This window comes from Cognatazoarcus halotolerans (assembly GCF_009800965.1).
GTDB lineage: Bacteria > Pseudomonadota > Gammaproteobacteria > Burkholderiales > Rhodocyclaceae > Cognatazoarcus > Cognatazoarcus halotolerans.
Genome location: NZ_WUAF01000002.1, coordinates 114,223 through 171,577, shown reverse-complemented (window position 1 = coordinate 171,577; position 57,355 = coordinate 114,223). Strand labels below are relative to the sequence as shown.

At 64.2% G+C, this 57,355-nt stretch carries 54 protein-coding genes (2 of these 54 running past the window's edge); 24 read left to right on the top strand and 30 right to left on the bottom strand.

The window, feature by feature from the left end:
* The 5 genes from GQB03_RS03750 to GQB03_RS03730 form a co-directional block, all read left to right on the top strand.
* Window positions 1-463, top strand: partial view of a marine proteobacterial sortase target protein gene (locus tag GQB03_RS03750; RefSeq protein WP_159684606.1) — the end only. 1,733 nt of this gene lie to the left of the window's left edge; only the last 463 of its 2,196 coding nucleotides appear in the window; its start codon lies beyond the left edge, outside the window; its stop codon occupies window positions 461-463.
* Window positions 464-477: 14 nt separating this feature from the next.
* A complete protein-coding gene (locus tag GQB03_RS03745; RefSeq protein WP_159684603.1) occupies window positions 478-1,170 on the top strand; it encodes a class GN sortase in 693 nt (230 codons plus the stop codon).
* Between the two features lie 60 nt (window positions 1,171-1,230).
* Window positions 1,231-1,605 (top strand): DUF488 domain-containing protein, encoded by a 375-nt coding sequence (locus GQB03_RS03740; RefSeq protein WP_159684600.1) that lies wholly within the window; start codon window positions 1,231-1,233, stop codon window positions 1,603-1,605.
* A 116-nt stretch (window positions 1,606-1,721) separates the two neighbouring features.
* A complete protein-coding gene (locus GQB03_RS03735) occupies window positions 1,722-3,863 on the top strand; it encodes a TonB-dependent receptor family protein (protein WP_159684597.1) in 2,142 nt (713 codons plus the stop codon).
* 17 nt (window positions 3,864-3,880) lie between these two features.
* Window positions 3,881-4,768 (top strand): alpha/beta fold hydrolase, encoded by an 888-nt coding sequence (locus tag GQB03_RS03730; protein WP_159684594.1) that lies wholly within the window; start codon window positions 3,881-3,883, stop codon window positions 4,766-4,768.
* A 30-nt stretch (window positions 4,769-4,798) separates the two neighbouring features.
* Here GQB03_RS03730 and GQB03_RS03725 read toward each other — a convergent pair whose 3' ends face one another.
* Window positions 4,799-5,299 carry an OsmC family protein gene (locus tag GQB03_RS03725; protein ID WP_159684591.1) on the bottom strand — a complete coding sequence of 167 codons (501 nt, stop codon included), beginning with the start codon at window positions 5,297-5,299 and terminating at the stop codon, window positions 4,799-4,801.
* Between the two features lie 469 nt (window positions 5,300-5,768).
* Between GQB03_RS03725 and GQB03_RS03720 the strand changes: the two genes are divergently transcribed.
* From GQB03_RS03720 to GQB03_RS03690, 7 genes are all read left to right on the top strand, one after another.
* Window positions 5,769-6,938, top strand: coding sequence for a porin (locus tag GQB03_RS03720; protein WP_159684588.1), 1,170 nt, complete (start codon window positions 5,769-5,771; stop codon window positions 6,936-6,938).
* A gap of 206 nt (window positions 6,939-7,144) precedes the next feature.
* Window positions 7,145-8,290: a pyrroloquinoline quinone biosynthesis protein PqqE gene (gene pqqE / locus GQB03_RS03715; protein WP_159684585.1), complete on the top strand. Its 1,146-nt coding sequence runs from the start codon at window positions 7,145-7,147 to the stop codon at window positions 8,288-8,290.
* Window positions 8,287-9,204: a pyrroloquinoline quinone biosynthesis protein PqqB gene (gene pqqB, locus GQB03_RS03710; RefSeq protein ID WP_159684582.1), complete on the top strand. Its 918-nt coding sequence runs from the start codon at window positions 8,287-8,289 to the stop codon at window positions 9,202-9,204. Before pqqE ends, pqqB begins: the two co-directional genes overlap by 4 nt.
* 12 nt (window positions 9,205-9,216) lie before the next feature.
* Window positions 9,217-9,981, top strand: a complete 765-nt coding sequence (gene pqqC, locus GQB03_RS03705; RefSeq protein ID WP_159684579.1) for a pyrroloquinoline-quinone synthase PqqC — start codon at window positions 9,217-9,219, stop codon at window positions 9,979-9,981.
* Window positions 9,982-10,030: 49 nt separating this feature from the next.
* Window positions 10,031-10,165, top strand: a complete 135-nt coding sequence (pqqA, locus tag GQB03_RS22920) for a pyrroloquinoline quinone precursor peptide PqqA (protein ID WP_200832096.1) — start codon at window positions 10,031-10,033, stop codon at window positions 10,163-10,165.
* A 43-nt stretch (window positions 10,166-10,208) separates the two neighbouring features.
* Window positions 10,209-10,466 carry a pyrroloquinoline quinone biosynthesis peptide chaperone PqqD gene (gene pqqD / locus GQB03_RS03695; RefSeq protein WP_159684576.1) on the top strand — a complete coding sequence of 86 codons (258 nt, stop codon included), beginning with the start codon at window positions 10,209-10,211 and terminating at the stop codon, window positions 10,464-10,466.
* Window positions 10,451-10,963: a DUF302 domain-containing protein gene (locus tag GQB03_RS03690; RefSeq protein WP_159684573.1), complete on the top strand. Its 513-nt coding sequence runs from the start codon at window positions 10,451-10,453 to the stop codon at window positions 10,961-10,963. Before pqqD ends, GQB03_RS03690 begins: the two co-directional genes overlap by 16 nt.
* Before the next feature lie 12 nt (window positions 10,964-10,975).
* On the opposite strand, the gene GQB03_RS03685 is transcribed toward GQB03_RS03690, so the two are convergent.
* Entirely contained in the window at window positions 10,976-11,425 is a 450-nt protein-coding gene (locus GQB03_RS03685) for a universal stress protein (protein ID WP_235026928.1), read from the bottom strand.
* Entirely contained in the window at window positions 11,415-12,143 is a 729-nt protein-coding gene (locus GQB03_RS03680) for a TerC family protein (protein WP_159684570.1), read from the bottom strand. The genes GQB03_RS03685 and GQB03_RS03680 overlap by 11 nt, the downstream gene beginning before the upstream one ends.
* A gap of 204 nt (window positions 12,144-12,347) precedes the next feature.
* Here GQB03_RS03680 and GQB03_RS03675 point away from each other — a divergent pair, with 204 nt between their 5' ends.
* Together GQB03_RS03675 and GQB03_RS03670 are read left to right on the top strand one after the other, a co-directional pair.
* Window positions 12,348-13,511 carry a UbiH/UbiF family hydroxylase gene (locus GQB03_RS03675; RefSeq protein ID WP_159684567.1) on the top strand — a complete coding sequence of 388 codons (1,164 nt, stop codon included), beginning with the start codon at window positions 12,348-12,350 and terminating at the stop codon, window positions 13,509-13,511.
* Between the two features lie 180 nt (window positions 13,512-13,691).
* Complete coding sequence (locus GQB03_RS03670; RefSeq protein ID WP_159684565.1) at window positions 13,692-14,408, top strand: DsbC family protein; 717 nt, start codon at window positions 13,692-13,694, stop codon at window positions 14,406-14,408.
* Between the two features lie 165 nt (window positions 14,409-14,573).
* Here the strand turns inward: GQB03_RS03670 and acs are convergent, their stop codons facing one another.
* The gene (acs, locus tag GQB03_RS03665) at window positions 14,574-16,544 is read right to left on the bottom strand and encodes an acetate--CoA ligase (protein ID WP_159684562.1); all 1,971 of its coding nucleotides are present in this window, start codon (window positions 16,542-16,544) and stop codon (window positions 14,574-14,576) included.
* Between the two features lie 275 nt (window positions 16,545-16,819).
* Between acs and GQB03_RS03660 the strand changes: the two genes are divergently transcribed.
* Complete coding sequence (locus tag GQB03_RS03660; RefSeq protein WP_159684559.1) at window positions 16,820-17,341, top strand: TIGR00645 family protein; 522 nt, start codon at window positions 16,820-16,822, stop codon at window positions 17,339-17,341.
* A gap of 63 nt (window positions 17,342-17,404) precedes the next feature.
* The gene (locus tag GQB03_RS03655; RefSeq protein WP_159684556.1) at window positions 17,405-18,928 is read left to right on the top strand and encodes a fumarate hydratase; all 1,524 of its coding nucleotides are present in this window, start codon (window positions 17,405-17,407) and stop codon (window positions 18,926-18,928) included.
* A gap of 70 nt (window positions 18,929-18,998) precedes the next feature.
* Here the strand turns inward: GQB03_RS03655 and eutC are convergent, their stop codons facing one another.
* Together eutC and GQB03_RS03645 are read right to left on the bottom strand one after the other, a co-directional pair.
* Complete coding sequence (gene eutC, locus GQB03_RS03650) at window positions 18,999-19,829, bottom strand: ethanolamine ammonia-lyase subunit EutC (protein ID WP_159684553.1); 831 nt, start codon at window positions 19,827-19,829, stop codon at window positions 18,999-19,001.
* A gap of 35 nt (window positions 19,830-19,864) precedes the next feature.
* Window positions 19,865-21,247: an ethanolamine ammonia-lyase subunit EutB gene (locus tag GQB03_RS03645; protein WP_159684551.1), complete on the bottom strand. Its 1,383-nt coding sequence runs from the start codon at window positions 21,245-21,247 to the stop codon at window positions 19,865-19,867.
* Between the two features lie 131 nt (window positions 21,248-21,378).
* Between GQB03_RS03645 and GQB03_RS03640 the strand changes: the two genes are divergently transcribed.
* Window positions 21,379-21,900: a protein disulfide oxidoreductase gene (locus GQB03_RS03640; protein WP_159684548.1), complete on the top strand. Its 522-nt coding sequence runs from the start codon at window positions 21,379-21,381 to the stop codon at window positions 21,898-21,900.
* A gap of 114 nt (window positions 21,901-22,014) precedes the next feature.
* Window positions 22,015-22,437, top strand: a complete 423-nt coding sequence (locus GQB03_RS03635) for a hypothetical protein (RefSeq protein WP_159684545.1) — start codon at window positions 22,015-22,017, stop codon at window positions 22,435-22,437.
* On the opposite strand, the gene GQB03_RS03630 is transcribed toward GQB03_RS03635, so the two are convergent.
* The 12 genes from GQB03_RS03630 to GQB03_RS03575 form a co-directional block, all read right to left on the bottom strand.
* Window positions 22,428-23,828 carry an ATP-binding protein gene (locus tag GQB03_RS03630; protein ID WP_159684542.1) on the bottom strand — a complete coding sequence of 467 codons (1,401 nt, stop codon included), beginning with the start codon at window positions 23,826-23,828 and terminating at the stop codon, window positions 22,428-22,430. The genes GQB03_RS03635 and GQB03_RS03630 overlap by 10 nt on opposite strands.
* A 1-nt stretch (window position 23,829) precedes the next feature.
* Window positions 23,830-24,489, bottom strand: coding sequence for a response regulator (locus GQB03_RS03625; RefSeq protein ID WP_159684539.1), 660 nt, complete (start codon window positions 24,487-24,489; stop codon window positions 23,830-23,832).
* A gap of 283 nt (window positions 24,490-24,772) precedes the next feature.
* Window positions 24,773-25,369: a YIP1 family protein gene (locus tag GQB03_RS03620; RefSeq protein WP_159684536.1), complete on the bottom strand. Its 597-nt coding sequence runs from the start codon at window positions 25,367-25,369 to the stop codon at window positions 24,773-24,775.
* 104 nt (window positions 25,370-25,473) lie between these two features.
* Window positions 25,474-28,164: an aminopeptidase N gene (pepN, locus tag GQB03_RS03615; protein WP_159684533.1), complete on the bottom strand. Its 2,691-nt coding sequence runs from the start codon at window positions 28,162-28,164 to the stop codon at window positions 25,474-25,476.
* A gap of 118 nt (window positions 28,165-28,282) precedes the next feature.
* Window positions 28,283-29,074: a phosphonate ABC transporter, permease protein PhnE gene (phnE, locus tag GQB03_RS03610; protein WP_159684530.1), complete on the bottom strand. Its 792-nt coding sequence runs from the start codon at window positions 29,072-29,074 to the stop codon at window positions 28,283-28,285.
* 10 nt (window positions 29,075-29,084) lie between these two features.
* Window positions 29,085-29,909: a PhnE/PtxC family ABC transporter permease gene (locus tag GQB03_RS03605; protein ID WP_159684527.1), complete on the bottom strand. Its 825-nt coding sequence runs from the start codon at window positions 29,907-29,909 to the stop codon at window positions 29,085-29,087.
* Window positions 29,906-30,724: a phosphonate ABC transporter ATP-binding protein gene (locus GQB03_RS03600; protein ID WP_159684524.1), complete on the bottom strand. Its 819-nt coding sequence runs from the start codon at window positions 30,722-30,724 to the stop codon at window positions 29,906-29,908. Before GQB03_RS03600 ends, GQB03_RS03605 begins: the two co-directional genes overlap by 4 nt.
* 60 nt (window positions 30,725-30,784) lie before the next feature.
* On the bottom strand, window positions 30,785-31,657 hold the full coding sequence (locus tag GQB03_RS03595) for a putative selenate ABC transporter substrate-binding protein (protein ID WP_159684521.1): 873 nt from the start codon (window positions 31,655-31,657) through the stop codon (window positions 30,785-30,787).
* A gap of 165 nt (window positions 31,658-31,822) precedes the next feature.
* Window positions 31,823-32,278, bottom strand: a complete 456-nt coding sequence (locus GQB03_RS03590) for an RDD family protein (RefSeq protein WP_159684518.1) — start codon at window positions 32,276-32,278, stop codon at window positions 31,823-31,825.
* 30 nt (window positions 32,279-32,308) lie between these two features.
* Window positions 32,309-32,728, bottom strand: coding sequence for a DUF3106 domain-containing protein (locus GQB03_RS03585; protein WP_235026927.1), 420 nt, complete (start codon window positions 32,726-32,728; stop codon window positions 32,309-32,311).
* The gene (locus tag GQB03_RS03580) at window positions 32,701-33,069 is read right to left on the bottom strand and encodes a DUF3619 family protein (RefSeq protein ID WP_159684515.1); all 369 of its coding nucleotides are present in this window, start codon (window positions 33,067-33,069) and stop codon (window positions 32,701-32,703) included. Before GQB03_RS03580 ends, GQB03_RS03585 begins: the two co-directional genes overlap by 28 nt.
* Window positions 33,066-33,695 carry an RNA polymerase sigma factor gene (locus GQB03_RS03575; protein WP_268817517.1) on the bottom strand — a complete coding sequence of 210 codons (630 nt, stop codon included), beginning with the start codon at window positions 33,693-33,695 and terminating at the stop codon, window positions 33,066-33,068. The genes GQB03_RS03580 and GQB03_RS03575 overlap by 4 nt, the downstream gene beginning before the upstream one ends.
* Window positions 33,696-33,754: 59 nt before the next feature.
* Here GQB03_RS03575 and GQB03_RS03570 point away from each other — a divergent pair, with 59 nt between their 5' ends.
* The 3 genes from GQB03_RS03570 (at window position 33,755) to ilvC (ending at window position 37,192) form a co-directional block, all read left to right on the top strand.
* A complete protein-coding gene (locus GQB03_RS03570; protein WP_159684512.1) occupies window positions 33,755-35,464 on the top strand; it encodes an acetolactate synthase 3 catalytic subunit in 1,710 nt (569 codons plus the stop codon).
* A 148-nt stretch (window positions 35,465-35,612) separates the two neighbouring features.
* Window positions 35,613-36,104, top strand: coding sequence for an acetolactate synthase small subunit (gene ilvN / locus GQB03_RS03565; RefSeq protein ID WP_159684509.1), 492 nt, complete (start codon window positions 35,613-35,615; stop codon window positions 36,102-36,104).
* Between the two features lie 71 nt (window positions 36,105-36,175).
* Window positions 36,176-37,192, top strand: a complete 1,017-nt coding sequence (ilvC, locus tag GQB03_RS03560) for a ketol-acid reductoisomerase (protein WP_159684506.1) — start codon at window positions 36,176-36,178, stop codon at window positions 37,190-37,192.
* Between the two features lie 652 nt (window positions 37,193-37,844).
* On the opposite strand, the gene GQB03_RS03555 is transcribed toward ilvC, so the two are convergent.
* From GQB03_RS03555 to GQB03_RS03510, 10 genes are all read right to left on the bottom strand, one after another.
* A complete protein-coding gene (locus GQB03_RS03555; protein WP_159684503.1) occupies window positions 37,845-38,510 on the bottom strand; it encodes a response regulator in 666 nt (221 codons plus the stop codon).
* Between the two features lie 116 nt (window positions 38,511-38,626).
* The gene (locus tag GQB03_RS03550) at window positions 38,627-40,564 is read right to left on the bottom strand and encodes a type IV pili methyl-accepting chemotaxis transducer N-terminal domain-containing protein (RefSeq protein WP_159684500.1); all 1,938 of its coding nucleotides are present in this window, start codon (window positions 40,562-40,564) and stop codon (window positions 38,627-38,629) included.
* Window positions 40,565-40,665: 101 nt separating this feature from the next.
* Complete coding sequence (locus tag GQB03_RS03545) at window positions 40,666-41,442, bottom strand: peptidylprolyl isomerase (RefSeq protein WP_159684497.1); 777 nt, start codon at window positions 41,440-41,442, stop codon at window positions 40,666-40,668.
* A gap of 9 nt (window positions 41,443-41,451) precedes the next feature.
* On the bottom strand, window positions 41,452-42,174 hold the full coding sequence (gene narI, locus GQB03_RS03540; protein ID WP_159684495.1) for a respiratory nitrate reductase subunit gamma: 723 nt from the start codon (window positions 42,172-42,174) through the stop codon (window positions 41,452-41,454).
* Window positions 42,171-42,857 carry a nitrate reductase molybdenum cofactor assembly chaperone gene (gene narJ / locus GQB03_RS03535; protein ID WP_200832093.1) on the bottom strand — a complete coding sequence of 229 codons (687 nt, stop codon included), beginning with the start codon at window positions 42,855-42,857 and terminating at the stop codon, window positions 42,171-42,173. The genes narI and narJ overlap by 4 nt, the downstream gene beginning before the upstream one ends.
* Window position 42,858: 1 nt before the next feature.
* On the bottom strand, window positions 42,859-44,391 hold the full coding sequence (gene narH / locus GQB03_RS03530; RefSeq protein ID WP_159684492.1) for a nitrate reductase subunit beta: 1,533 nt from the start codon (window positions 44,389-44,391) through the stop codon (window positions 42,859-42,861).
* Window positions 44,392-44,402: 11 nt separating this feature from the next.
* On the bottom strand, window positions 44,403-48,185 hold the full coding sequence (locus GQB03_RS03525) for a nitrate reductase subunit alpha (protein WP_159684489.1): 3,783 nt from the start codon (window positions 48,183-48,185) through the stop codon (window positions 44,403-44,405).
* A 66-nt stretch (window positions 48,186-48,251) separates the two neighbouring features.
* Window positions 48,252-49,907, bottom strand: a complete 1,656-nt coding sequence (locus GQB03_RS03520) for an MFS transporter (protein ID WP_235026925.1) — start codon at window positions 49,905-49,907, stop codon at window positions 48,252-48,254.
* A gap of 22 nt (window positions 49,908-49,929) precedes the next feature.
* Entirely contained in the window at window positions 49,930-51,177 is a 1,248-nt protein-coding gene (locus tag GQB03_RS03515) for an MFS transporter (RefSeq protein WP_159684487.1), read from the bottom strand.
* Window positions 51,178-51,343: 166 nt separating this feature from the next.
* On the bottom strand, window positions 51,344-52,234 hold the full coding sequence (locus GQB03_RS03510) for a Crp/Fnr family transcriptional regulator (protein WP_159684484.1): 891 nt from the start codon (window positions 52,232-52,234) through the stop codon (window positions 51,344-51,346).
* A gap of 1,010 nt (window positions 52,235-53,244) precedes the next feature.
* Here GQB03_RS03510 and pssA point away from each other — a divergent pair.
* Window positions 53,245-54,036, top strand: a complete 792-nt coding sequence (gene pssA / locus GQB03_RS03505; protein ID WP_159684481.1) for a CDP-diacylglycerol--serine O-phosphatidyltransferase — start codon at window positions 53,245-53,247, stop codon at window positions 54,034-54,036.
* Between the two features lie 205 nt (window positions 54,037-54,241).
* Window positions 54,242-55,777 (top strand): 2-isopropylmalate synthase, encoded by a 1,536-nt coding sequence (locus GQB03_RS03500; protein WP_159684479.1) that lies wholly within the window; start codon window positions 54,242-54,244, stop codon window positions 55,775-55,777.
* Between the two features lie 55 nt (window positions 55,778-55,832).
* On the opposite strand, the gene GQB03_RS03495 is transcribed toward GQB03_RS03500, so the two are convergent.
* Together GQB03_RS03495 and wrbA are read right to left on the bottom strand one after the other, a co-directional pair.
* Complete coding sequence (locus tag GQB03_RS03495) at window positions 55,833-56,195, bottom strand: DUF2069 domain-containing protein (protein WP_235026924.1); 363 nt, start codon at window positions 56,193-56,195, stop codon at window positions 55,833-55,835.
* Window positions 56,192-56,782 (bottom strand): NAD(P)H:quinone oxidoreductase, encoded by a 591-nt coding sequence (gene wrbA / locus GQB03_RS03490; protein ID WP_159684476.1) that lies wholly within the window; start codon window positions 56,780-56,782, stop codon window positions 56,192-56,194. Before wrbA ends, GQB03_RS03495 begins: the two co-directional genes overlap by 4 nt.
* A 56-nt stretch (window positions 56,783-56,838) precedes the next feature.
* On the opposite strand from wrbA, the gene GQB03_RS03485 reads away from it, so the two are divergent.
* A protein-coding gene (locus tag GQB03_RS03485; RefSeq protein ID WP_159684473.1) for a YihY family inner membrane protein crosses the window boundary here: on the top strand, window positions 56,839-57,355 show its 5' end (the start). The gene runs 728 nt beyond the window's last position; only the first 517 of its 1,245 coding nucleotides appear in the window; its start codon is at window positions 56,839-56,841; its stop codon lies beyond the right edge, outside the window.

Sequence of the window (57,355 nt, the reverse complement as noted above, 5' to 3'; positions counted from 1 at the left end):
CATTGCAGTGGGCAAGATCGAAATCAGCGGCGACGCGGGTGACTTTCGCTGGACCAGCACGGTATCCCTGGGCGATGCCAATGCCGGCACCGGCATCGGCAGCCTGTGGGCGCGGCAGAAGATCGACGCACTGATGGACCGCCTCAACAGCGGCACCCCCGAAGACGAGGTACGCGCGGCGGTGATCCCGCTCGCCATCGAGCACCAGCTGATGAGTCGCTACACCAGCTTCGTCGCGGTCGACCGCACGCCGGCACGGCCCGCCGACGCGGCCCTCGACGGCGGCGCGATGCCCACCAAGCTGCCCCACGGCTGGAACTACGAGGCGGTATTCGGCGAACTGCCGCGCGGCGCGACCGACTCGCGCTGGCATCTGCTGCTCGGCGGCATCGCGCTGCTGCTTTCCCTGGCGCTGTGGGTCACCCTGCGCCGCCAGCCCACCAACCCGTCTCTCGCCCGCTGAAAAGGAGAATCAGGATGAACACCAATGACTTCTGCCACGATCGCGGTTACGCGGAATTCCTCGGCGTGGAATGCGCCTGGCCTGCCAATGCCAACCTCGGCACACCCCGCGCCGAACTCGTCCGCCGGCACACACCGGCGCGTCGCCTGGCGGCAATCGCGGCGCTCACGCTCGCCGTCACTGCCTGCTGGCATCTCGGGCAGGCTGGCTACATCCAGGCCAAGGCCTGGTTCGCGCAGGTGCTGATCGCCGACGCATGGTCACGCACCCTCGAAGGCGAGCGCGAAGCTCGACCGTGGCCGTGGGCAGATACCTGGCCGGTGGCCCGCTTACGGGTGCCCGGCCGCCACGCCGAGGCTTACGTGTTGGCCGGCGCGAGTGGCCGCACGATTGCCTTCGGCCCCGGCTACATGTTCGGCACCGCGCTGCCCGGCGAACGCGGCAACAGCGTCATCGGCGCCCACCGCGACACCCACTTCGCATTCCTGCAATGGGTGCGAAACGGCGACCTCATCGAACTCGACACGCAAGGCGGCACCACTGTCCGCTACCGCGTGAGCAACACCGAGGTGGTCGATAAATCCGATACCCGCGTACTCGCCCAGGGCAGCCGGACCCGCGAGCTGACCCTCATCACCTGCTACCCCTTCAACGCGCTGAAGGCCGGTGGGCCGCTGCGCTACGTGGTGACTGCTCGGGAGGCATGACACGGCGGTCTGGCGGAACGATGGTGCGGCTGCCAGACTGAGGCGAAGGGAGGCCGGAAAATGGAGATCAGGACCAAACGCATCTATGAAGCACCCGCAGCGGACGATGGTCTGCGGGTGCTGGTCGATCGTCTGTGGCCGCGGGGAATTCGCAAGGCGGACGCTGCGGTCGACCTCTGGCTGCGTGAGCTTGCCCCATCGGACACCCTGCGCAAGTGGTTCGCGCACGATCGTGCTCGCTGGGACGATTTCCGGCGGGACTATCTCGCGGAGCTACGCAGCTCGCATTCAGAGCTGGCGGAGCTCCGCGAAGCAGTTGCCAGCGGCCCCGTCACCCTGCTGTTTGCCGCCCGCGATGCCGAGTGCAACAACGCGGTCGCGCTCAAGGCCTTCCTCGAAGCAAGCGGTGACGACGATTGCGGCGAGATCTCATGATTTTCTTGAGCCCGCTACACAGACTGCGACGAGCCTGCACCCGACTGCCCTGGCTTAGACTTGCCCCAGGCTCGCCCGCGACCCCGCGCCGGCGCACAAATCACAACAGGTAAGCCATGTCCACACACACATCACGCCGCACGACCAACACAGACGTCCCGCAACGTCGCCCGATCAGCATCGGCCTCGCGCTCGCCCTCTCGATGGGCAGCTTCGCCGCGGGTGCAGCCGAAGCCGATCTTCAGCTCAAACCGGTGGTCGTGACGGGCAGCCGGGTGGAAGCTCAGAGTTTCGAGCTGCCTTTCTCGGTCGACGTGGTGGACCAGCGCAGCATCAGCGAGGGACAGCTCAAGGTCAACGTATCCGAGTCGCTCGCCGCCGTGCCCGGCCTGGTGGTGCAGAACCGCCAGAACTACGCCCAGGACCTGCAGATCTCCTCGCGCGGATTCGGCGCCCGGGCCGCCTTCGGGGTACGCGGCATCAAGCTCGTCACCGACGGCATTCCCGCCAGCACGCCGGACGGCCAGGGTCAGGCGGCCACCTTCAACCTCGACACCGCCGAACGCATCGAGGTACTGCGCGGCCCCTTCTCCACGGTGTATGGCGCCAGCTCGGGCGGCGTGATTCAGCTCTTCTCGCGCGACGGCAGTGGCCCACCCAGCATCAAGGCCGGAATTCTCGGGGGTTCGTGGGGCACCACCAAGTACGAACTCGAGGCCGAGGGTGAAAAAGGCGGCGTGGGCTTCCTGGTGAATGGCTCGCGCTTCGAGACCGATGGCTATCGCGACCACAGCGCCGCCAGTCGTGACCAGAGCTTTGCCAAGATCACCCTCAAGCCGGATGCGGACAGCAAGCTCAACTTCATCGCCGCGACGCTCCATCAGGCCGACACCCAGGACCCGCAGGGCGTGACCTGGGCCACTTTTCAGCGAGATCCGCGTGCGGTCGAAAGTGCCGCCATCGACTACAACGTGCGCAAGAACATCGACAACGTACAGGGCGGCATGAATTACGAGCGCCGCATCGGTGCCGGCACACTGCAATTCTCCGCCTATGCGGGCAAGCGCAGCGTACTGCAGTACCAGTCGATTCCCGCGATCGTGCAGAACATTGCCACGCGCCCCGGCCAGGCCGGGGGCGTGATCGACTTCGACCGTGAATTCCACGGCATGTCGGCAAGGTGGATACAAACCCTGGCCGCGGCCGGCGGCGAACTCACACTCACCGGCGGCATCGACTACGACCGCTCAGAGGACGACCGCCAGGGCTACGAGAACTTCCTCGGCCCGGCAACCGCGCCGACAGCGCTGGGCGTACGCGGCAACCTGCGCCGCGACGAGATCGACACGGTCACCAGTCTCGACCCCTATCTGCAGGCAAGCTGGAAAAGGGGTAGCTGGGGCTTGCAGGCCGGCCTGCGCCACAGCCATGTCGAGACCGAGGTCGACGACAAATACCTGGTCAATGGCGACGACAGCGGCAGCGTGAGTTTCAGCAAGACCACGCCGGCCGTGGGTGTGACCTACGAGCTCAGTCCCGCACTGAACCTCTATGCCAGCGCGGGCAAGGGCTACGAGACGCCGACGCTCGGCGAGATGGCCTATTCGGCGGGCGGCGCCGGCTTCAACCTCGGACTCAAACCCTCGACCAGCACCCAGTACGAGCTTGGCGCAAAGGCTTTCGTCAGCGACTACACCCGCGTCAATGCCGCGGTGTTCCAGATCAGCACCGAAGACGAAATCGTGCCGGCAGGCGCCACCGGTGGACGCACCTATTACACCAATGCCGCCTCGACCCTGCGTCAGGGTGTCGAGGTGGCGGTCGACAGCGAATTTTCACGCCAGTGGCGCGGCAAGCTGGCCTTCACCCACATGCGTGCCATCTACGACGAGAGCAGCGGTGCGATCAGCGCAGGCAAGCGCCTGCCCGGCATCCCCGCGACCAGTATCTATGGCGAACTCGCCTGGCAGCCCATGCAGGGCCTCACCACCGCGCTCGAGACGGTGTATCGCAGCCACGTGTTCGTGAACGACGGCAACGATGCACGGACCGCGCCCAGCTACACCCTCTTCAACCTGCGCGTTGCCGCCACCCAGAAGCAGGGCGCGTGGCAGTTCCAGGAGATGCTGCGGCTCGACAACCTGTTCGATCGCAAGTACATCGGCTCGGTCATCGTCAATGACAGCAACAGCAAGTTCTACGAACCCGGCCCAGCCTTCAGCGCCTACGCCGGGGTGAGCGCGCGCTACACCTTCTGAGCCGGCGTCCCCGCCCCGTGGCCGGACTTCATCCGCCCGCCGAGCCCCGCGCGGTCCATCGGCTGGCGGCGGGTGACGGCCACGAACTCTACGTGGAGGACTGCGGCCCGCGCGACGGCTTCCCGGTGATCTTTCTCCACGGTGGGCCGGGCAGCATGTGCACCGACCGACATCGCCGCCTTTTCGATCCACGGCGTCACCGCGCCATCCTCTTCGACCAGCGCGGCTGCGGCCGCAGCCGCCCGGCCGGCGAGATCCGGGCCAATTCCGCCGAACACCTGGTGGCCGACATCGAACTGATTCGCGTCCACCTCGGCATCGAAGCCTGGCTGGTCTGGGGCGGCTCGTGGGGCAGCCTGCTGGCGCTGGCCTACGCAGCCACGCGTCCGGAACGGGTGCGCGCACTGTTGCTGCGCGGGATCTTTCTCGGCGGCGATCGCGAACTGGATGCCTATCTGGCGAACTTTCAAGGCCGCACCGAGAACGAGGCGGCCCGCGACTGCATCCGCCGCCTGCAGCACGATTTCGAATCCGGTCCCGCCAGTGTCCGCGCAGAGATCACACGCCGGTGGTTGGCCCATGAGGCGGCGCTGATGGGCGAGACGATTGCCGACGCGCCGCCGGAGGCCAGCGCAATCGCGAAGACCCGGCTCCAGCTTCACTATCTGGCGCGGCACGCTTATCCGCGTGCAGCGACACTGCTCGAGGCGGCCGCCCGGCATGTCTTGCCGGGCATCATCGTCCAAGGTGACAACGACCCGATCTGCCCACCAGGCGCCGCACGGGCGCTGGCCGGCGCCTGCCCTTCATTGCGATTGCAGGAGATTCCGGGCGCCGGACATGGGCAGTTCGATCCGGAAATCCTGGCAGCAAGCCTCGCCGCGCTGGATGCGCTGACGTCCTGAAACACCAGGCTCGCGCCGTCGCCTCACGCTTCAGCCGGGTGCGTGCCGGTCGCCCGACCCCGAGTCGTCGGCCACGTGGAAGCGGGCGCGGTACGAGACGGGAAAACTCACCGAACGGGCGATGAAGCACACCTCGTGTATCCGGCCGTGAATCCTTTCGGCCGCGGCGATGTCCGTCCCGGCGCCGACGGTGATTTCCGGCCGGAGTTCCGCCGAAACGAAACGGCCCGCTCCCGACGGCAGGGTCTCACCATAACCCACCGGCTCGTCCCGGTAGGCGAGCACGACGATCCCCGCGTCGCTCGCGTAGTGCAGATACCAGAGCATGTGACAGGCCGAGAGCGCCGAAAGAAGCAAGTCCTCGGGATTCATCTTGGCCGGATCCCCGCCCAGCATCGGGTCGTTCGAACAATGCACCACCGCCTTTCCCGGCACTGCGATGTCCCAGGTCCGGTCATAGCCACGATAGCTGCGCGTGCCCTCGCCGCGATTACCGGTCCATACGATCCCGGTCGTAAAGTTGTGCTCCATTGATTACGCCTCGCATCACACTGTCGATATCCATCCTTTTACATCGACTGGCGACGGACTGCTAACCGGGACTGCAACCAAACACCCGCCATCGCCTGCCTTCCGGTCCTTCCCCGCGCCCTCCTCCGCCCCCGCCCGAGCGATCTCCACGCCCGATCTGCTCCAGCTTGCATCAGGTCGAGCGGTATCACCTGCTTCGTCGCGCAACGCCGCCTGCTCCAATCCGCAACACTTGGACGCCCAGTGCAAACCCCTGACGGGCAAGGCGATTTTGTACGCAAGCCGCGCCAGATCTCGGTTTTCGACCTAACCGAAAGAACGTTGGCATGACATGCCAACCCGAGAGGCACGCGCCTTGCGATCTGCTCCATGCGTCACGACGCGCAGGCTCCGGAGGACCCGGCCTGCCAGGGAGGGCGCGGCACCGCTCGTGCAGCGCAGACAAAGACCAGACATACGGAGACAATCCATGAAGAGATCCACCATTGCCAAGCTTGTGAGCCTGGCCTTCGTTTCGGCAGCCGGCAGCGCCCAGGCGGTAAGCTTCACCCAGGGCGATGCCACCCTGGACATCAACGGCACCATCAACGGCTTCTACTCTTTCCGTTCGGTCAATGACAATGGCGCAAAGACCGACAACTCGGCGCTTACCAACGGCCTGCTGCCAGGCTGGATCAACTTCGTGTTCACCACCAAGACCGAAGGCATGGACATCAAGGCCCACGTCGGCCTTGCTCCGGGCATCAACGATTCGTCGACCGTGGTCGGCCTGCCGACCGCGCCGGGCGCAGGCTCCACCGCCGGTTCCACCAGCCCGTTCTCGCAGATCGACGTGCGCAACCTGTACTTCCAGTTCGGCAACGACAGCATGGGGACGGTCAAGTTCGGCCGTGACATCGGCCTGTTCGCGCAGAAGATCATCCTCTCCGACATGACCCTGCTCGGCCTGGGCGGCGCCACCAACGCGTCGATCCCGTTCAACACCACCTTCGGGATGATCGGCCACGGCTACATGTACACCGGTTTCCAGCCGCAGATCACCTACACCACGCCGGACATGAACGGCTTCTCCGCATCGGCCGGCATCTTCCAGCCGAAGGATTTCATCGGCAGCGGCGAAACCAGCACGCCGGGCTTCCAGGCCATCGCCAGCTATGACTGGAAAGGCGCGACGCCGGGCTCGGTGTGGGGCGGCCTGGTACACCAGAGCACCGACGGCGGCGTGGCCAACACGCCGACCTTCAATGCGCGCGGCTTCGAACTCGGCGCCAAGGTCGGCTTCGGCAACTTCGAGGCAGTCGCCTACGGCTTCGACGGCAAGGGTCTCGGTCTTTCGACGGTCGGCGCACAGTTCTTCTCACCGTTCGGCGAAACCGACAGCCAGGGCTACTTCCTGCAGGGCACCTACAAGTTCGGCAAGACCAAGGTCGGCCTGAACTATGGCGAGAACAAGGACAAGAGCGGCACGCTCACCGAAACCAACAAGAGTCGTGGCGTGACGCTTGGCGTCTATCACACCCTCAACAAGTACATCACCCTGGTTGGCGAATACAACCAGGAAAAGAAAAGCGGCGCGGACCTGTATGGCGACAGCTTCAAGGCCCGCACCATCTCGCTCGGCGGTGTCATCTTCTTCTGACCCTGCCTGTTGCACCGGGGATTTCGATGCTCTCCCTCGCTCATCGTGCTTCCCGGCATGTTTCTTCCTCGTGATTGCGGCGCCTTCGGGCGCCGCTTTTTTTCGACGCCGCATATCAAGAAATTCGCCAGTGACAAGCGGACGCCATCTGCACGCCGGCGCCGCGCCGGCCCGGCACGATGAGCGCACGATCAAGGAGTGACGCGATGTCCGACCTCTCCATTCCCCGCGGCCTGCCGATGTGGCTGACCGCAGAGCTGACCTACCGCTGCCCGCTCAAATGCAGCTGGTGCAGCAACCCGCTCGACTATGCGGCTTACACCGCCAACGAGCTCGACACCGACGAGTGGAAGCGCGTCCTCACCGAAGCCCGCGCGCTCGGCGCCGTGCAGCTCGGTCTTTCGGGTGGCGAACCGCTGCTGCGTGACGATCTCGAAGTGCTTGTCGCGCATGCCGACAAGCTCGGCTTCTACACCAACCTCATCACCTCTGGCGTGGGGCTCACCGAAGCGCGTCTCGACGCACTGATCGCAGCCGGCCTGCGGCAGGTGCAGCTCTCGCTGCAGGCCTCGACCGCAACGCTCACCGACCGCCTCGTCGATGCCCGCGCCCATGCGCTCAAGCTCGAAGCCGCCCGCATGGTCAAGGCACGCGGTCTGCCGATGGTGCTCAACGTACCGCTCTTCCGTCACAACCTCGGCGAGATCGATGCGCTGCTGCGCTGGGCGGCCGAGCTCGGTATCGAGTACGTGGAGCTTGCCAACATCCAGTACTACAACTGGGCCCTGATGAACCGCGCCGAGCTGATGCCCTCGCTCGAAGCGCTGCGCGAAGCCGAACAGGTGGTCGAGCGCTGGCGCGAGGCGGGCAAGCGCGGCGAACACGGCATGACCCTCTATTTCGTGATCCCCGACTATTACGAAGGCCGCCCAAAGGCATGCATGAACGGCTGGGGCAACATCCACCTGACGATCGCACCCGATGGTATTCCGATGCCCTGTGTCGAGGCGCGGGTGCTCCCCGGACTCGAGTTCCCCTCGGTGCGCATGCACAGCCTCGACTGGATCTGGAACGAGTCGCCGCTGTTCAAGCGTTTTCGCGGTTTCGACTGGATGTCGCCGACCTGCCGCGAATGCCCGGACAAGGAGAAGGACTTCGGCGGCTGCCGCTGTCAGGCCTTTCTGCTTACCGGCGATGCCGCCGCCACCGACCCCGCCTGCAGCCGCTCGCCCGACCACCGGGAGGTCGCTGAGATCACCCGGCGGGCGGGCCAGCCGATCCATTTCCACATGCCGCTGGTCAAGCGGGCAGCCACTGCGGTGATCGCCGAAGCGACCGAGGAGGTGCAATGAAGATCCTCGTACTCGGCTCGGCCGCCGGCGGCGGCTTTCCGCAATGGAACTGCAACTGCCACAACTGCGCGGGCGTACGCGCGGGCGACCCGCGCTTCCGCGCCCGCACCCAGTCGTCGATCGCGATCAGCGCGGACGGCGTGCATTGGGCACTCATCAATGCCTCGCCGGATATTCTCGCGCAGCTCAAACAGCACCCGGAACTGCAGCCCGCCCGCATGTTGCGCGACAGCGGCATCAGCGCCGTGATCCTTGTGGACGCGCAGATCGATCACACCACCGGCCTGTTCATGCTGCGCGAGCGCGCCTCGCAGCTACCGGTGTGGTGCACCGAACCGGTGCACCAGGACCTCACTACCGGCAATCCGGTTTTCGGCGTGCTGCAGCACTTCTGCGGCGTCGACTGGCACCCGCTGCGCGCCGACCCGCCAACGCCATTTTCACTGCCCGAATTGCCGGACCTGCGCTTCACGCCGGTGGCGCTGGCGAGCCAGCCACCGCCGTTCTCGCCGCGTCGCGGCCGCGCTCACCGCGAGGACAATATCGGCCTGCTGGTCGAGGATCTGCGCAGCAGCCGAAAGCTGTTCTATGCGCCCGGCCTCGGCGCGATCGAACCGCACCTCGACGAGTTCCTGGCCCAGGCCGACTGCATCATGGTGGACGGCACCTTCTGGACCGACGACGAGATGATCCGCCTCGGCCTCTCGCGCAAGACCGCCAGGGAAATCGGCCACCTGCCGCAATCCGGCGGCGACGGCATGATCGCCCGCCTGTCGCCCTACGCGAGCGCGCGCCGCATCCTCATCCACATCAACAACACCAACCCGATACTCGATTCGGCCAGCCATGAGCGACGGATGCTGCAGAACGCGGACATCGAAGTGGCCTTCGACGGCATGAAGATCGAACTCTAGGAGACATCCGCCATGGACCGTCACGCCCCACCGCTTTCGACCGAACTGTTCGAGGCCGCCCTGCGCAGCATGGGTGACCGCTATCACATCCACCACCCCTTCCAGCAGATGATGCACCAGGGCCGGCTGGACCGCCGCCAGCTGAAGGGCTGGGTTGCGAACCGCTACTACTACCAGCTCAACATCCCGATCAAGGATGCCGCGATCCTCGCCAACTGTCCCGACCGCGAGATCCGCCGCCACTGGGTCCAGCGCATCATCGACCACGACGGGCGCGACGGCGAGCCAGGCGGCATCGAGGCATGGATCCGCCTCGGCGAGGCCGTCGGGCTGAGCCGCGACGAAGTCGTGTCGGAGCGCCATGTGCTGCCAGGCGTGCGCTTTGCGGTCGATGCCTATGTAAACTTTGCCCGGCAGCGACCCTGGCAGGAAGCCGCGGCCGCGTCGCTCACCGAGCTGTTCGCCCCGGCCATTCATCAATCGCGCCTCGACAACTGGCCGACGCACTATCCGTGGGTCGACACGGAAGGCTACGGCTACTTCCGGCGCCGGCTCTCCGAGGCCCGCCGCGATGTCGAACACGGGCTGGAGATCACGCTCACGCACTTTCGCACGCGCGACGAACAGCGCCGGGCGACCGACATCCTGCAGTTCAAGCTCGACGTCCTGTGGAGCATGCTCGACGCCATGCTGCTGAACTATTGTCGGGTGGACATCGACGGCTTCGGCGATTACCTGCCGATGCGCCGCGACCGACCCTCCGCGCTGGAATCATGAATTTCGCGAGCCCGGCTCACGGCTTATTTCGACGGCAGGCCGGGCCGGGATGATCGACACTGTGTTCACCGACGACAGCCGTCGTCGCCCACCACCAAAGGAGCGCATCATGACCTGGGAAACCCCCGCCTATCAGGAAATCCGCCTCGGCTTCGAAGTCACCGCCTACGTCTACGTCCGCTGAACCCGGGTGCGGGGCCAGGCCCCGCATCGCCAGGAGGCTCGTCATGACTCCCTCGATCGCCCCCCGCTTCATCCTGCGCTGGGAACCCGCCCAGCAGGCCCATTTACTGCTGTTTCCCGAAGGCGTGGTCAAGCTCAACGGCAGCGCGGGTGAAATCCTCGCGCTGTGCGACGGCAGGCGCAGTGCGCCCGAGATCATCGACGCCTTGCAGCAAAAGTTCGACGCGCCGGACGGCGTCATTGCCGAAGGTGTATACCGCTTCTTTTCAGAAGCGGAATCCAAGGGATGGGTCCTTACCTGAACACGGGGGCATGGCTCCTTGCCATGACCGCGAGCCTCTTCTGCGTTGCCGCCCCACCATCACACGCGGCTGGCCCGACCTCGCTCGAGATCGCACCAAGCACCTATGCACGCACCCGTGAAGCGCTCATCGAATCGATCGAGGACGAGGGGCTGCTCGTTTCGTCGGTGAGTGGCTTCGGCGCGATGCTCGAGCGCACCGAAGCCGATCTCGGTCATCACGGCAACATCTACCGAAACGCGGAAGTCTTCGCCTTCTGCAGCGTGCGCATCGCCGCGAGACTGGCCCTGGAAAACCCCGACAACATCGCCCTGTGCCCCCTGAGCATCGGGATCTACGAGCTCAAAAGCCAGCCCGGCAGGGTGAAAATGGTCTATCGCACGCCAGCCACCGACACCCCCGGCGACCGGGACGCAAGGGCGCTGCTTGCACGGATCGCCGAACGGGCGCGGACCAGCGCCCGCGTCGTCACGACGGATGGCGACACGACACGCTAAAAGCCGGGGGCATCATTTCACCAGGGTGAGCGGTATCGTCGTCGCAGCCAGCACGCCACGGGCGACCGACCCCATCAAGGCGCCGCCCAGTCCCCTTCGTCCACGCGTTCCCATCACCAGTATGTCGAACGCCTGCTCGGCAGCGTAGCGGCAGATCGTCTCGACCAGATGGCCGACCGCGATGTGCTGGGTGTACCCGATGCCTGCCGCATCGAGCGCAATGCGCGACGGCTCGAGTTCGGCGATACCCTCGTCGCGATACCAGCCGTCGATCTCCTCGGGCGTGACGAACATGCGCACATGCCCGGACTCGACCGGAATCTGGACATTCAGTATGTGGATCTCGAGCCCGGCCCCTGCCCGCACCAGGTCGATCACATGCCCAAGCGCCCTGCCCGAAGGCAGCGAGCCGTCAACCGCAACCAGTACCCGCAGCGTCATCGCCTTTCCCCTATCCGTCACCGTGCCCGTCCAGCGGTATCTCACGCAGCGGCGCGCTGCGGGCTGTCATCCGCCCCGACAGCCAACGCCCGACAAACACCACCAGCGCTGCCCCCGCCAAACCCGCCACCAGCGCAGCGTGCGGCAGCCGAGCCGCAATCCGGTCGTGCCACACCACATCGCCGACCAGCATACCCCCAGCAATCCATCCGAGCAGCGCGCCACCGAGGACGATCACTACCGGGAAGCGGTCCATCAGCCTGAGTACGAATCTGCTGCCCCACACGATCACCGGAATCGACACCACGATGCCGAAGATGACGAGCGCGATATCCCCCTTCGCCGCGGCGGCAACCGCGATGACATTATCCAGGCTCATCACCGCGTCGGCGATCACCACCGTCCTCACCGCGGAGAACAAAGTCGTTCCGCCCTCTATACGGCCATGTTCGTCCTCACCCTCGGGCAGCAGCAACTTGACGCCGATCCACAGGAGCAGCAGGCCGCCGACGATCTTGAGAAAGGGCAGCGCAAGCAGATGGAGCGCAAAGTAGATGAGCACGATACGCAGGCCGATGGCCCCGATCACACCCCAGAAGATGCCGCGGTTGCGCTGATGCTCGGGCAGGCGTCGGCAGGCGAGCGCGATGACCACCGCGTTGTCGCCGCCGAGCAGGATATCGATGGCGATGATCTGCAGCACCGACAGCCAGAAACCACCATCGAACAGGAATTCCATTGCATGTCCACGTTGCGGGCCGCCCGCGGCGGCCGACCGGCGCGACTTTACTCTGCCTGCACGTCCAGTCCAATAGCGTCGCCAGCCGGGGCGGGTGACTTGACCAGGCGCGTCGGGCACAATCCCGGCCTGGAGCGGGCTCGAAGGTAATCTTGAACTTCGGGCTTCACGGTATCGGGTATTACAGGTTCGGGGACCTGAAGCATGGATTTCGACATTCTCATAGTCGGCGCCGGACTGGCCGGTGCCAGCCTCGCTGCGGCGCTACGCGGCACCCATCTACGCATCGGCGTCATCGAAGCTCGCCCGCCGGCCCCCGCTGGCGACTGGGACGCCCGCATTTACGCAATCAGCCCGGTCAATGCGGCCTTTCTCGAGAGGATCGGCGCCTGGGAGCATCTCGACCACAGCCGGATCGCGCCGGTATACGACATGCAGATCCACGGCGACGACGGCGGTCGTCTCGATTTCTCGTGTTACGACAGCGGACTTGACGAACTGGCATGGATCGTCGAATCGGGCCTGATGCAACGCGAGCTCTGGGAGAGCATCAAACGCCAGCACAACGTCAAGCTGCTCTGCCCTGCGGTCCCTGCATCGCTGGCCCGCGAAGAAGACAAGGCCAGCATCTTCCTGGAGGACGGTCGCCGGCTCGATGCAAGGCTGATCGTGGGGGCTGATGGTGTTCAGTCCTGGGTGCGTGACAAGGCGGGCATCGAAGCCCACTTCAGTCCGTACGCGGAAAAGGGCGTGGTCGCAAACTTCAGCTGCTCAAAACCTCATCACGGCGTTGCGCGCCAATGGTTCCGCAAGGACGGGATCCTCGCCTGGCTGCCACTGCCCGGCAATCGCATTTCGATCGTATGGTCGGCACCCGATGCCGTTGCCGACGAACTGATGGCGCTCGAGCCGGATTTACTGGCACGGCGTGTCGCCGAAGCGGGCGGAAATCAGCTCGGCGTGCTCGAAGCACTCGGTCCGGCGCAGGCCTTTCCGCTACGGTTGATGCGAGTGGATGATCCGGTGGGCGCCCGGCTGGCGCTGATCGGAGACGCAGCCCACGCGATTCATCCGCTTTCGGGCCATGGCATCAATCTCGGCTATCAGGACGCCATGACCCTGGCCGACAAGCTCGCAGCCCTGCCGGGCTGGCGCGACCCCGGCGAAATCGAAGTACTGCGCAGCTACGCCCGCGCGCGCGCAGAGGAAACAGCCCTGCTGCAATACACCACCCATGGGCTCAACCATCTCTTCAGGCCGACGAACCCGATCGTCTCGGGCCTGCGCAATCTTGGAATGAACCTCACCAACAGGATACCGGTCGTACGCAATGCGCTGGTTCGCTACGCGATCAGCGGAAAGTTCTGAATGATTTATCCGATCAGCTCCATCGGCCTGCACCGGATGCGGACGGCGTAACGACGCGAAGTCCTGTTTAACGATGACGGCCAACGAGCCTTCCTCGATGGACAAGTCCCTGAGGGACTCCGGGCTCATCGCCGAAAACGATTAACATCCTTCTCGAGATCGACCAACAAGGAAATGATGATGCAATTGCGTTTTACCCGGGCCGTGCTGCCCATCATGCTGGCCGCGGCCGGCTTGGCCCATGCCGACGAAGCCTCCGTCAAGAAAGGGGTCGAGGCCTTTCTCAATGCGCCTGCGGTCGCATCGGTCACGAAAACGCCATACGGAGGCCTTTACGAGGTGGTGCTCAAGTCGGGCGATCTGATCTACACCGACGAAAAGGTCGGATTTCTGGTCGATGGCAGCATCATCGACAGCAAGACCCGGCGCAACGTGACTCAGGCACGACAGAATGAGCTCTTGAAGATCGACTTCGCGAGTCTGCCCCTCGATCAGGCGATCAAGCAGGTCAAGGGGAACGGCAAGCGGGTCATCGCCACCTTCGAGGACCCCAACTGCGGCTTCTGCAAGCGCCTCGCCAAGGAACTCGAATCGGTCGACGACATCACCATCTACACCTTCCTCTACCCGGTCCTGGGTCCTGATTCGCTCGACAAGTCAAAGAACATCTGGTGCGCCAAGGACAAGGGTGGGGCTTGGAACGACTGGATGCTGAGCGCGAAGACGCCTGCGAGCGCCAGCTGCGACACCTCGGCGATCCAGAAGAACACCGCCTTCGGCCAGAAGCACCGGGTTAACGGCACGCCAACCATCTTCCTCGCCGACGGCAACCGCATCGGCGGCTTCGTGCCGGCCAAGGAACTCGAACGGATGATGAGTCAGGTCGGCAGCAAGTAAAAAATGCGCCGCCTGCTGCATGCAGGCGGCGTCTCAAGAAAAAAGGGCGCGTTTCCGCGCCCTTCTCCCCCTCCCATCGGTCGGCTTAAGGGGCCGACTGCCTCCAATTATTCTTTTGCGGAAGTTCGCCCCTCTTGCGGGGGCGATCCTTCCCGAGTGGTTCGATCAGCCCTTGAGCTGGTCGAGGATGGCCGGATTTTCGAGCGTCGAGGTGTCCTGGAGGATTTCCTCACCCTTGGCAAGCTGACGCAGCAACCGGCGCATGATCTTGCCCGAACGGGTCTTCGGCAGGTTCTCACCGAAGCGGATGTCCTTCGGCTTGGCGATCGGGCCAATCTCGTGGCCAACCCAGTTCTGCAGCTCCTTGACCACGGCCTTGGCTTCGTCGCCGGTCGGGCGCGGACCCTTGAGCACCACGAAGGCAACGATCGCTTCGCCGGTCACATCGTCGGGACGACCGACAACGGCCGCTTCCGCCACCTTCTCGTGAGCGACCAGAGCCGATTCGATTTCCATCGTGCCCATGCGGTGGCCGGAAACGTTCAGCACATCGTCGATACGCCCGGTAATGGTGAAGTAGCCGGTTTCCGCGTCGCGGATGGCGCCGTCGCCCGCAAGGTAGAGCTTGCCCTGGAAATCCGGCGGATAGTAGGACTTCACGAAACGGTCCGGATCGTTCCAGATCGTGCGGATCATCGACGGCCATGGACGCTTGACCACGAGGATGCCGCCCTGCCCCCAGGGAACGTCGGTACCGGTCTCATCCACGACCGCGGCCATGATGCCCGGGAAGGGCAGCGTGCACGAACCCGGCACCAGCGGCGTTGCGCCCGGCATCGGGGTCATCATGTGCGCACCGGTTTCCGTCTGCCAGAAGGTATCGACGATCGGGCAGCGACCGCCGCCGACGTTCTCGTAGTACCACTCCCAGGCGGCCGGGTTGATCGGCTCGCCCACCGAGCCGAGAATCCGCAGGCTCGACAGATCGTACTGTTTCGGATGCACCGACTCGTTGTTGTCCGCGGCCTTGATCAGCGAACGGATCGCGGTCGGTGCGGTGTAGAAGATCGTGACCTTGTGGTTCTGGATCATCTTCCAGAAACGACCCGCATCGGGATAGGTCGGTACGCCTTCGAACACGATCTCGGTCGCGCCACAGGCCAGCGGCCCGTAGGTGATGTAAGTATGGCCGGTGACCCAGCCGATATCCGCCGTGCACCAGAAGACGTCGTCGGGTTTGATGTCGAAGGTGTATTTCATCGACATCACCGCCTGCAGCAGATAGCCGCCCGACGAGTGCTGGACGCCCTTCGGCTTGCCGGTCGAACCGGAGGTGTAGAGAATGAAGAGCGGATGCTCCGCATCGACCCACTCGGGCTCACAGACCTCGGACTGGCCTTCCACCGCGTCGTGGAACCAGATGTCGCGGCCGGCAACGATGTTGCAGTCACCGCCGGTACGCTTGACCACGATGACGTTCTTGATGGAGTCGCAACCGCCAAGGGTCAGCGCCTCGTCGGCGATCGGCTTGAGCGGCAGGGCCTTGCCGCCACGGTGCTGGCCGTCGGAAGTGATCAGTGCAACCGCGCCGGCATCCTCGATACGATCGCGCAGCGCCTGGGCGGAAAAGCCGCCGAACACGATGGAGTGCGTTGCACCGATACGGGCGCACGCCTGCATCGCGACCACACCTTCGATCGACATCGGCAGGTAGATGACGACGCGGTCGCCCTTCTTGACGCCCATGCCGCGAAGCGCGTTGGCGAACTTGCTGACACGCGAGAGCATGTCCTTGTAGGTGACCTTGGTGACTTCGCCATTGTCGGCTTCGAAGATCACCGCGACCTTGTCGCCCAGCCCTTTCTCGACGTTGCGATCCAGGCAATTGTAGGAAACGTTGAGCTTGCCGTCCGGGAACCACTTGAAGAAAGGAGCGTTGCTCTCGTCGAGGACGGTAGTGAAAGGCTGTTTCCAGTCCAGCAGCTCACGGGCATGACGCGCCCAGTACCCCTGGTAATCGGCTTCCGCTTCCTTGCACAGTGCGTTGTAGGCATCCATGCCGGAAATCGCAGCGTTCTTCATCGACGCTTCCGAGGGGTAGTACATCTTCTGCTGGGTGGTTTCGTTGTTCGACATCGCTAACCTCTCCTCAACTTCATCGTTGTTTCAAAGATGCCAGGCTTCGCCTGATCGGTTTGCGCCGAAGGGTTGCCCCTCCGGTCGTATTCGTAGTGCTATGTCGGCGTCCCGATTGCTCCGGTGAATGTCACGATTTAACAAAACCATTCTTACACGGCACTTACACATTCCGGAAGCATCGGCGTATGTGCACCGCAGCAGAAGCGGCTCGCGGAGATGTTAAAATGCGCCGCCACGGCAAACTGCCGGATCCCGGAAAAATCCCGCCCATCATGCGTATGCTCCGAATTCTCGAATCCACCATTTTCTGGAGCCGCTGGCTCCAGGCCCCGCTCTACCTCGGACTGATCGTTGCCCAGGGCGTATATGCCTACAAGTTCATCAAGACGCTGGTCGCGCTCATCCAGGACCTGCCCGGTCTCACCAGCGACCAGATCATGATCATCGTGCTCGGGCTCATCGACGTGGTGATGATCGCCAACCTGTTGATCATGGTGATCATCGGCGGCTACGAGACCTTCGTCTCGAAACTCGATCTGGACAGCCACCCGGACCAGCCGGAATGGCTCAACCACATCAGCGCCGGCGTACTCAAGATCAAGCTTGCCACCGCGCTCATCAGCATCTCGTCGATCCACCTGCTGGCCTCCTTCATGAACGCCGACAATGTCAGCGAAAAGACCCTGCTGTGGCAGGTGATCATCCATGCTACGCTCCTCGTTTCCGCGCTGCTGCTGGCATATACCGACAAGGTCATGAACCAGAGCATCCGCCTGGAAGCCGATCATCACTAGGCGCGCGGCCCGCAGCAGCCAGAACGAAAAACCATCAAGACAGATTTATCCGGGGGAAAACACATGACCGCAATTCGCCAGGACGACCTGATCAAGTCGATCGAAGACGCGTTCCAGTACATCAGCTACTACCATCCGCTCGACTACATTTCGGCGCTGGGTGAAGCCTACGAGCGCGAGGAAAGCCCCGCAGCCAAGGACGCCATCGCCCAGATTCTGACCAACTCGCGCATGGCCGCCGAAGGCCATCGCCCGATCTGCCAGGACACGGGTATCGGCATGGTCTTCATCAAGGTCGGCATGCAGGTCACCTGGCCGGACGCCACCATGAGCATCCAGCAGATGATCGACGAGGGCGTGCGTCGCGCCTACTCCAATCCGGACAACCCGCTGCGCGCCTCGGTGCTGGCCGACCCCGCCGGCACCCGCAAGAACACCAAGGACAACACCCCCGCCGTGGTGCATTTCGAGGTCGTCCCGGGCGACGGCGTCGAAGTCATCTGCGCGGCCAAGGGCGGCGGCTCCGAAGCCAAGGCAAAGTTCGCGATGCTCAATCCCTCCGACGACCTGGTCGAGTGGGTACTCAAGACCGTCCCGACCATGGGTGCCGGCTGGTGCCCGCCGGGCATCATCGGCGTCGGCATCGGCGGAACGCCGGAAAAAGCGATGCTGCTGGCCAAGGAATCGATCATGGCGCCGGTCGACATGCACGAGCTCAAGGCACGTGGCGCCAGCAACCGCGCCGAAGAGCTGCGCCTCGAACTCTACGAGAAGATCAACGCGCTGGGCATCGGCGCCCAGGGTCTCGGCGGCCTCACCACGGTGCTCGACGTCAAGGTGCTCGACTACCCCTGTCACGCCGCCAACCTGCCGATCGCGCTGGTCCCCAACTGCGCCGCCACCCGCCACTGCCACTTCCATCTGGACGGTTCCGGCCCGGCGAAGATCGAGCCGCCGAAGCTCGAGGACTGGCCCGCCGTCACCTGGACACCGGATCTCAAGTCCGCTACCCGGGTAGACCTCGACACCCTCACCAAGGACGAGGTCGCCGCCTGGAAGCCGGGCCAGAAGCTGCTCCTCAACGGCAAGATGCTGACCGGCCGCGACGCCGCCCACAAGCGCATCGCCGACATGCTCTCCAAGGGCGAGAAACTGCCGGTGGACTTCACCAACCGGGTCATCTACTACGTCGGACCGGTCGATCCGGTGCGCGACGAAGTGGTCGGCCCGGCCGGCCCCACCACTGGCACCCGCATGGACAAGTTCACCCGCATGATGCTCGAGCAGACCGGCCTGATCTCGATGATCGGCAAGTCCGAACGCGGCCCGGTCGCCATCGAGGCGATCAAGGACAACAAGTCGGCCTACCTGATGGCCGTCGGCGGCGCCGCTTACCTGGTCGCCAAGGCGATCAAGTCGGCCAAGGTCGTTGGCTTCGCCGATCTCGGCATGGAGGCGATCTACGAGTTCGAGGTCAAGGACATGCCGGTCACCGTGGCGGTCGATTCGAGCGGCACCTCGGTGCACACCACCGGCCCGCGCGAGTGGCAAGCCAAGATCGGCAAGATTCCGGTCGCGGTTGCCTGAAGCCGCTGCTTGACGAGAGGAAGCCCGGCCTGTGCCGGGCTTTTTTCTTTCCCAAGCGGATTGAACCGTCTCAATCCGCCGGCTTCGCAGGATCACCGTCCGAACCGACCTGGCCCACGGGCAGTGTCGCACTGTCATCCTTGAGCGCGATGCCCGACACCCCGAGTTCGCGGGCCCCGCGGATCAGGAAGGCCAGCCGCCGGGCCGCGTCGACGTAGGCCAGCCCCTCGGGGCGCACGTTCGAGATGCAGTTGCGCTCGGCATCGGTACGCCCGGGACGCGGCGCGTGGGTCAGGTAGAGTCCGAGGCTGTCCGGTGAGCTCAGGCCGGGCCGTTCGCCGATCAGCACCACCACCTGCCGAGCGGCCAGCAGCGCGCCGACCTCGTCGCCGAGCGCGACCCGCGCCTGACGGGCGACCACCACCGGCCCGAGGCGAAGATCGCCCAGCACCGGCAGCAAGGCATCGATGAGCGGCAGCGCGTGACGCTCGATCGCCAGCGCGGAAAGCCCGTCAGCAAGCACCAGCACCAGATCGGGCGGATCGCCATCGCTGGCGGCCCGCCAGGCTTCGAGCGACGCACTCGAATCCTGATCCAGCCGGCGACCGAGATCCGGCCGACACAGGTAGGTCGGACGATCGCCGGCGGCGGAAGCAACGCTGAGCTGCCCGAGCCCGCGCGCGGCCAGACCCTCAAGCAAGGGCCCGGCATCGAGCGGGTGATGGACCGCGTCGCGTGCGCCGGCATGCGCGGCCCCGAACTCGAGCAGCGCCCTGGTCGGCAGACTGCCCCCAGCCCGGCCGAGCGCGATGCGCGCCGGTGTAAAACGGCGCAACCGTGTCCACGGATCGTCGCGTGCGCCGCGCGCAATGGCGCCGTCCTGGTCTTCATTGCTGGTCATGGTGCGCTCCGTGCATTGGTTCTTAAGCAGGCAAGCTAGAGCGATGCCGCCAGTTGCAGCAGCGCTTGCCGCGCATCGGGTGGCAGCAGACGCCCCGTGCTGTCGGCAATGCCGCTGTCGATCAACCAGCGCTCGAACTCGGGAGCGCAGCGCTTGCCGAGCACCCGTCGCAGATAGGCGGCGTCGTGGAAGGATGTGCGCTGGTAGTTGAGCATCACGTCGTCGGCACCCGGCACGCCCATGATGAAATTCACCCCGGCGACCCCGAGCAGGGTCAGCAGGCTGTCCATGTCGTCCTGGTCCGCTTCGGCGTGGTTGGTGTAGCAGACATCACAGCCCATCGGCAGGCCGAGCAGCTTGCCGCAGAAGTGGTCCTCGAGCCCGGCACGGATGATCTGCTTGCCGTCGTATAGATACTCGGGGCCGATGAAACCAACCACGGTATTGACCAGCAGTGGCGAGAAGGCACGCGCCACCGCGTAGGCGCGCGCCTCGAGGGTCTGCTGGTCCACGCCGCCGTGGGCGTTGGCCGACAGCGCGCTGCCCTGCCCGGTCTCGAAGTACATCAGGTTGTCGCCGAGTGTTCCGCGGCCGAGCGACTGCGCCGCGGCGCGCGCTTCCGCGAGCAGGGCCAGGTCGATGCCGAAGCTGCGATTGGTCTGCTCGCTGCCGCCGATCGACTGGAACACCAGATCGACCGGTGCGCCGCATTCGATCGCCCGCAGGGTGTTGGTCACATGGGTGAGCACGCAGGACTGGGTAGGCACCTCGTAGCGCACGAGAAAATCGTCTATCAGGCGCAGCAGCGAGATGATCGACGGAAGATTGTCGCCGGCCGGGTTGATGCCGATAACCGCATCGCCACAGCCGTACAGCAAGCCATCGAGCATCGACGCGGCGACGCCCTTCGGGTCGTCGGTGGGATGGTTGGGCTGCAGGCGCACCGCGAGGTGACCGGGCAGGCCAAGCGTGTTCCGAAAACGGGTGACGACATTGCACTTGGCGGCCACGAGGATCAGGTCCTGGTTGCGCATCAGCTTGCTCACGGCCGCGGCCATTTCAGGGGTGATGCCCGCCGCCAACCGCTGCAGCGGCGCGGCGTCGGTTTCATCGGCGAGCAGGTATTCGCGGAACTCGCCCACGGTAAGGGAGGAGATCACGGCGAAGGCGGTCGCGTCATGGCTATCGACGATCAGCCGGGTAATCTCGTCGGCCTCGTAAGGAATCACCGCCTCCTCGAGAAAGTGGCGCAACGGCAGATCGGCAAGGGCCATCCTGGCCGCCACCCGCTCAAGCTCGCTTTCCGCAGCCACCCCGGCCAGCGCATCGCCCGAACGTGCCGGAGCGGCCTTCGCCAAGAGGGTTCGCAGATCCTCGAAATGAAAACACCGCATACCGATAGAGGCCGAGAAACCCATCGCGCCACCTCCATAAAACGCATATCGCGGCCACTGCCCCGCGGCCGCGCTCGAAACATCGTACACTGCGGGCCTCTCAAGCCCTTGATCGAAACAATCGGGATCGAGGCTGTCCACCGCCATCACGACGAATGACTGGAAAACCACGGCGTCTGACGCGCTGGATTCTCGAAGCACTGCTGATCGTCGGCATCGTCCTTGTGGTCCAGGCATGGCACAAGCGCGACGCGGTTTCCGGTCGTCTGCCGACGTTCAGCGCAGTGCTTGCCGATGGCGGCGAGATCACCAGCGGGTCGTGGCGCGCAGGACATCCCGGCCGCGCGACGGCACTCTATTTCTGGGCCGAGTGGTGCCCGATCTGTCGCCTCATGGAAGGCAATGTAGACAGCCTCGATAAGGGCTGGCCAGTCCTCACCGTAGCCATGCAGTCGGGCAACGCCCGGCAGGTCGCAAGGCACCTCGCAGAACGCGGCCTGGCGTGGCCGACGGCAATCGACGCCGACGGCGCGATCAGCCGCCGCTTCGGCCTGCATGGCGTGCCGGCGTTCGTCGTCGTCGATCCCCACGGCGAGATCCGTTTCGTCGAGATCGGTTACACCAGCGGGATCGGCCTGAGGCTGCGTCTGTGGTGGGCCGAGCACATCGGTTGGTGAGCGCACACTGGCCAGGGCACCGGCGAGAACGGACAGGGATGCTCGGCCTTCCGTGCCGCGAATGGATTAAAGTGCCGCATCGCATCGGGGTCGGAAACCCAGGGAGAGAATCTAATGTTGTGGCTGGACATTGCACTTGCGCGCCGGCAGGACGCCGAACAAGCCTTTTTTGAATTTGAAGACGAGGACACCGAGGACGATATCCCGCGCATGCAGCTGATCGGATTTTCGGATTTCGAGCTCAGCCATCTCGGCATGTTGCTGGTTGGCGGCTATGAAGCCGCGCTTGTTCTGGATGGAGAGGCCCCCGACGAAATCATCGCGGAGATCGACAGGACGCTCATCGCCGCATTGGCCGCGCTGCCGCGACACGATCTCGACGTCCTTGCCACCCGCTGGGCCAATGTGACCGGAAACCCCGGCTGCGGTGAGGCCCTGAACGAACTGCACGATTTTGCGTGCCGCGCACGGGCCGAAGGTCTCAGTCTGCTCTACGCCCAGGGCAACGACGAAATGGCCGACGATGATCAGGACTGAGTTGCGCTGGCCAGCGGGATGCGTATCTCCACCGCCAACCCGAATCCGCCGGGGCGCGCAAGGCCATCAGCGAAGCCCAGACGCGCGCCGGCAAGCTCCACCAGCCGGCTGACGATGGACAGACCAAGACCGCAGCCTTCGACGTCTCCATCCAGTCCTCGATAGAAGCGCTCGAGCAAACGACCGCGAAGCTCGGGGGCGACGCCGGGCCCGTCGTCACGCACTTCGATGAGCGCCTCGCCGGCATCGATGGCGACCTTCACCTCGACGCGCCCCGCATCGCACCCGTATCGCAGTGCGTTGTCGACGAGGTTGCGCAACAGGATCTCCGCCCAGGCCGGCGCCATGCGCACCGTGACAGGAACGGGCGCATCGAGCTCCAGCACCTGCTCACGCGCCAATGCGCGCGGTGTGAGTTCGGCACAGGCCACGGCGGCCGCCTGCGACAGATCCACGCACTGTGTGGTCGGCATGCTTTCGCTCGGTTCAAGCCGCGCAAGGGTGAGCAGCTGCTGCACCAGGTGCGTCATCCGCTCGACGCCCGCCACCACCTGCGCGAGCGCATGCGTGCGCGCCTCCGGATCCGCGGTCCGGCCCGCCACCTGGGCCTGCACCTTGAGCGCGGCCAGCGGTGTGCGCAGCTCGTGCGCGGCATCGGCGGTGAATCGGCGCTCCTGCTCCATCGCCTGGCCGACCCGCTCGGTAAGGGTATCGATCGCCGTCAGCAACGGGCCGATCTCGAGCGGGCAGCGATCGACCAGCCGCAGCGGCGCCAGATTGCGGGCGTCCATGCCGGCCACGGTTTCGGCCACCCCCTTGAGCGGCCGCAGGGCCCGCGACACCACCCACCAGATGCACAGCGCCAGCAGCGGCAGACTCCACGCCATCGGCACGAGCAGGTGTTCCGCCAGCTCATACGCCAGCTTGCTGCGGAGGTAGTCGCGTTGACCAACAAGCACGCGATAGTGCTTGCCATCGTCACGGACATAGATGCGCCACCGCTGGTCCTGCAGCAACACCGACGAAAAACCCGTTCTGTCCGCAACCGCTTCCGCGGGCGCGTTTGCAGATCGCGCGAGCAAGCGTTCGCGACCGTCCTCGCGCAGCCACAGCTGGTAGAACACCGGTACGCGGTAGCGATGCTCGTGCTCCTGGAGTTCCCGAACGACGTACTCCACATCGGCCCCGGCGACGATCCCCAGCAGGAGCTCGCCGGTCTGCACCAGTTGCGCGTCGAACACCTCATCCGCTTCGTCGATCGTGTGCTTGAAAGCGACGCCTGCGGTGGCGAACCAGATCAGGGTCACCGCACCGGTCATCAACAGCAGCAGGCGCCTGCGCAGCGAATATGTCTTTGCACTACCCAGGGCCTGCGAAGCGGGGCGCACCATTTCAGCCCTTATCCACCATGTAGCCAACGCCACGAACGGTGCGAATCAGGCTGGCACCGAGCTTGCGGCGAAGATGATGCACATGGACCTCGAGCGCATTGCTCTCGACGGCTTCCTCCCAGTTGTACAGCTGCTCCTCCAGCGTACGGCGCGTCAGTACGCGTCCGGCGTTGTCGAGCAGCAACTGCAGGAGTTCGAACTCCCGCCCGGTCAGTACCACCGGCTCGCCGTCCAGGGTGACGCTTCGCGCCGCGGGATCGAGTATCAGGCCGCCATGCTGCACCAGCGGCCGGGTCCTGCCATTGGCACGGCGTACCAATGCGCGAAGACGTGCGGCGATCTCGTCGAGGTCGAACGGTTTGACCACATAATCATCCGCACCCAGATCGAGACCCTTGACCCTGTCGCCTACACCGTCACGGGCGGTAAGAATCAGCACCGGCGTGTCATCCCCCTGCCCGCGCAGCCATTCCAGCACCGAGAGGCCGTCACGCCTGGGCAAGCCAAGATCAAGCACCACGGCCGCAAAGCGCTCGCTGCCGAGGGCGGCAACCGCGGCTTCTCCGTCGCGCACCCAGTCGACCGCGTGACCGGCATCCGCAAGCCCTGCCTGCAAGCCATCACCGAGCAGGCGGTCGTCCTCGACCAGCAGCACCCTCATGCGCACGATCTCCCTTGATGTTCTTCTTCTGACCCGCTGTCGTCACGCCGCGGCGGTGATTTTCCGGTCGCCCGCCCGCAAGTCTGTCATGCCCGCCACAGCCACGCGTCGAATCGCAGCTTGCCGGCCCAGCGGACATGACGCGTCAGCGGACCGGCACGGGGATACGACACAACACCACCTGCCATCCGGACGATTCTGGACGCGTTTCCTTAGCCGATCGTTAACGGCACACGCAACCCCGCCACCCCACGACCGTGGAAGCAAACGTGGGGCCGGCGGTTCAACGCCAGCCGATAATGGCGCTGACCATGAGCGCCATGACCACCATCAGGCCGATCCAGCCAACGACACCCGCAATGGTGATGCCGCTCGCGATATCCCTTGCCTGGTCGCGGTCCGCCACATGGAGCAGCGGCCGCACACCATGGCGGATCAGTGCCACCGACCCGACCCATGCCACGGCGAGGGCGATGACGCTCAGCCAGACGCTCGGCACGAACATCATCAGCGACGCGAGCCACAGTGGTGCGGGCGCCACGGCGGCAAGCGCAAAGGTGTTCTCGAAGCCGGCGATCACGCGATGCGATGCCGCGATCTGGCGGATCATGTCAGCCATCAGGAACACCATCACCAATTCGGCAATGAAGAAGCCGCCGCCGACCAGCATGGCTTCCCCACCGCTCAGTGGCGGCTCCATCGCAGGAAAGATCTGCCCCGGATGGAACATGTTGGCGTAGGCGTACATCAGCGGCGGCAGCAAGGACAGCGGCACCACCACGGCGAGGAGCATCTTCGTCACACCCGGATGAATCCGGTTGATCTCGTTCCAGCCTTCCGATTCGGAAACGAACATTCCCGGCAGATTTGCAGGCGTCATCTCACACCTCCTCTTGCAAGGGGCGTCGAAAACCGCCGACGCCCGGACGGTCATTCATGTCATTGAGACCGTCCGCACGACGACAAGGTTTCCTCCTGCAGCGCTCAGTCGCCGAGTGCTTTCTCGACGATTTCCCGCACGTCGGACGAAAGCGCCTCGCAGGCGGCAACCCGCTGCATCTCGGCCTTGATGAGCGCCTGCAGCGCGGGCGTGTAGCGTTGCCAGTTCTCCAGCGCCCGCGCCATGCGCGATGCCACCTGCGGGTTGCGCGCATCGAGCGCGATCACCTGATCGGCCCAGAAGGCATAGCCGGCCCCGTCGTCACGATGGAATTCGCCCGGATTGCCCCGGAAGAAGCCGCCAAGCAAGGCATACACCTTGTTCGGATTGGAGAGGCTGAAGGCCTCGTCCTGCATCAGGGCGCGCACCAGTTCGAGCCCGCTCGGCTGCGTTTCCGACCAGCGCCAGGCGGTGGCCTGCAGCGCCAGCCACTTGTCGAGCACCAGCGCATCGCCGGCAAACTCGGTACGGAAGGCCGCCAGCGCAGTTTCACGCCCCGGCGCCACGCTCTGGGTCAGCGCCTGCAGCGCACCGTGTCGTTCGGTCATGTTTTCGGCGTGTTCGAACTGGCGCTGCGCCAGCTCGAAGGCGATGCCGACTTCGGCCGCGGTCATGTAACGCAGACACAGGTTGCGCAGCGCGCGCCGTCCCGCATCGGCGGGATGGTAGCGATACGGTCCGGGCACCTCGAGGTCGGCGTAGCGGCTCAGGAAGTCGCCCTGCATGGCATGCCCGAGATCGCGCATCAGGTGGATCAGCGCGGCACGCAAGGCGGCCGGGTCAGCCGGCTTCATGCGGTCCAGCAGGTAGGCTTCGGAGGGTAGCGCCAACACCTCCGCAAGATAGGCGGGGTCGAGGCGCTCATCGACGAGCAGCGCCCTGAAGGCATGGCCGAACGCCTGCGGCGTAACCATCTTGCGCCCGGCTGCATGTTCGCCGGCCTGCGCGAGGATGACCCGTTCCATGTAGCGCTGCGCGGCATCCCAGCGATTGAAGGGATCACTGTCGTGCGCCATGCGGAAGGCCAGCCGCGCTTCGTCCTCCTCGAGTTCCAGGATCACCGGCGCGGAAAAGCCGCGCAGCAGCGAAGGCACCGGCTCGGCGGGCAAACCAACAAACCGGAAGCTCGCTTCGGCGGTCTTGAGCTCGAGCACCCGGGTGCCCAGCTGCGCATGATGCTCGCCCTCGATCTGCAGCGGCAGATCCTTGCCGTCGGGCCCGATCAGGCCGACCGCCACGGGAATGTGCAAGGGCTGCTTGTCCGCCTGCCCCGGAGTGCCCGGGGTGTGCTGCGACAGTGTCAGCGTATAGCTGCCGTCGGCCGCATCGAAGCGGCCCTCCGCACGGAGCCGGGGCGTGCCGGCCTGGCCGTACCAGCGCATGAAGAGGTCGAGATCGACGCCGTTGGCCTCCGCCATGCATTCGACGAAATCGTCGCAGGTGACCGCCTGGCCGTCGTGGTAGCTGAAGTAAAGATCCATGCCGTTGCGGAAACCCTCGCGCCCCAGCAGGGTATGCAGCATGCGGATGACCTCGGCGCCCTTCTCGTACACCGTGGCGGTGTAGAAATTGTTGATCTCCTGGTAGCTGTCCGGGCGGATCGGGTGGGCCATCGGCCCCGCATCCTCGGGGAACTGCGCCGCACGCAGCCCGCGTACGTTGCTGATGCGCTGCACCGCACGGGCCGACTCGGCACCGGCCTCGCCCGCCGCCGCGGCGAGCATGTCGGCCGAGAACTGCTGATCGCGGAAGACCGTCAGCCCTTCCTTGAGGGTGAGCTGAAACCAATCGCGGCAGGTCACCCGGTTGCCGGTCCAGTTGTGGAAATACTCGTGGGCAACCACGCTCTCGACACCTTCGTAATCGAAATCGGTGGCCGTCTCGGGCTTGGCCAGCACGTACTTGGCGTTGAAGATGTTGAGACCCTTGTTCTCCATCGCCCCCATGTTGAAGTCCGAAGCCACGACGATCATGTAGCGGTCAAGGTCGAGCTCGAGCCCGAAGGTCTCTTCGTCCCAGCGCATCGAATGGACCAGCGAATCCATCGCGTGGCCAGCACGGTCAAGATTGCCCTCCTCTACCCACACCTGCAGCAGCACCTCGCGCCCCGACGACGTGCGTTCGCGACGCTCCAGCGCGACCAGCGGCGCGGCGACCAGGGCGAACAGGTAGGAAGGCTTCGGGAAGGGATCTTCCCAGCGCGCGAAATGCCGCCCGTCCGGCAGGCTACCTGCCTCGATCAGGTTGCCGTTGGAGAGCAGCACCGGATAGGCGGCGCGCTCGCCCTCGAGCGTGACGGTAAAGCGGGCCATCACATCGGGGCGGTCCGGAAACCAGGTGATGCGACGGAAGCCCTCGGCCTCGCACTGGGTGAACAGACCGTCGCGGGATCGATAAAGCCCCGAGAGCGCGGTGTTGGCGGTCGGGTTGATGCGGGTCACCACCTCGACCTCGATGCGATCACCGCTGACCTCGATCGCCATCACGCCACTGCTGCGCCGGATCGTCTCGGGCGCGGGCTCGCGTCCGTCGATGGTCAGCGAAACCAGCTCCAGCGCATCCCCGTAGAGCACCAGCGGCCCGGCCGCGGCTTCGGGGTTGCGCAGGCACAGCATGCGGCTGCGAACCTCGGTCGCTTCGGCATCGAGCCTGAAATGCAGGTCGACCGTATCGACGGTGTAGGAAAGCAGCCGGTAATCGGCGCGCTGGATCGTTGGGGCATGCTCGGTTCGCATCGGGACTCCGCGTTCTTGCGTTATGACGGGTAATCTGCAGCGGCATCGGCTGGCAGACGAAGCCGAAGTGTACGACCCTGGCAGACAATCTGCCAGCGAGGCGCCGGCAGGCCGGTACTCACTGCGCGGCGAGGCGGCCGCGCCGGAACAGCGCGCTGACCGTATCGACCAGCACCGACAGGCCCAGCATGGCGATGATCACCGTGCTGGCCCGGGCCTCGTGGAAGAGGGACAGCTCGTAATACAGAATCGTGCCCAGCCCGCCGGCGCCGACGAAGCCGAGGATGGCGGCCATGCGGATGTTCATCTCCCAGCGGTACAGCGCATAGGCCAGCCACTGTGCGCCGACCAGCGGCATGACGCCATAGCAGAACGCGGACACCGGGCCAGCGCCAAGCTCGCGCAGCGCCGCTTCGGGCTCCGCCGGGCTGTTCTCGAGCGCCTCGGCAAACAGCCGGCCAAGCACGCCCGCGGTGTGCAGCGCCAGCGCCAGCACACCGGCAAAGGGCCCCAGCCCGGCCAGCAGCACCATCAGTGTGGCCCACACCAGTTCGGGCACGGAGCGCAGGAAATTGAGCACCAGGCGCGCACCCGCGCGCGCCGGCAGACCGAAGCGTCCGGCGGCCGGCAAGGCCAGGAACACCGCTGCAACCACCGCCAGCACCGTCCCGATCGCCGAGATCGCCAGTGTCTCGAGGGTTCCGCTCGCGACCTTGGCGAGGAAGGCGGGCGACAGGTCGGGCGGGAAAAAGGCGCCAACGAAGCGCCCCATGTCCGTCAGCGCGGAAGCGGCGAACAGTTCACCGAAGGGAAGATCGAGCCACGCGAAGCTCGCCCACACCGCCGCGAAGCAGGCCAGCGCACCGAGCACGCATGTGAGGCAGGGTCGTGGTCGCGGGATACTGTCCATGCCACGCATCTCAGGCGAGCCGCCGGCGCAGCCAGGCGGAAAGCGCGTCCGCACCCAGCACCAGCACCAGGAAAGTGGCCAGGATGGTCGCGGCCTCGCCACCGTTGAGCATCTTCATCGACTGATCCATGAGCTGGCCGAGTCCGCCAGCCCCGACGAAGCCCATCACCACGGAAGCGCGCACCGCGCATTCCCAACGATAGACCGTGTAGGAAACCAGCTCCTGGCTCACCCCGGGCAAGAGCCCATAGAGCAGCGCCCCGGTGCGCCCGCTCCCCGCCTCCATCAGCGCACGCGCCGGACGCAGGTCGCCGGATTCCAGGATTTCGGAGAAGACCTTGGCCAGCATCCCGCCATAGGTGATCCCCAGGGCGAGCACGCCGGCTGCCGGTCCGAGGCCGAAGACACGCACGAAGACCAGCGCCCAGACCAGCTCGGGCACCCCGCGAAGCACCACCAGCAACAGGCGCAACATGGCCCGGACAGCCGAAACCACGAGGCTGTGTCGCCCGCCAGCGAGCGAGGCGGCCGACAGGCTACGGGTCACCGCCAACGACAGCGGAACCGCCAGCAGCAAGGCAAGCGCGATGCCGGCGGTCGCCATCGCCAGGGTCTCGAGCGTTGCGGTCCACAGCAGCTGAAGGAAGAAACCGGACACCTCGGGGGGCCAGAAGCCGGCCAGGAAATGCCCCATCGCATCGAGATTGCCGGCCTCGAACAATGCACCAGGCCGGAATTGCGCGATGACCAGCAGCGGCCACAGACAGACCAGCGCAACAATGCTCCAGCCGAGGCGGCCGAGCGCCGCCGGGTCGCGCAGCGAGCGAACGCTCATCGGCACATCAGCGGCACCGCAGTGCCAACCGGCGTGGCCGATCGATCGGCCTCGGGGTTCTCTCCGGCAGCCCCGGGCACAGGTCCGTACAGCCCGGCAAGCATCGCTTCGCTGACCTGCCCGGCGGCGCAATCGAAGGCGATGCGCCCCGCCCGCACGCCCACCACCCGCGGAAAATATCGCAGGGCCAGGTCGACAGCGTGCAGGCTCGCCACGAGACCCACGCCGCGGCGTGTCGCCTCCTCGTTGAGCAGCCGGGTGATCAGCTCGGCGAGCGTCGGATCGAGCGCCGAAACCGGCTCGTCGGCAAGGATCAGCTCCGGCTGCTGGTAAAGCACCCGCGCCAGCGCAACCCGTTGCAGCTGACCACCGGAGAGGCTGTCGCAGCGATCGAAGAGCCGCTCGCCGAGATCGAGCCGCGCGAGCTCGCGCTGCGCGCCTGCCGGATCGAGCGGATAGAGCCAGGACACCAGCCCCTTCCAGCGCGGCCATCGCCCCAGCCGCCCGGCGAGTACCGCGGTGACGACACGCTGGCGCGGCGGGATCGCCGAACTCTGGTGGACCATGCCGATGCGCGCGCGCAAGCTGCGCAGGGCCCGCGCGTCGATCGACCATGCGGGGGTATCGAGCAACTCGAGCTGCCCGCGGGTCGGCTTGAGGCTGGCCGCCAGCAGGCGCAGGAGGGTCGTCTTGCCGGCACCGGACGGCCCGATCAGGGCAATCCGCTCACCGCGGCCGGCACGGAGGCTGATGTCTTCGAGCGCAACCGCGCCATTGCGGTGCACCACACTGACGCCTGCGAGATTGAAACTCATTGCTCGAATCCAGACCAAACGGCGATCGACACCGGTCGACCGCCTTCCATCACGCCATCCTTAGCGGACCAGACCGGCCGAACGCGCGGCACTTTCGATACCCGCGTAGTTCTCTGCCTTGGTCGGAATGAACTTGCTGGCGCGCTGCAGGGCCATGATTTCCTTGTGCGCGGGGTTTGCCGGGTCGAGCTTGAGGAAGGCATCGCGCAGCTTGCCGATCAGCACCGGGTCGAGATCACCGCGCACCGTCCAGTTGTAGTCGTAGTACGAAGGCGTGGTGTAGAAGACGTGCACCTTGGTGGTATCGACCTTCTTCTGCTCGACCAGCTTGTCCCACACCGAGGCGTTGAGCGCGCCGGCCTCGACCTTGCCGGCCTGCACGAACGCAACAGTCGCGTCATGCGCGCCGGAAAACGCAAGAGACTTGAAATCCTTGTCCGCATCGACCCCGGCTTCGGCCAGGAAATGGCGCGGCATCAGGTGACCGGAGGTCGACGACGGCGAACCGAAGGCAAAAGTCTTGCCCTTGAGATCGGCAAGCGTCTTGATCTTGTCGCTGGCGGTGATGAACTTCGAGGTGAAGCTTGCGTCCTCGCTGCGCTGGACCAACGGAATCGCAGTACCGCCGGTACGGATCTTCGCCTGAACGAAGGTGAAGCCGCCCAGCCAGGCGAGGTCGACCTTGCCGTTGGCGAGCGCTTCGACCACCGCGGCGTAATCGGTGACCGGCACGAACTTCACCGGCATCCCGGTCTCGGCCTGCAGGTAGGTTCCAAGCGGGGCGAACTTGCGCTGAAGCTCGGTCGGCGACTCGTCCGGAATCGCGGAAACCCGCAGCACCGTCTCGGCCGACGCGTGCGAGATCATGCAGGTGCCGGCAATGCCGGCAAGAATGCCGCGCAGCAACGCGCGACGATGAGCTGAAAGAATCATCGGAAGGCTCCCCACGAAAACCGCCCCGGCGTGGAAGCAGAACCCGCCGCGGCTTACGATGGCGTCGCACGAGTGCGAGCGCCGGATAAGACCAAAGCAGTACTCAGACTGCCGGGCGGACTATATCGGGGTGCACCGCAGCAAACAAGCCCGGAGGACGAAAGGTCAGTTCTTCACGGGTGGCATCAGGACGATACGGCTGCCGCTCAGACGATCGTGGAGAAACTGGCGATCGGAATCGACGAGTGCCCACAGAAGACCGATGCCGGTCAGCACCGAGGGCCACGCCAGCACGTAACGCAGCGCGGCCTGGCGAAGCGACATTTCCACGCCGGAGCTCACGTCCACCAGCTTCAGCCGCCAGGTCTGCATTGCCAGCGTCTGACCGCCACGACGCCAGTACCACATGAAATAGGCACCAAGGACCACGAAGATGTGGATCCACTCGATCCAGCCGGGCACCGATATCTGCCACACCACGCCGATGATCAGCATCGGCACCATGAAGGTCAGTCCAAGCACGCCGAGCAGCAGCAGCGATTCGTAAAGCAGCGAGGCAAGACGGCGGCGCAGGCCGGCCAGTTCAACGATCAGCCTGCTTGTAGGGGGAGTTTCGGTCATCGGGCAGAGCAAAGCGGCGGTCAAGGCGCGCTATTTTGCACCACTCGCGCCGCCGGAGCGGATTCTCTGCCGTTCTTCCGGCGTCAGGCTCTGATATTCGTCCCACTTGTCACGCAGCGTTTCCCTGCGCTCGGCCGGGATCGCGCGCAGCGAGCGGTAGCGCGCCCGGGCCTGCTCCCGATCCTGCGCGCTGAGCGCTGCCCAATCGGTCATACGCTGCCGGATCCGGTCTTGCTCGGCCGGGGTCAGGCCGTCGTACGTGTCCGCGACCCTGAGCCAGCGGCGACGGCGCTCGTCATCCATTGCGCCCCACTGCTGCGCGAGCGGTGCGAGGATCTGCCGCTCGCGCGGCGAAAGCCCTTCCCATGCGGATCCGGCCGCATGCACGACCGGCATCTGCAGGGCCAGCAGCAGGCAGCCGCTCAGGAGCGCGCGTCTTCGGCGAGCCACGCTCTGAATCCGGAATCGAGGTAGGCGTCGATCGGCAGATCGTCGCTGAGCAGGGCGGCGTCGACCTCGCTCGACTCCCGCAGCAATTGCTCGCCCTCCCAGTAATCGGCCGCGATCACCACGCCCCCCACGAGCAGCAGCGCCGCCAATCCGCGGGCCAGCGGTGCCAACAGGAAGCGCCATGCTCCTCGCCGGAATCCGGCGCCCCCCGGCGCACCGAGCATGCCGAGCGCCTGCCTGCGCGAGGCCGCGAGCCGCGACGCGGTGCGCACATCGAGGCGATCCACGCCCTGATCGAGCACGAGGGTCATCTTTCGCGCGACACGGCGCTCCGTCATCATGGTTTGATCCCTCTCGCCTTGAGTGCTGCGGCGAGCGTGTGGGTGGCACGCGAACAATGGGTCTTCACACTCCCTTCTGAACAGCCCATCGCCGCCGCAGTCTCGGCGATGTCCATTTCTTCCCAGTAACGCATCAGGAAAGCCTCCCGTTGACGCGCCGGCAGCCGGGCGATCTCCCGCTCGATGATCGCCAGCATCTGGTTCTGCTCGGCTTCTCGGTGAGGCGCCAGGGCCTCGTTGGAACCGTCGCTTGCGATCAGTGCGTCGAGCGGATCGGACAGCTCTTCTTCGTTTCGACCGAAGACCGAAACGAAGGACATCCATAATCGCCGTACCTTCTGGCGACGCATCTGGTCACGGATCGCGTTCTGCACGATGCGCTGGAAAAGCATCGGCAGTTCACCCGCCGGCCGGCTCGCATAACTCGCCACGAGGCGCAGCATGGCATCCTGCACCACGTCGAGCGCGGTCTCCTCGTTACGCAGTGCGAACATCGCCTGCTTGAAGGCACGACGTTCCACCTGCTCAAGAAAGCGTTCCAGTTCGTTACGGGATGCCAGCTGAAAAGTCCTTGCGAAACCTGAGACTAGCGGAAGAGCCTGCCCACAATATGCTGCCTTGACCAAACCTCTGGGGGCCGGTAAGGTTGCGGGTTCTCCTATGAATCAAGCAACTGGGTGCCTGAATGGTCTTGACTGGTGCGGAAATCTTAATCAAGTGCCTGCAGGAAGAAAAGGTCGAATATGTCTTCGGGTATCCCGGTGGCGCGGTCCTCTTCCTGTATGACGAATTGTTCAAGCAGGAACAGATCCGTCACGTACTGGTACGCCACGAACAGGCTGCGGTCCATGCGGCCGACGCCTACTCGCGCAGCACCGAGCAGGTTGGCGTTGCGCTGGTGACCTCGGGCCCCGGCGCCACCAATGCGGTAACCGGCATCGCCACCGCGTTCTGCGACTCGATCCCGATGGTGATCATCTCGGGCCAGGTGCCGACCGGCGCGATCGGCCAGGACGCCTTCCAGGAAGTCGATACGGTTGGCATCACCCGCCCCTGCGTGAAGCACAACTTCCTCGTGAAGGATGTGCGGGACCTCGCCAGCACCATCAAGAAGGCCTTCTACCTCGCCCGCACCGGTCGTCCGGGTCCGGTACTGGTGGACATTCCCAAGGACGTGTCCAACACCAAGTGCGCCTTCGAGTACCCCAAGACCATCGAGATGCGCTCCTACAATCCGGTGGTCAAGGGCCACCAGGGTCAGATCAAGAAGGCGCTTCAGCTGCTGCTCGAAGCGAAGCGTCCGATGATCTACACCGGTGGCGGCGTGGTGCTCGGCAACGCGGCCGAACAGCTCACGAAGCTCACCAGGATGCTCGGCTTCCCGATTACCAACACCCTGATGGGTCTCGGCGGCTACCCCGCCAGCGACCGCCAGTATCTGGGCATGCCGGGCATGCACGGCACCTACGAAGCCAACATGTCGATGCAGTACTCCGACGTGCTGATCGCCATCGGCGCCCGTTTCGATGACCGCGTGATCGGCGACCCGAGCCATTTCGCCTCGGAACCGCGCAAGATCATCCATATCGACATCGACCCGTCCTCGATCTCCAAGCGTGTGAAGGTCGACGTGCCGATCGTCGGCAATATCGCCGACGTGCTCGATGAAATGATCAAGCTTCTTGAGGCCAATCCGGCCCGCCCCGATCCCGAAGCGCTCGGCGTGTGGTGGAAGCAGGTCGAAGAATGGCGTCGACGCGATTGCATGAAATACCGCAATTCCGACGAGATCATCAAGCCCCAGTACGTGATCCAGAAACTCTGGGAGGTCACCGACGGCGACGCCTTCATCACCTCCGACGTCGGCCAGCACCAGATGTGGGCGGCACAGTACTATCGCTTTGACAAGCCGCGCCGCTGGCTGAACTCCGGCGGCCTCGGAACGATGGGGGTCGGCCTGCCTTACGCGATGGGCGCCCAGCTCGCGCACCCCGGCAGTCCGGTGGCCTGTGTCACAGGCGAAGCCTCGATCCAGATGAACATCCAGGAACTGTCCACCTGCCGGCAGTTCAGGTTGCCGATCAAGATCTGCAACCTCAACAACCGCTACCTGGGCATGGTCCGCCAGTGGCAGGAGATGTTCCATGGCGGCCGCTATTCGGAGTCGTACATGGACTCCCTGCCCGATTTCGCCAAGCTGGCCGAATCCTATGGCCACGTCGGCTTGCGGGTGGATAAGCCGGGTGACGTCGAAGGCGCCCTGCGTGAAGCCTTCAAACGCAAGAACGACCTGGTGTTCCTCGACTTCCAGGTCGATCAGACCGAGAACGTATATCCGATGGTCCAGGGCGGCAAGGGCCTCACCGAGATGATCCTCTCCGCCGAAGACCTCTAACCCGCAGAGATTCGCGGGGCACGGCGACACCGTCGCCGTGCCCGGGCAGGCGCCTCACCGACTGCCTGCCCGCGCGGACGCCGGCCTCCGGCAATCCGTTTCCGCGGACCTGCGGTTCAACCAAGACCTTTCTCATCGAGAGCCCACCATGAGACACGTGATCTCCCTGCTCATCGAGAACGAATCCGGCGCACTGTCCCGCGTCTCCGGCCTGTTCTCGGCACGCGGCTACAACATCGAATCGCTTACCGTCGCCCCTACCGAAGACGCCTCCATGTCGCGGATGACCATCGTCACCAGCGGCTCGGACGAAATCGTCGAGCAGATCACCAAGCAGCTGAACAAGCTCGTCGAGGTCGTCAAGGTGGTCGACATCTCCGAATCCGCACACATCGAGCGCGAACTCCTGCTCATCAAGGTCCGCGCCACAGGCAAGGACCGCGAGGAGATGAAGCGCATGTCGGAGATCTTCCGCGGCCGCATCATCGACGTGACCGACAGTACCTACGTCATCGAGATGACCGGCAACCAGCAGAAGCTGGACTCGTTCGTCGGCGCCATCGACCGCGCGCTGATCCTCGAGACGGTACGTTCAGGCGTCACCGGCATCGGCCGCGGCGACCGCATTCTCAAGATCTGAGCAACAATTTTTGTGACCCGGCAGGTCGTCCGCACATGACGGCGGCCGCCAAGCGAACCGAAAGGACCAACATGAAAGTTTATTACGACAAGGACGCAGACCTCTCCCTCATCAAAGGCAAGAAGGTCACCATCGTCGGCTACGGCTCCCAGGGCCACGCCCACGCCCAGAACCTCAACGAGTCCGGTGTCAAGGTGACCGTCGCGCTGCGCAAGGATGGCGCGTCGTGGGAAAAGGCCAAGGCCGCCGGTCTCAAGGTCGAGGAAATCGCCAAGGCGGTCAAGACCGCCGACCTGGTGATGATCCTGTTGCCCGACGAAAACATCCCCGAGGTCTACAGGAACGAAGTCGAGCCCAACATCAAGAAAGGCGCGACCCTGGCCTTCGCCCACGGCTTCAACGTGCATTACAACCAGGTGGTGCCCCGCGCCGATCTGGACGTGATCATGATCGCCCCCAAGGGCCCGGGCCACACCGTGCGCTCCGAGTACCTCAAGGGGGGCGGCGTGCCGACCCTGATCGCCGTGCATCAGGACAAGTCCGGCAAGGCCAAGGACATCGCGCTTTCCTATGCTGCCGCGAACGGCGGCACCAAGGGCGGCGTGATCGAGACCGATTTCAAGGAAGAGACCGAGACCGACCTGTTCGGCGAGCAGGCAGTGCTGTGCGGCGGTGCCGTCGAGCTGGTCAAGATGGGCTTCGAGACCCTCACTGAAGCCGGCTATGCACCGGAGATGGCCTACTTCGAGTGCCTGCACGAGCTCAAGCTGATCGTCGACCTGATGTACGAAGGCGGCATCGCCAACATGAACTACTCGATCTCCAACAACGCGGAGTACGGTGAGTACGTAACCGGCAGCGAAGTCATCAACGAGCAGTCGCGCGAAGCGATGCGCAATGCACTCAAGCGCATCCAGACCGGTGAATACGCCAAGATGTTCATCCAGGAAGGCCGCAGCAACTACGCCTCGATGACCGCGCGCCGTCGCCTCAACGCGGCCCACCCGATCGAAGTGGTCGGCGGGCAGCTGCGTGAGATGATGCCCTGGATCCGCAAGAACAAGCTGGTCGACCAGTCGAAGAACTGAGCGTCGCCTGCTTCGTGAAGGCCGGGGTCCGGACATGCCGGACCCCGGCCTTTTTCCATTGCCGGACGCGCCAGCTCGGAGCCGCCGGTCAAGCCTTCCCCGACAACGCGCGATGAAGAAGATCTCGGGCCAGGCTGGCGGAACGGTCGATACGCGCGCCACTGGCCTGCCGATTGCCGGCGCTGCCCACCCGCCTTGGCCCTTTCGCGCAAGCATGCTCGCACCATGGCTTCAGTCCATCAATTCGCGCGGAACAAGAGGGGCGTTCAGGCTGATTACGCCTTGCTCCAAGAGCAAAGCACCACGCCGGTTACTTCGAAGCTTCAACGACACCATGTGCGCCCACAACATCTCCCACCCATAAGAATATCGACTTGTGCCACATGTCCTGGATATGCGGAACGGGAAGCCAAGTCCTGCAAGCCCCCTGCCTCCGCTTGGGCAGACGGTGAGTTTTCGACGCGGTCCAGCACGCTGGAGGTAGAGTGCGCGGGCCGCATCGCTTCCCTTCAACGACTCGACCCAGACCGGTCAGCGGCGCAACCTGCCCGCCAGGTCGGCGCGTCCTTCACGATCCAGATTGAGCACACGTTGATTCGCCAGCTGCACGGTGCCTGACAGACGGGCCGCGAGCAGGCCGGGGGCCCATTCTTCATGGGCGGGCCACGCCATGTTCGACCGCGAATACGGCAGCTTGCACGCGGCTGTTCAGTTGCAGTTTCTTGAGAATGCTCTGTACGTGAATCTTGACGGTGCTTTCGGCCACCTCCAGGTCGCGCGCGATGTGCTTGTTGCTCAAGCCCTTGGCGACACACACCAGTATGTCCCGCTCGCGCGGGGTGAGTTTGCCCAGAGCGGCGGTGTCGGCGGCTGGCGTGCTTGAACGCTCGTTATGGACGGCAAGCAACTTGCTCATCATGGGTTGAGAAATCACCGGCTCGCCGCGCGCGGCCATGCGAATGGCGTTGGCGAGCGTATCGGCTTCGATGTTCTTCAGCAGATAGCCGGCTGCGCCGGCGCGCAGGGTATCGAGCAGATCGTCCGCATCCTCCGAGACGGTCAGCATCAGCACATGCACATCGCCCGAATCCTGAAGCATCAGCCGTAGCGCATCGCTCCCGCTGACGCCGGGCATGTTCAGGTCGAGAAGGACCACATCCGGCCGCAATTGTTTGGCGCGCTTGACCCCCTCCATGCCGTCAGCGGTCTCGCCGACGATCTCAAAATCGGGATACTCCTGCAGTAGCGCGCGGATGCCGCTTCGAAACAGGGCGTGGTCGTCAACGAGCAAGACGCGAACCGGCTGCGGCGTGGTCACGAAAACCTCGCCTGGGTCGCACGCTCACCGCTCAGCCGCATCCTTTGGAGAATGGCGAATTCAATTGACATTGGGGCTTCCCCGGAATGACGAGCGGCCGACGATGGATTCAAAGATCATGTGACCTCGGCGCTCTGACGTGGCAGATCAAAACGGATCTCGGTGCCTTTGCCACGCGAAGAGCGTACCGAAATGCGGCCGCCGATACGTGCGGCGCGTTCTTGCATGATATCAAGGCCGATGTGCGCGTCATTGCCATGACGTGGCTTGGTCTGCTGTTTGAAGCCCACCCCGTCGTCGCGCACGATCACCGACAGCCCCTCGAAACCACGCCGCAGGCTGATCTTGACGGATTTTGCGCGGGCGTGTTTGCGGATGTTGGCAAGCGCTTCCTGCACGATGTAGAGCACCTGCGTTTCGGTCTCGGGATCGAGCGGGGCACCGCCGCCGTCAACTTCGAACTCGGTGACCACGCCTGCCTGTTCGGCGACATGGCGCAGCGCGGCACTTATCGCGCTGTCGAGATCCCGCGTGTCGATGCGCGCACGGAAATGCACCAGCAGTTCGCGCACGTCATCGTAGCTCTCGTCTACGCCGCGCCTGATCAGTTTGAGCGTGGAACGCATCAGTGCGTCGTCGTGGCGGTCGAGCGATTTTTCAAGCAACTGGAGCTGGATATTGAGAAAAGCGAGGCCCTGAGCGATCGAGTCATGCAGTTCGTGCGCCAACAGGTTGCGCTCGTCCGATACCGCCAGTTCGCGGTCACGCGCCCGCAGACGCAAATTGTCGATTGCGCTTCCCAGTTGCTGGCCGAGCGTCTCGAGCAGTTTGCGCTCTGATTCGCCCAGGGTATTGGCCTGTTTGAAGAACAGGTTGAACACCCCTATGGGCTTCTTGCCGACACTGACCGATGTCGCGGCAACCCCCTGAAAGCCGGCCAGCCGGCAGGTGTCGAGGGTAAGCTTGGGGTTGCTCTCCGCGATATTGGCGACCAGCGCCACCTTGCGGGCGGTCGCCTCGCCGCACAGACACTCTCCGCAGGGCAACAGCGCTTCGCGATCGCGGAAATCGGTGTCGAGCCCGGAATCGACGGTAATGCAGAGATTCTCCGCGCTTGCGTCGAGCAGGCGCACCGAGCCGGCGCTTGCCCCCAGCGCGACTTGCACGCGGTCGAGAAAGCCGCGGCACAAGGAATCAACATCGGTTGGCGCGCGCAGGAAGGCACCAACCGCGTACAAAATTTCCAGTTCCTTGTTTTTTGCTGTGAGCGTGCGCGTCTTGTCGTCAACGCGTTCCTCGAGGGTCGTGTAGAGGCTTTCGAGGTGCCCAGCCATGGTGTTGAAACCTTTGGCCAGCTTGCCCAGTTCGTCCTGGGTACGCACCGGCACGCGGATCGTGAAGTCTTCTTCGCTGATCCGGCGCAGGCCATCGCCAAGGGTTGATATCGGTCGAATCACGAGATTGAAGAAAAAACGGAGCAGGACAATCGTGCCGATAACCGCCAGGACGATAAGCAGAATCTGCAAGTTTCGCAGCACGTCAATGCTCTTCCCGTAGCTCACTTCCATTTTGAGCACGGTGCTATTGATGCGGCTGACGAAGTCCTCGACGACCGGATCGAAGCTGATCCCGTGTTTGCCGGTACTCCGCTCTTGCGTTGCGATGCCATCGAGTATGGGCCGGATGCGCTGATGCCACAGGCTGACCAGCGCGTCCACATCGCCGGGAATGCCGATATCGCGGGGAATGAACAGCGGCCGTTTTGGATCGCCGAGCACGAGGTCGTTGAGAATGGCGTCGATCTCGTGGATTTCCCGCTGCAACTGCGCGGCGAACTGCGCGCCCGCTGCCTCGCCTTCGGGCGGATGGCTCAACTGGTGCGCAATGCGGTAGGTGCGCATGCGCAGACTGCCGGCGTCGTTCAAAGCCGCCGAGGCACCCTCGAGTTGCCATGAGACAAACAGCGTCAGTCCGATCGCGGTGAGTGCGACCAGAAAGAAGATCACCAGCATTGACGTGATCTTGACTGCGAGCGTCCGTTTGGCGTGAAACATCCCCGATCCCGATGGCCGACGAAAAAAATCCTGCGCGGCCGCAAGCAAAAGGCAAAGCGCCCGGCACCGCGAGATGCCGGGCGTTGTTTGCGTGTGACGCCTTACTGCACCAATGGGGTGTCGGCACCGTCGATGAGGACACCCTCAATATGCGCTTCACCGGCGAGCACTTGAATGTACTGTCGTAGAGCGGTGACATAGGCGTTTTGTTGCAAGGACATCATCACCGCGCCTTTCACCGCTTCAAAATCCGGCTCGATGCCGGGCATACGTTCGAGCACCTCGACCACATGCAGGCCGAAGCGGCTATGCACCAGGCGCGGCAGCACGCCGACCTCGTTGCGACCGAATATCTCGCGGGCGAATTCGGGCGCGCAGTCCCTGTCCTGCAGCCAGCCGAGATCGCCGCCGTTGGCAGCGCTCGGGCAGTTGGACAGCTCGCGCGCCTGCTGCGCGAATCTGTCGTCCGCGGTGTCCTTGTAGCAGCGCACATCGAGCATCGCATGTTCCGCGCGATTGCGCAGGGCGACGACATCCACGCCGACAGTGACGGCGAACAGGATGTGGCGCAAGCGGACCTTTTCGCCGATGGCGTACTTGGCCTTGTGTGCTTCGAAGTGTCGCCGGCAGGCATCGTCGCTGGGTAGTGGCAGCACGATTTCGCGTTCGAGCAGCGCCTCGATGGCGTTTGCTGCCGCTTCGCTGATCACGCCATCGGTCGATGGCGCGTCGTCGGCGTCGAGCAAGCCCTCATGTTGTGCCGCCTGACGCAACAATTCCGTGCACGCCCGCTGGCGCAACTCTTCGTCACCCAACGCGAGATCGGGTGTGTTGAGGGTGACGCCATTGACCTTGGCGGCATCGAAATCAGACATCATGGATTCTCCTCAGGAGCGGCCGGGCTGGTTGTGTCCGGCGGGTACATTGAGCCGGCGGCTACGCACCACCTGGAAGGGACGGACAATATAGCCGAGCGAGGCGAAGCCACTCCAGATATGCACCAGCCGGGTGAATGGGAAGATCAGGAAGATGGTCATGCCGAGGAACAGGTGAAGCTTGAACACCCAGCTTACGCTGATAATCAGATCCGCCGCGCCACCGCGGAAAGTAACGATGTGCTGGCCCCAGTCGGCAAGGAGCATCATCACGCTGCCGTCGAGGTGCTGGCCCGAGATGGGCACGGTGGCGACGCCGAGCGCCAACTGGATCAGGAACAGCCAAAGGATGACGATGTCGCTGGTTTTGGAGTTGACGCGAATGCGCGGCTCGGTGAGGCGGCGCTGCAGCAGAAGTCCCACACCCACCAGCGCGGCCAGGCCGGCGATGCCGCCGCTGACCATGGCCAGCAGCTGTTTGGTGCCCGCGCTGATGAAGATGTTGTACACCGCGTGCGGCGTGAGCATGCCGATGAAATGGCCGAAAAACAGGAACAGCACACCGACGTGGAACAGGTTGCTACCCCAGCGCAACTGGCCCATGCGCAGCATTTGCGAGGAATCACTCTTCCAGGTGTATTGATCGCGGTCGAAGCGGATCAGGCTGCCGACGAAGAATACGGTCAGGCAGATGTAAGGATAAATCCCGAAAACGAAGTTGTGAATGGGGTTCATTTGGCAGCTCCGATTTGAGTGGATGCGCGGTCGCGGACGAAATGCACGGTTTGCGGTGTGTCGGGGCGAGCCTGGCCACGAGTCGAACAGCCGTCGAAGGCCTGCGGCTCCTGCCACGCCTCGTCGATGTCCGGTTCCGGTGCAATCTCCACCGAGTGCACTTGCTCACCGGCCAGCTCGAGAAGTGCCGCCAGCACCGTGGCGTAATGGCTGCCGCGCTGCTGCAGCGCAGTGTGAACCGCGTTGAGGATGTGGGCGATTTCACCGAGAAAGGCGCGCGCCTGTCGCGGTGGCTGGGTGGACACGAACTCGAGCACCGCGGGCAGGTAGTCGGGCAACTCTCCGGGGGCCAGAACGAGCCCCGCGTCGGCGTAAGTCTTGCCCAGATCGACCATCGCCGTGCCGCGATCGCGTGAATCGCCATGCACATGCTCGAACAGGTGCAGCGAGGTTGAGCGGCCGCGGTCGAACAGGTCCACGTACACCGCCTCGCAATCGAGCGCATCTTCGGCCAGCAGCGTGGCGACGAGCGCGTCGAGCGCTGCCAGCCGCGCCTTATCGAGCGCGTGTTCGCCATGCAGCACCTGTTGCAGCTCGGCCAGGTGGGCGCGTAGTTCGGCATCCGGATAGGTGAGCAGATGCGAAAGCGCACGCAGGCTCATTGACATATTTTTTGCTGCCATCTCAGACCTCCGCCTTGATCGGGATGGTGCGCCTCTTGGTCGCACCGAACAGACTCGTGTCGCTGATACCGTCGGAGCAGCCGTTGCCAAAGCTGAAGCCGCAGCCGCCGCGCAGGTCGAAGGTGTTTTCAGCGTACTCGCGATGGGTCGAAGGAATCACGAAGCGGTCTTCGTAATTGGCGATCGCCATGATCTGGTACATCTCTTCGACCTGGGCAACGCTCAGCCCAGTGCGCTCGAGCACTTCGAGGTTCTCGACCTGATCGACGTGTTTGTCGCGCTGGTAGGCGCGCATCGCCAGCATGCGCTCGAGCGCCCGCACCACAGGTTTGGTGTCGCCGGCGGTGAGCAGGTTGGCCAGGTAGTTGACCGGGATGCGCAGTTCCTTGACGTCGGGAATCGAGCCGTTGACACCGATCTGGCCGGCATTGGCCGCGGCGGTGATCGGCGACAGGGGCGGCACGTACCACACCATCGGCAGCGTGCGATATTCGGGATGCAGCGGCAGCGCCACCTTCCAGTCCACCGCCATCTTGTACACCGGGCTGTTGCGGGCGCCTTCCAGCCAGGCTTCGGAGATGCCGTCCGCGCGCGCCTGTTCGATGACCTTCGGATCGTTCGGATCGAGGAAGATATCGAGCTGCGCCTGGTAGAGATCGCGGTCATGCTCGACGCTTGCAGCGGCTTCGATACGGTCGGCGTCATACAGCAACACGCCCAGATAGCGGATCCGGCCGACGCAGGTTTCCGAGCACACGGTAGGCTGGCCGACTTCGATGCGCGGGTAGCAGAAGATGCACTTCTCGGCCTTGCCGCTCTTCCAGTTGTAATAGATCTTCTTGTACGGGCAGGCGCTCACGCACATGCGCCAGCCGCGGCACTTGTCCTGATCGATCAGCACGATGCCGTCTTCCTCGCGCTTGTAGATTGAGCCCGACGGACAACTGGCCACGCAGGCGGGATTGAGACAGTGCTCGCACAGCCGCGGCAGATACATCATGAAGGTGTTTTCGAACTGGCCGACCATCTCCTTTTGTGCCTGCTCGAAGCCGTTGAAGTTGGCATCCTTGCTGCGCTTGGAGAATTCGCCGCCGAGAATTTCTTCCCAGTTCGGGCCCCACACGATCTTCTCCATGCGCTTGCCGGTGATCAGGCTGCGCGGGCGGGCCACCGGGCTGGCCTTCATTTCGGGCGCCGAGTGCAGGTGGCCGTAGTCGAAGGTGAAGGGCTCGTAGTAGTCGTCGATCTGCGGCAGATTCGGATTCGCAAAAATGCGCATCAGCAGCTTCCACTTGCCGCCCTGACGCGGCTCGATGCTGCCGTCGGATTTGCGAATCCAGCCGCCGTTCCATTTTTCCTGGTTTTCCCATTCCTTCGGGTAGCCGATACCGGGCTTGGTCTCGACGTTGTTGAACCATGCGTATTCCATGCCGGCACGGCTGGTCCACACGTTCTTGCAGGTGACCGAGCAGGTATGGCAGCCGATGCACTTGTCGAGGTTGAGCACCATGCCGATTTGAGCGCGTATCTTCATTTGCTTAGTCCTTATGCCTGTTCGGCCGTGGCGACCGGTTCGTTGTCGAGCCAGTCGATCTTCGCCATCTTGCGCACCACCACGAATTCGTCGCGGTTGGTGCCGATCGTGCCGTAGTAATTGAAGCCGTAACTGAACTGCGCGTAGCCGCCAATCATGTGGGTCGGCTTGAGCACCACGCGGGTGACCGAGTTGTGGATGCCGCCGCGCACCCCAGTGATTTCCGAGCCCGGTGTATTCACCGTCTTTTCCTGCGCGTGATACATGAGTGTCATGCCCGGTTTGATGCGCTGGCTGACCACCGCACGGGCCGCAATCGCGCCATTGACGTTGAACAGCTCGACCCAGTCGTTATCGACGATGCCAGCTATTTTGGCGTCGTCTTCGCTGATCCAGATTACCGGCCCGCCGCGGTTGAGCGTGAGCATGATCAGGTTGTCGGTATAGGTTGAGTGGATACCCCATTTCTGGTGCGGTGTGATGAAGTTGAGGAGCACTTCCTTGTTGCCGTTGGAGCGGATGTTGTGCAGGTCGGCGGTCGCCTTCAGGTCGACTGGCGGACGGTAGGTGCTGAAGCCTTCACCGAAGGCCACCATCCACGGGTGATCGAGATAGAATTGCTGGCGGCCGGTCAGCGTGCGCCACGGAATCAGCTCGTGCACGTTGGTATAGCCGGCGTTGTAGGACACATGCTCGCTTTCCAGGCCGCTCCAGGTCGGTGAGCTGATGATCTTGCGGGGCTGCGCCTGGATGTCGCGGAAGCGGATCTTCTCGTCTTCACGATGGATCGCGAGGTGGGTATGGTCGCGGCCGGTGATCTTAGACAGCGCAGCCCACGCCTTGACGGCCACATGGCCGTTGGTTTCGGGCGCCAGCGTGAGGATGACCTCGGCCGCGTCGATGTCGGTGTCGATGTTCGGCAAGCCTTGGCTGGCCCCTTCGTCGAGTACCTTGCCATTGAGATCGGCGAGATTTCCGACCTCGGTCTCGGTGTTCCAGGCAATGCCCTTGCCGCCATTGCCGACGCTCTTCATCAGCGGGCCGAGCGAGGTGAAGCGCTTGTAGAGGTTGGGGTAATCGCGCTCGATCACCTTGATCGACGGACCCGTCTTGCCGGGAATCAGCTCGCATTCGCCCCGCGCCCAGTCCTTGACGCCGATCGCCTGCGCCAGCTCGTCCGGGGTGTCGTGCATGAGCGGAGTGAGCACCACCTCCTTCTCGACACCCAAATGGCCGACGCACACCTCACTGAATGCCTTCGCCAATCCCTTGTAGATCTCCCAGTCGCTGCGCGACTCCCAGGCCGGATCGACGGCGGTCGACAGCGGATGGATGAACGGGTGCATGTCGCTGGTGTTCAGGTCGTTCTTTTCGTACCAGGTCGCGGTCGGCAGCACCACGTCCGAATACAGGCAGGTCGTGCTCATGCGGAAATCGAGCGTCACCAGCAGGTCGAGCTTGCCTTCGGGGGCCTTGTCGTGCCAGGCCACTTCGGCCGGCTTGGCGTCGCTCGGGCCAAGATCCTTGCCCTGCACCCCATTGCTGGTGCCCAGCAGATGCTTGAGGAAATATTCATGCCCCTTGCCGCTCGATCCGAGCAGATTGGAGCGCCACACCAGCAGGTTGCGCGGCCAGTTGTCGGGGTGATCCGGATCGGTGCAGCTCATCTTGATGCTGCCTTCGGTAAGCGACTTCACCGTGTACTCGACCGGGTCCATACCGGCTTTCTCGGCGTCCTTGACGATCTGGATCGGGTTGCGCTGCAACTGCGGCGACGACGGTAGCCAGCCCATGCGCTCAGCGCGCACGTTGTAGTCGATCATGCTGCCGCCATAGGCGTCCTTGTCGGCCAAGGGCGAGAGCACCTCATCAAGGCCGAGCTTTTCGTAACGCCACTGGTCACTGTGCGCATAGAAGTAGCTGGTGGCGTTCATCTGACGTGGCGGGCGGATCCAGTCGAGGGCGAAGGCCAGCGCTGTCCAGCCGGTTTGCGGGCGCAGCTTCTCCTGCCCCACGTAGTGCGACCAGCCGCCACCGCTCTTGCCGATGCAACCGCACATCATCAGCATGTTGATGATGCCGCGGTAGTTCATGTCGCAGTGATACCAGTGGTTCATGCCGGCGCCGATGATGACCATCGAGCGGCCTTTCGTCTTGTCGGCGTTGTCGGCGAACTGGCGGGCCACGGCGATGACCTTGTCGCGCGGCACGCCAGTGATCCTTTCCTGCCAGGCAGGCGTGTAGGGCGCGTCGTCGTCGTAATCGGCGGCCGCGTTCTCGCCCTCCAGACCGCGCGCCACACCGTACTGGGCGGCCTGCAGGTCGAACACCGTGGCGACCATCACGTCGCGCTGCTCGCCATCCACGGTCAGCGGCAAAGTGCGTACCGGCACCGTGCGCAGCGACACTTCGTCCTGCGGGTTGTCGGTGAAGTGCGGGTTCTTGACGCCGCCAAAGTAGGGGAAACCGACGCGCGCGGTTTCAGCGCCGTGGGCTTCGTCCTCGAGCAGCGACAGCATCAGCTTCGTATCCTTGCCGTCGCGGGCGTCCTTGGCTTCGAGGTTCCACTGTCCCTGGTCGGCACGGCCGTCCGCGCCCCAGCGAAAACCGATCGCGCCATTGGGCAGCACCACCTTGCCACCTTCCGCGAGCGCCACGGTCTTCCATTCCGGATTGTTGTCGGCACCAAGGTGATCGGCGAAATCGGCCGCGCGCACGTAGCGGTCCGGCACCATCACGGTGTCGCCGCCCGGTGTGGTGTGCTCCCTGAGCATGACCAGCATGGGCAGGTCGGTGTAGCGCCGCGCGTAGTCATCGAAGTAGGGGCTGCGCTTGTCGAAATAGAATTCCTTGAGGATCACGTGCCCCATCGCCATCGATACTGCCGCGTCGGTGCCGGCCTTGGGATGCAGCCACAAATCGGAAAGCTTGGCCACTTCGGAGTAGTCGGGCGTGACGGCGACGATCTTGGTGCCTTTGTAGCGCACCTCGGTAAAGAAATGCGCGTCCGGCGTGCGCGTCTGCGGCACGTTCGAGCCCCAGGCGATGATGAAGTTGGAGTTGTACCAGTCGGCCGATTCGGGCACGTCGGTCTGCTCGCCCCAAACCTGCGGGCTGGACGGCGGCAGGTCGCAATACCAGTCGTAGAAGCTCAAGGGCGTGCCGCCAATCAGGCTCAGATAGCGGCTGCCGGCGGCGTAGGAAACCATCGACATGGCAGGAATCGGCGAAAAGCCGGCAACGCGGTCGGGACCGTATTTCTTGATCGTGTACGCGTTGGCGGCGGCGATCAGCTCGTTGACTTCCTTCCAGCTGGCGCGCACGAAACCGCCCAGTCCGCGTACCTGCTGGTAATCGCGCCGCTTGGATTCGGATTCGACGATCTCGGCCCAGGCGTCGACCGGGTCGTGATGGCGGCGTATGTCGCGCCAACTGCGCAGCAGGCGACCGCGGACGAGCGGATATTTGAGGCGGTTGGCGCTGTACAGGTACCAGCTGTAACTCGCGCCGCGGGCACAGCCGCGCGGCTCATGGTTGGGCAGATCGGCGCGCGTGCGCGGGTAGTCGGTCTGTTGTGTCTCCCAGGTGACGATTCCGCCCTTGACGTAGATCTTCCACGAACAGGAGCCTGTGCAATTGACACCGTGGGTCGAGCGGGCGATCTTGTCGTGTGCCCAGCGGTCGCGGTAGGCGTTTTCCCAAGTACGGTCCTCTCCGGTGGTCACACCGTGCTCACCGGAGAAACGCTCCTTTGGATTCGAGAAATACTTCAGTCTGTCAAGAAAGTGACTCATGGATTGCTCCTGTCAATTCGCAGTTCTGGCATGCGATTCGATCGCAAACGCGATGTGGAAAGTGGCTTAGGGATTGCGGACGTAGGCGTTCTTGCGCAGATAGAACCACCAGTTGATGACCAGGCAAATGGCATAGAACAGCGCGAAGCCGTACATCGCGTTTTCCGGCGTACCGGCATGGATCTGTCCGCCAATCATGGTCGGGGCCACAAAAGACCCGTAGGCCGCAACCGCGGAAGTCCAACCCAGCACCGGGCCAGCCTGCTCGCGGTTGAAGATGTGGCCCACCGAGCGGAAGGTAGAACCGTTACCGACGCCCGACGCGAGGAAAAGCAGCGAAAAGAGCAGCATGAAGATCAGGAAGTACTGCTCCGGGGTCTCGGAGTGATAGGCGAGGAACATCACGTAGCCCGTGGCGACCGAGGCCACCGCCATCACCGCCGACACCACCTGCGTCACGACGGAACCGCCAAGCTTGTCCGAAATCCAGCCGCCGAACGGCCGTGCCGCCGCTCCCAGGAAGGGGCCGATCCACGCGTAGGTCAGCGCCGAGGGCGCGGCCGGGTTCTTGACGTGTGTCCACATCCCCGTCGCCGCATCAAGAATGTGCTTGTCGCCAAAGATCACCGTGATCGCCAGCGGGGCGGCCAGCGAGAAGCCGATGAAAGACCCGAAGGTCACGACGTAGAGCGCGGTCATTGCCCAGGTGTGCTTGTTCGAGAAGATCGCGAACTGCTTCGCAACGTTCTCCTTCATTGGGCCGAACGCAGCAAGCTTCATGATCAACAGCGCCATGGAGATATCCAGTGGCACCAGGAACCACGCATTGATCAAGCCCAGGCCGGTCGGCGCCGGCAGGTAAAGGTAGAGACCGAAGATCGCGGGAATGAAGGCCAGCGTGTATAGCCAAGTGATCTTGGCGAAGCCCGCAACGACACCCGTCTGCGGCGAAACCGAGCGCAGATTGTTCATGCCGAACCAGACGGCGATCGACACCGGCACGAGGATCAGGATGCCCACGAAACCGGCGTTCTGGATGTAGGTGGGCGCGCCCGCCGGGATCTTGCCAAACAACCAGCCCGAGTCCTTGACGAGTGTCATGGGCTCGCCGCCGATGGCGCCAAACAGGCCTACGGTCATGAACAGCGGGATGAAAATCTGTGTCGCGGTCACGCCGAAATTGCCCAGACCCGCATTCAGACCCAGCGCCGTACCCTGCAGCCGCTTGGGAAAGAAGGGGTTGATGTTTGACATGGAGCTGGCGAAGTTGCCGCCGCCCACACCGGACCACAGCGCCAGAAGCTGGAATACCCACAGCGGGAGATCCTGGTGCTGCAGCGCGATGCCGGTGCCGATGACCGGCGTCAACAGCATCGCCGTGGTCAGGAAGATGGTGTTGCGCCCGCCCGCGAGTCGGATGAAGAACGACGAGGGGATACGCATCGTCGCGCCCGACAGGCCGGAGATCGCGGTCAGCGTGAACAACTGCTCCTTGGAGAAAGGGAAGCCGAGGTTCAGCATCTGCACCGAGATGATTCCCCACATCGCCCACACCGCGAATCCGCAGTACAGCGCCGGGATCGAGATCCACAGGTTGCGATTGGCGATACGCTTGCCGGTGCTCTCCCAGAACTTCTCGTCCTCTGGATCCCAGTGGTCGATGTCCGCCCCACCTTTCTTCTGTGTTTCGAGCGGCACGCGCTCGACACTGCTGGAATTCACATTCACCCCCTCGTTGCTTTTATCAAGACTTTGTTGACGCCGAGTGCATCACGTCGGTCGCGCGCACTTCGGTCCAGTACATCCAGATGAGCGACACCCAGGTCACGCCGTAGAGCAACATGAAGCAGCTGGAACGCACGCCGGTCAGATCGACCATCGCACCAAAGAGAATCGGCAGCAGGAAGCCGCCCAGGCCACCGACCAGGCCGACGATGCCGGATACCGCACCGATGTCATGCGGGAACTCGTCGGCGATGTATTTGAAGACCGAGGCCTTGCCGAACGCGAAGGCGACGCCGACGGTAAACATCAACGCGGTGAACATCCACGGGTTGAGGCCGATATCGAAGCTCTTCGGTCCGCTGACAGTCTGGATGGTGAGATGGGTCTGCGGGTAGGAGAGCAGGAACAGGCAGATCCACGACACCCACAACACCCACCAGGTCACCTTGTGGGCGCCGAAGCGGTCGGAAAACCATCCGCCGAAGGCGCGCAGAACGCCACCTGGCAAGGAAAACGCCGCCGCCAGCATGGCCGCCAGTTGCAGCGAGAAGCCGTACTCGGTGACGTAGTACTTTGTCATCCACAGGGCCAGCGCCACATAGCCGCCAAAGACGATCGAGTAGTACTGGCAGTACTTCCACACCCGCGGGTCTTTCAAGGCGCGCAACTGATCGGCAAAACTCACGTTAGAGGCGATTCGGTGCGCGGGGTCGTCGTAGCTGAAGAACCAGAAGGCCAGGGCAGTGAGAAGCATCGCGATGGCATACACGGTCGGCACCATTTCCCAGCCCCAGGCGGCGACGATGGCCGGCGCCACGAACTTGGTCAGCGCCGCGCCCGAGTTGCCGGCCCCGAAGATGCCCATCGCCAGCCCCTGACGATTGCGTTCGAACCAGCGGGCGCAGTAGGCAATACCCACCGAGAAGGAGCCGCCGGCCAGGCCGACGAACAGCCCGATCACCAGAAATTGCCAGTACTTGGTGGCGTGGCCAATGAGATAGATCGGCAGCACCGTACTGAGCATCAGCAAGAAGAACACCAGTCGGCCGCCATATTTGTCGCCCCACAGACCGAGCGGCAGGCGCACCAGCGCACCGGTGAGCACAGGCATCGAGGCGAGCAGGCCGAACTGGGTTTCGTTGAGGTTCAGCTGTGCCTTGATCGGCACACCGATGACCGCGAAGATCATCCACACCGCAAAGCACACCGTGAATGCCACCGTGCTCGACGAGAGCACAGAAATTTGCCGATGACGCAGTGTCGCCATTGCCGATCCTCCACCTGTGGCAGGCAGCTTATTCTGTTGGGATGTAGCGTACCGCCAGGCGGGCACACGCAACATCGGCCGTCCGCAGGGGGGCGAGGATGCAAAGGAACTAGGTCACAATGACTATGCGATAGATCGTCGCAGGTCGGATGTCCCATATCGACAGTCAACCACACGCCCCCGGCACGTCTGCCCCCCCCCCGCGGGGAGCAGACAGCGGACATCGGCCATTGAGCAGTGCGCTCAAGCTGTCGTAGTCGACAATGCGGATGTCTCGCCCACCGCCCTCGATCATGCGGGCGTCGCGCAGCTTGCGCAGGGCCCTGGACATGGCCTCGCTGCTCATGTTGAGCATGGAGGCAATGGTGCATTTAGGGGCGGCCAGGCGGACCCATCCGGGCTCCGCACCGCCGACACCGTCCTGCTCGATCAGATAGGCAGCCACCCGTTTGTATGTATGAAGGGGTGCGGTCTGGCTGATGGATTCGATCAGGGCCTGCACCCGTCCGGAGACCTCGGAGAGCATGCGCAAAGCCAGCTCATGATCTTCCCGCACCGCCTGGCGCAAGGCATCGGAGGGCACATGCAGCAAGCGTGTCGTTCGCACCGCCTGGGTCCGGGCGCGGTAGCGGGAAAGCCGAAAAACACCAATCTCGCCAAAGAAGCGCATTTCGGTAAAGAGTTCGATGACCTTTTCTCGCCCGTCCGGCTCCAGCGCGAGCAATTTGATGCCACCCTGGAGCACGAAGAACAATCCGGTCGGCACCGACCCACGTTGATAGACGGTTTCATCGCGCTTGTAGCGAAGCATCGCGGCATCGCGGGCGAGCAGGCTGAGCGTGCTGGCCTGGATCCCCTCGAGCAAGGGCATCGTCTTGAGCAAGGCGATGATGTCTGCCCGACGTTTGGTCTGGCTGGCGACCATCCCGCACCGCGCCTGAGTGATTCGCATGTCCAAGCGCACCTCGTCGTTCCGACTTCGAGGATCGTGGCTGCCTCCGACCACCGGACACACGGACAGACCCTCCGTGGCACCGACGATACGAAGGAAGGACATTCACGACAATCGGCCAGACGACCACCCCCCGAAGGAGGGGGATGGCCTAGTCCGAAAGCACTAGAGACCTGTCGGCCTTGACCGATTGTCGCAAGCCGCGTGGGAAGACGAGGCAAGATCCGGGCGGATTGGAGGCGCATCGTGGGGCCATGCAACGCGGTCGACCTCGATGGAGCGGTCCATGCCCGCCTCGACCTTGTTGGTCAGGGCGTTGCACTGAGCCATTCGCGCGACAGCCTATCCGACAGCTCGCGCGGCGGGCCCTGGCGAGCGGTCGCGTCGATGGTCCTGCAAGCCGCACTTGGACGCGCCGCAGTGCTCGGGCGGACTGCCCGGCGAGGCACGACGAGGCGCAGCTCAGCCAGGCGGTGCGCCAGATGTGTGATTGGGCGTGTGGTGCCCTCACCCGCTGGGTGACCCTTGTCGACACCGACAAGCGCCGAACATTCAGCCTCTTACCCTATATGCGGAAGCCGTCGTTTGTGGCTTCCGGGCAGTCTGCCCTTAGCGGATGGCGACTGCCCGGCGCCGCCACGCCATCACCCCAGCCAGCGAGAAACGCACGCTCGGCGTGCCGCCTGCGCAGTGCCTGCAAGTTCGGGCAATCGACTCGATGCGCCGCGCAGCTGCGACCAGCACTGACAGAGTCTCTTGCCGAAAGCGCCGCGGCCCGCTTGCAGCAGCCGGCGAGGTCTGTACTCAGCGTGCGGAACCCGACCGCCACAATCGTCGCTGCTGCGCCGACGGCTGCGGCCCTTGGCACCACGGCAACGATGGCCGCGCTCGCAATGCACCGCCCAGGCGAAGTCCTGCGCCGTGGCAGCGCGCCGCAGGCCGACTACCCACCCCTGCCGGGTCAACGCGCAGAGCGTGTGGTCCACAGAGCCCCCGGGTCATTCTGTTCCGGCCATCCCGATCGGCCAGCTGGCGCGATGGCGGGACTTGGCGCATCGGCGGCGGCCGGAAGGAGTACAATTCGGAGCCCTGCACATTCGCGGTGACCACCTCGCATGGCCCACACGCCCCGTACTCCGCTCCTCAGTCCCGACCGCCGCCGCCGGGGCATCTACATCCTCCCCAACCTGTTCACCACCGCCGCGCTGTTTGCCGGCTTCTATGCCATCGTGCAGGCCATGAACCAGCGCTTCGAATATGCCGCGGTCGCGATTTTCGTGGCCATGGTGCTCGATGGCCTGGACGGGAGGGTGGCCCGGCTTACCCGCACTCAGAGCGAGTTCGGCGCCGAATACGATTCGCTCTCCGACATGGTGTCCTTCGGTGCCGCACCCGCTCTGGTGATCTACGAGTGGGCGCTGCGCGGCTTGGGCAAGGTCGGCTGGATCGCCGCATTCATCTACTGCGCCGGCGCGGCGCTGCGCCTGGCCCGCTTCAACACCAACATCGACGTGGTGGACAAGCGCTATTTCCAGGGCCTCCCCAGCCCCGCTGCGGCGGCGCTCATCGCGGGCCTGGTTTGGGTCGGGATCGACAACGGCTTCCATGGCCCCGACCTGAGATGGTTTGCCTGTTTCCTCACCATCTTTGCCGGCCTCACCATGGTGAGCAACGTGCTCTACTACAGCGGCAAGGAAATCAACCTTCGCCGCAGCGTGCCGTTCTTTGCGGTGCTGACGATCATGCTCGCCTTTGCGCTGGTGTCGATCGACCCCGCGCTGGTGCTCTTCATGCTCTTTCTTTGCTACGCCGCATCGGGCTATGTCATGGCCGCGCTGCGCTGGCGGCGCGAGCGTTCGGCGCCCAGCGAGCCCGAACGCGAAGAGCCCGGCGACAAGATTGCCTGAGCACCACGACTCGCTTATATTTCGACGCATGAAGCGCAGCCATGCCGCACCGCCGGACTCACCGATACCCCGCCGCATGCAACCGTCCCTTGCTGCGCTCGGCGCAGCGGCACGCAAGTTCACTACCCTGATCGCGACACACCGGCCCGCCCGGCACTGAGCGCCCCTGAAGAGTCGCTGCGGGAAGCCCCCCGAGGAGCAACAGATGAAAGACCAACTGATCATTTTCGACACCACACTGCGGGACGGCGAGCAGAGCCCTGGCGCCTCGATGACCCGTGAAGAAAAGCTTCGCATCGCCCGCCAACTCGAGCGGATGCGGGTGAATGTGATCGAGGCAGGCTTCTCGGCAGCATCGAACGGTGACTTCGAGGCGGTCAAGAGCATTGCCGAGTCGATCAAGGAATCCACCGTCTGCTCGCTGGCCCGCGCCAACGAGAACGATATCCGGCGTGCCGGCGAGTCGATCCGGCCGGCCGCGATGGGGCGCATCCACACTTTCATCGCCACCAGCCCGATCCACATGGAGAAGAAACTCCGCATGAGCCCCGACCAGGTCGTCGAGCAGGCCGTCAAGGCGATCGGCTGGGCGCGGGAATTCACCGATGACGTGGAGTTCTCGGCGGAAGATGCGGGCCGGTCGGAAATCGATTTCCTGTGTCGCATCTTCGAGGCGGTGATCAAGGCCGGTGCCAAGACCATCAACGTGCCAGATACGGTCGGCTACAACGTGCCCGAGCAATATGCGAACACGATCCGCACCCTGATCGAGCGGGTTCCGGGCTCCGACAAGGTAGTCTGGTCGGTGCATTGCCACAACGATCTCGGCCTTGCCGTTTCCAACTCGCTGGCAGCGGTGATGGCAGGCGCCCGCCAGGTCGAATGCACCATCAACGGCCTGGGCGAACGCGCCGGCAACGCCTCGCTCGAAGAGATCGTGATGGCAGTGCGCACCCGCGCCGACGTCTTCCCGGTCGAGAGCAGGGTCGATGCGACCCAGATCGTCCCCGCCTCCAAACTGGTGTCGCAGATCACCGGCTATCCGGTCCAGCCGAACAAGGCCATCGTCGGCGCCAACGCCTTCGCTCACGAATCGGGCATCCACCAGGACGGCGTGCTCAAGCATCGTGAAACCTACGAGATCATGCGTGCCGAGGATGTGGGCTGGAATGCCAACAAGCTCGTGCTCGGCAAGCACTCCGGCCGCAATGCCTTCCGCAGCCGCCTCGATGCGCTGGGCATCAACATGGCGTCCGAAGAGCATCTCAATCACGCCTTTGCGCGCTTCAAGGAACTCGCCGACAAGAAGCACGAGATCTTCGACGAGGATCTGCAGGCGCTGGTATCGGACGAATCGGTCACGCCGGAGATGGAGCACTATCGCTTGCTGGCCTCGCGCTTCCACTCCGAGACCGGCGAGACGCCGCAGGCCCAGATCACGCTGTCGGTGGGCGGCACCGAGACGCGCGCCTCATCGGACGGCTCTGGGCCGGTCGACGCGGCCTTCAAGGCGATCGAAACGGTGGCGAAGAGTGGAACCGAACTGTTGCTCTACTCGGTCAATGCAATCACCACGGGCACCGACGCCCAGGGCGAAGTCACCGTGCGGCTGGCCCGTGACGGCAAGGTGGTCAACGGCCAAGGCGCCGATACAGACATCATCGTCGCCTCCGCCAAGGCCTACCTCAACGCGCTCAACAAGCTGCACAGCAAGTTCGAGAAGCTCAACCCGCAGGTTTGAGCGCAGCCGACACGACCCGAAGTGACAGGGGGAGCTTCACGCTCCCCTCTTTCATTCATCCTGCTGCCTTCTGACGCGATGGCGCGCTTTGTCTCGCGTAGAGCACGACGGCAACGAACAACAGCACCGAAAGGACGGCTTCGGCAAGCGCAAGCTTGCCGCTCAGACCGGGGTCGGACGCGCGGACGACACCTTCAGTGAAATACAACAGGATGAACATCGACATCCATTGGTAAGTGTAGCGGCGTTCCCGCAGGATTCCGAACAGCGGCACCAGCAGCAACGCCCCCTTGAGCACCATCCACGACCCGCCGGGCCGCAGCGGCGCAAGCCACATTTCCCAACTCACGCATAGCACGATCAGTGCCAGCAGCAGCGCGCTCGACAGCCATGCGAGCACTTTGGTCGAGGGCATCATGCGAGCCTCGCCGCGGTCTCTGCGAGCCGGCGCCCGAGCGCGCGGGCAAGACGCTGCTCATGGGGCGAAAGCGTCGGATCGCCATCGGCACCTGATACGTGGGTTGCGCCATAAGGCGTTCCACCCGAGGAAGTGGTCAACAGGTCGGCCTCCGTGTAGGGCAAGCCGACCATCAGCATTCCGTGGTGAAGCAGAGGAATCATCATCGACAGCAAGGTTGCCTCCTGACCGCCGTGCAGGCTGCCGGTGGAAGAAAAGACACAGGCCGGTTTGCCCGCCAGCTCCCCCGAGTGCCAGACGCTGCCGGTCCCGTCGAGAAAATACTTGAGCGGCGCAGCCATGTTGCCGAAGCGCGTCGGGCTGCCGAGCGCCAGACCAACACATTCGCGGAGATCGCGAAGCTCGGCGTAGGGCGGCCCATTGCCCGGGATGGCGGGCTCGACAGCCTCGCAATTCGTCGATATCCGGGGTACCGTTCGCACCCGTGCGGCCATGCCCGCAACCTGCTCGACACCCGCCGCGACCTCCTCGGCGAGCGCAGCCACCGAGCCTCGATGGCTGTAGTAGAGGACAAGGATTTCGTTCATTGTGCACTGCGTTAGCTAGAATTACGGGATTATAGCGAAGCCTGACCCCTCACCCGATGATTCCCGCCCCCCCTCCGGACGCCCCACTGCAGCAGCTGCTCGGCTTCGCGCGCCTGCTTCGCGACCGCATGGTGGCGGCACGCTGCCCCCAGGTGGCAAGCAGTCTGGCCTTCACCACCCTGCTCTCGCTGGTTCCCCTGCTTACCGTGGGCTTGGTGATCTTCGGGCACATGCCCGGGGTGCAGGGCATCAGCGACGCCCTGCGCAGCTTCATGCTCGACACGCTGCTGCCGGAAAAGGCCGGTCAGATCATCGCCACCTACGCATTCCAGTTCTCGCAGAAGGCGGCCAACCTTACCCTCATCGGCACGCTGCTGGTGGTCGTCACCGCGTTGATGCTGATGCTCACCATCGACAAGGCGTTCAATCAGATCTGGGCCGTCGCCCATCCGCGCCCTCTGCTCTCGAGACTCACGATCTACTGGGTCGGCCTGACCCTCGGCCCGCTCGCGCTGGCCGCGGGCATCTTCGCCAGCTCTCAGCTGTTGAGCTTTTCACTCGGGTTGATCAGCG

Coding starts and splice junctions, on each gene's coding strand:
- GQB03_RS03745 (WP_159684603.1), top strand. CDS start 478: ATGAACACCAATGACTTCTGCCACGATCGCGGTTACGCGGAATTCCTC.
- GQB03_RS03740 (WP_159684600.1), top strand. CDS start 1,231: ATGGAGATCAGGACCAAACGCATCTATGAAGCACCCGCAGCGGACGAT.
- GQB03_RS03735 (WP_159684597.1), top strand. CDS start 1,722: ATGTCCACACACACATCACGCCGCACGACCAACACAGACGTCCCGCAA.
- GQB03_RS03725 (WP_159684591.1), bottom strand. CDS start 5,299: ATGGAGCACAACTTTACGACCGGGATCGTATGGACCGGTAATCGCGGC.
- GQB03_RS03720 (WP_159684588.1), top strand. CDS start 5,769: ATGAAGAGATCCACCATTGCCAAGCTTGTGAGCCTGGCCTTCGTTTCG.
- pqqE (WP_159684585.1), top strand. CDS start 7,145: ATGTCCGACCTCTCCATTCCCCGCGGCCTGCCGATGTGGCTGACCGCA.
- pqqB (WP_159684582.1), top strand. CDS start 8,287: ATGAAGATCCTCGTACTCGGCTCGGCCGCCGGCGGCGGCTTTCCGCAA.
- pqqC (WP_159684579.1), top strand. CDS start 9,217: ATGGACCGTCACGCCCCACCGCTTTCGACCGAACTGTTCGAGGCCGCC.
- pqqA (WP_200832096.1), top strand. CDS start 10,031: ATGATCGACACTGTGTTCACCGACGACAGCCGTCGTCGCCCACCACCA.
- pqqD (WP_159684576.1), top strand. CDS start 10,209: ATGACTCCCTCGATCGCCCCCCGCTTCATCCTGCGCTGGGAACCCGCC.
- GQB03_RS03690 (WP_159684573.1), top strand. CDS start 10,451: ATGGGTCCTTACCTGAACACGGGGGCATGGCTCCTTGCCATGACCGCG.
- GQB03_RS03680 (WP_159684570.1), bottom strand. CDS start 12,143: ATGGAATTCCTGTTCGATGGTGGTTTCTGGCTGTCGGTGCTGCAGATC.
- GQB03_RS03675 (WP_159684567.1), top strand. CDS start 12,348: ATGGATTTCGACATTCTCATAGTCGGCGCCGGACTGGCCGGTGCCAGC.
- GQB03_RS03670 (WP_159684565.1), top strand. CDS start 13,692: ATGCAATTGCGTTTTACCCGGGCCGTGCTGCCCATCATGCTGGCCGCG.
- acs (WP_159684562.1), bottom strand. CDS start 16,544: ATGTCGAACAACGAAACCACCCAGCAGAAGATGTACTACCCCTCGGAA.
- GQB03_RS03660 (WP_159684559.1), top strand. CDS start 16,820: ATGCGTATGCTCCGAATTCTCGAATCCACCATTTTCTGGAGCCGCTGG.
- GQB03_RS03655 (WP_159684556.1), top strand. CDS start 17,405: ATGACCGCAATTCGCCAGGACGACCTGATCAAGTCGATCGAAGACGCG.
- eutC (WP_159684553.1), bottom strand. CDS start 19,829: ATGACCAGCAATGAAGACCAGGACGGCGCCATTGCGCGCGGCGCACGC.
- GQB03_RS03645 (WP_159684551.1), bottom strand. CDS start 21,247: ATGGGTTTCTCGGCCTCTATCGGTATGCGGTGTTTTCATTTCGAGGAT.
- GQB03_RS03640 (WP_159684548.1), top strand. CDS start 21,379: ATGACTGGAAAACCACGGCGTCTGACGCGCTGGATTCTCGAAGCACTG.
- GQB03_RS03635 (WP_159684545.1), top strand. CDS start 22,015: ATGTTGTGGCTGGACATTGCACTTGCGCGCCGGCAGGACGCCGAACAA.
- GQB03_RS03630 (WP_159684542.1), bottom strand. CDS start 23,828: ATGGTGCGCCCCGCTTCGCAGGCCCTGGGTAGTGCAAAGACATATTCG.
- GQB03_RS03625 (WP_159684539.1), bottom strand. CDS start 24,489: ATGAGGGTGCTGCTGGTCGAGGACGACCGCCTGCTCGGTGATGGCTTG.
- GQB03_RS03620 (WP_159684536.1), bottom strand. CDS start 25,369: ATGACGCCTGCAAATCTGCCGGGAATGTTCGTTTCCGAATCGGAAGGC.
- pepN (WP_159684533.1), bottom strand. CDS start 28,164: ATGCGAACCGAGCATGCCCCAACGATCCAGCGCGCCGATTACCGGCTG.
- phnE (WP_159684530.1), bottom strand. CDS start 29,074: ATGGACAGTATCCCGCGACCACGACCCTGCCTCACATGCGTGCTCGGT.
- GQB03_RS03605 (WP_159684527.1), bottom strand. CDS start 29,909: ATGAGCGTTCGCTCGCTGCGCGACCCGGCGGCGCTCGGCCGCCTCGGC.
- GQB03_RS03600 (WP_159684524.1), bottom strand. CDS start 30,724: ATGAGTTTCAATCTCGCAGGCGTCAGTGTGGTGCACCGCAATGGCGCG.
- GQB03_RS03595 (WP_159684521.1), bottom strand. CDS start 31,657: ATGATTCTTTCAGCTCATCGTCGCGCGTTGCTGCGCGGCATTCTTGCC.
- GQB03_RS03590 (WP_159684518.1), bottom strand. CDS start 32,278: ATGACCGAAACTCCCCCTACAAGCAGGCTGATCGTTGAACTGGCCGGC.
- GQB03_RS03580 (WP_159684515.1), bottom strand. CDS start 33,069: ATGATGACGGAGCGCCGTGTCGCGCGAAAGATGACCCTCGTGCTCGAT.
- GQB03_RS03570 (WP_159684512.1), top strand. CDS start 33,755: ATGGTCTTGACTGGTGCGGAAATCTTAATCAAGTGCCTGCAGGAAGAA.
- ilvN (WP_159684509.1), top strand. CDS start 35,613: ATGAGACACGTGATCTCCCTGCTCATCGAGAACGAATCCGGCGCACTG.
- ilvC (WP_159684506.1), top strand. CDS start 36,176: ATGAAAGTTTATTACGACAAGGACGCAGACCTCTCCCTCATCAAAGGC.
- GQB03_RS03550 (WP_159684500.1), bottom strand. CDS start 40,564: ATGTTTCACGCCAAACGGACGCTCGCAGTCAAGATCACGTCAATGCTG.
- GQB03_RS03545 (WP_159684497.1), bottom strand. CDS start 41,442: ATGATGTCTGATTTCGATGCCGCCAAGGTCAATGGCGTCACCCTCAAC.
- narI (WP_159684495.1), bottom strand. CDS start 42,174: ATGAACCCCATTCACAACTTCGTTTTCGGGATTTATCCTTACATCTGC.
- narJ (WP_200832093.1), bottom strand. CDS start 42,857: ATGGCAGCAAAAAATATGTCAATGAGCCTGCGTGCGCTTTCGCATCTG.
- narH (WP_159684492.1), bottom strand. CDS start 44,391: ATGAAGATACGCGCTCAAATCGGCATGGTGCTCAACCTCGACAAGTGC.
- GQB03_RS03525 (WP_159684489.1), bottom strand. CDS start 48,185: ATGAGTCACTTTCTTGACAGACTGAAGTATTTCTCGAATCCAAAGGAG.
- GQB03_RS03515 (WP_159684487.1), bottom strand. CDS start 51,177: ATGGCGACACTGCGTCATCGGCAAATTTCTGTGCTCTCGTCGAGCACG.
- GQB03_RS03510 (WP_159684484.1), bottom strand. CDS start 52,234: ATGTCCTTCCTTCGTATCGTCGGTGCCACGGAGGGTCTGTCCGTGTGT.
- pssA (WP_159684481.1), top strand. CDS start 53,245: ATGGCCCACACGCCCCGTACTCCGCTCCTCAGTCCCGACCGCCGCCGC.
- GQB03_RS03500 (WP_159684479.1), top strand. CDS start 54,242: ATGAAAGACCAACTGATCATTTTCGACACCACACTGCGGGACGGCGAG.
- GQB03_RS03495 (WP_235026924.1), bottom strand. CDS start 56,195: ATGATGCCCTCGACCAAAGTGCTCGCATGGCTGTCGAGCGCGCTGCTG.
- wrbA (WP_159684476.1), bottom strand. CDS start 56,782: ATGAACGAAATCCTTGTCCTCTACTACAGCCATCGAGGCTCGGTGGCT.